The organism is Halobacillus litoralis (assembly GCF_020524025.1).
GTDB classification, from domain to species: domain Bacteria; phylum Bacillota; class Bacilli; order Bacillales; family Halobacillaceae; genus Halobacillus; species Halobacillus litoralis_D.
The window spans coordinates 1,036,723-1,093,083 of record NZ_JAIVKN010000001.1; the positions used below are offsets into that span (position 1 = coordinate 1,036,723).

Annotated in this window: 66 protein-coding genes and 1 pseudogene (2 of these 67 cut by a window edge); 6 read left to right on the top strand and 61 right to left on the bottom strand. The window is 41.2% G+C overall.

The window, feature by feature from the left end; translation table 11 throughout:
• The 8 genes in view from panC to LC036_RS05490 are tightly spaced (at most 17 nt apart) and all read right to left on the bottom strand, a layout consistent with a single transcriptional unit that may run on beyond the window.
• Window positions 1-290, bottom strand: the start of a protein-coding gene (panC, locus tag LC036_RS05455) for a pantoate--beta-alanine ligase (protein ID WP_226579269.1). 577 nt of this gene lie to the left of the window's left edge; the window shows 290 of its 867 coding nt (coding positions 1-290); it begins with the start codon at window positions 288-290; the stop codon falls past the left edge of the window.
• An 11-nt stretch (window positions 291-301) separates the two neighbouring features.
• Window positions 302-1,123, bottom strand: coding sequence for a 3-methyl-2-oxobutanoate hydroxymethyltransferase (gene panB, locus LC036_RS05460; protein ID WP_226579273.1), 822 nt, complete (start codon window positions 1,121-1,123; stop codon window positions 302-304).
• Window positions 1,116-2,108 carry a biotin--[acetyl-CoA-carboxylase] ligase gene (locus LC036_RS05465; RefSeq protein ID WP_226579276.1) on the bottom strand — a complete coding sequence of 331 codons (993 nt, stop codon included), beginning with the start codon at window positions 2,106-2,108 and terminating at the stop codon, window positions 1,116-1,118. The genes panB and LC036_RS05465 overlap by 8 nt, the downstream gene beginning before the upstream one ends.
• Window positions 2,084-3,286 (bottom strand): CCA tRNA nucleotidyltransferase, encoded by a 1,203-nt coding sequence (locus tag LC036_RS05470; protein ID WP_226579279.1) that lies wholly within the window; start codon window positions 3,284-3,286, stop codon window positions 2,084-2,086. Before LC036_RS05470 ends, LC036_RS05465 begins: the two co-directional genes overlap by 25 nt.
• Window positions 3,276-4,406, bottom strand: coding sequence for an N-acetyl-alpha-D-glucosaminyl L-malate synthase BshA (gene bshA / locus LC036_RS05475; RefSeq protein ID WP_226579282.1), 1,131 nt, complete (start codon window positions 4,404-4,406; stop codon window positions 3,276-3,278). Before bshA ends, LC036_RS05470 begins: the two co-directional genes overlap by 11 nt.
• A gap of 7 nt (window positions 4,407-4,413) precedes the next feature.
• On the bottom strand, window positions 4,414-4,827 hold the full coding sequence (gene mgsA, locus LC036_RS05480; RefSeq protein WP_226579285.1) for a methylglyoxal synthase: 414 nt from the start codon (window positions 4,825-4,827) through the stop codon (window positions 4,414-4,416).
• Window positions 4,828-4,844: 17 nt separating this feature from the next.
• Entirely contained in the window at window positions 4,845-5,645 is an 801-nt protein-coding gene (gene dapB, locus LC036_RS05485; RefSeq protein ID WP_226579287.1) for a 4-hydroxy-tetrahydrodipicolinate reductase, read from the bottom strand.
• 3 nt (window positions 5,646-5,648) lie between these two features.
• Window positions 5,649-5,978, bottom strand: a complete 330-nt coding sequence (locus tag LC036_RS05490) for a nucleotide pyrophosphohydrolase (protein WP_226579290.1) — start codon at window positions 5,976-5,978, stop codon at window positions 5,649-5,651.
• A gap of 170 nt (window positions 5,979-6,148) precedes the next feature.
• Here LC036_RS05490 and LC036_RS05495 point away from each other — a divergent pair, with 170 nt between their 5' ends.
• Window positions 6,149-7,021 (top strand): YitT family protein, encoded by an 873-nt coding sequence (locus LC036_RS05495; protein WP_226579293.1) that lies wholly within the window; start codon window positions 6,149-6,151, stop codon window positions 7,019-7,021.
• 149 nt (window positions 7,022-7,170) lie between these two features.
• Here the strand turns inward: LC036_RS05495 and LC036_RS05500 are convergent, their stop codons facing one another.
• The 40 genes and pseudogenes from LC036_RS05500 to prsW all read right to left on the bottom strand — a co-directional run bounded on the left by LC036_RS05500 (window position 7,171) and on the right by prsW (window position 41,927).
• Entirely contained in the window at window positions 7,171-7,845 is a 675-nt protein-coding gene (locus tag LC036_RS05500) for a zinc metallopeptidase (RefSeq protein WP_226579295.1), read from the bottom strand.
• A 63-nt stretch (window positions 7,846-7,908) separates the two neighbouring features.
• Entirely contained in the window at window positions 7,909-8,595 is a 687-nt protein-coding gene (locus LC036_RS05505) for a sporulation protein YpjB (RefSeq protein WP_226579298.1), read from the bottom strand.
• 59 nt (window positions 8,596-8,654) lie between these two features.
• On the bottom strand, window positions 8,655-9,239 hold the full coding sequence (locus tag LC036_RS05510) for a DUF1405 domain-containing protein (RefSeq protein ID WP_226579301.1): 585 nt from the start codon (window positions 9,237-9,239) through the stop codon (window positions 8,655-8,657).
• Window positions 9,240-9,606: 367 nt separating this feature from the next.
• A pseudogene (locus LC036_RS05515) lies at window positions 9,607-10,377 on the bottom strand (c-type cytochrome); the annotation flags it as partial.
• A 27-nt stretch (window positions 10,378-10,404) separates the two neighbouring features.
• On the bottom strand, window positions 10,405-11,079 hold the full coding sequence (qcrB, locus tag LC036_RS05520) for a menaquinol-cytochrome c reductase cytochrome b subunit (protein WP_226579304.1): 675 nt from the start codon (window positions 11,077-11,079) through the stop codon (window positions 10,405-10,407).
• A 3-nt stretch (window positions 11,080-11,082) separates the two neighbouring features.
• Window positions 11,083-11,589, bottom strand: a complete 507-nt coding sequence (locus LC036_RS05525) for a ubiquinol-cytochrome c reductase iron-sulfur subunit (protein ID WP_226579307.1) — start codon at window positions 11,587-11,589, stop codon at window positions 11,083-11,085.
• A 133-nt stretch (window positions 11,590-11,722) separates the two neighbouring features.
• Window positions 11,723-12,184 carry a YpiF family protein gene (locus tag LC036_RS05530; RefSeq protein ID WP_226579310.1) on the bottom strand — a complete coding sequence of 154 codons (462 nt, stop codon included), beginning with the start codon at window positions 12,182-12,184 and terminating at the stop codon, window positions 11,723-11,725.
• 97 nt (window positions 12,185-12,281) lie between these two features.
• Window positions 12,282-12,842 (bottom strand): ReoY family proteolytic degradation factor, encoded by a 561-nt coding sequence (locus tag LC036_RS05535; protein ID WP_226579317.1) that lies wholly within the window; start codon window positions 12,840-12,842, stop codon window positions 12,282-12,284.
• Between the two features lie 31 nt (window positions 12,843-12,873).
• On the bottom strand, window positions 12,874-14,127 hold the full coding sequence (locus LC036_RS05540; RefSeq protein ID WP_226579319.1) for a tetratricopeptide repeat protein: 1,254 nt from the start codon (window positions 14,125-14,127) through the stop codon (window positions 12,874-12,876).
• 18 nt (window positions 14,128-14,145) lie between these two features.
• Window positions 14,146-15,018, bottom strand: a complete 873-nt coding sequence (locus LC036_RS05545) for a hypothetical protein (protein ID WP_226579321.1) — start codon at window positions 15,016-15,018, stop codon at window positions 14,146-14,148.
• Window positions 15,019-15,084: 66 nt separating this feature from the next.
• Entirely contained in the window at window positions 15,085-16,374 is a 1,290-nt protein-coding gene (aroA, locus tag LC036_RS05550) for a 3-phosphoshikimate 1-carboxyvinyltransferase (protein WP_226579324.1), read from the bottom strand.
• 12 nt (window positions 16,375-16,386) lie between these two features.
• Window positions 16,387-17,487, bottom strand: a complete 1,101-nt coding sequence (locus tag LC036_RS05555; protein WP_226579325.1) for a prephenate dehydrogenase — start codon at window positions 17,485-17,487, stop codon at window positions 16,387-16,389.
• Window positions 17,484-18,581 (bottom strand): histidinol-phosphate transaminase, encoded by a 1,098-nt coding sequence (gene hisC / locus LC036_RS05560; RefSeq protein ID WP_226579328.1) that lies wholly within the window; start codon window positions 18,579-18,581, stop codon window positions 17,484-17,486. Before hisC ends, LC036_RS05555 begins: the two co-directional genes overlap by 4 nt.
• A 13-nt stretch (window positions 18,582-18,594) precedes the next feature.
• The gene (aroH, locus tag LC036_RS05565; protein ID WP_226580024.1) at window positions 18,595-18,957 is read right to left on the bottom strand and encodes a chorismate mutase; all 363 of its coding nucleotides are present in this window, start codon (window positions 18,955-18,957) and stop codon (window positions 18,595-18,597) included.
• On the bottom strand, window positions 18,957-20,039 hold the full coding sequence (aroB, locus tag LC036_RS05570; RefSeq protein ID WP_226579330.1) for a 3-dehydroquinate synthase: 1,083 nt from the start codon (window positions 20,037-20,039) through the stop codon (window positions 18,957-18,959). The genes aroH and aroB overlap by 1 nt, the downstream gene beginning before the upstream one ends.
• Entirely contained in the window at window positions 20,039-21,208 is a 1,170-nt protein-coding gene (gene aroC / locus LC036_RS05575) for a chorismate synthase (RefSeq protein WP_226579332.1), read from the bottom strand. Before aroC ends, aroB begins: the two co-directional genes overlap by 1 nt.
• A gap of 153 nt (window positions 21,209-21,361) precedes the next feature.
• Window positions 21,362-22,132 (bottom strand): CheR family methyltransferase, encoded by a 771-nt coding sequence (locus tag LC036_RS05580; protein ID WP_226579334.1) that lies wholly within the window; start codon window positions 22,130-22,132, stop codon window positions 21,362-21,364.
• A gap of 349 nt (window positions 22,133-22,481) precedes the next feature.
• The gene (ndk, locus tag LC036_RS05585; protein WP_226579336.1) at window positions 22,482-22,928 is read right to left on the bottom strand and encodes a nucleoside-diphosphate kinase; all 447 of its coding nucleotides are present in this window, start codon (window positions 22,926-22,928) and stop codon (window positions 22,482-22,484) included.
• Between the two features lie 90 nt (window positions 22,929-23,018).
• Window positions 23,019-23,990: a heptaprenyl diphosphate synthase component II gene (hepT, locus tag LC036_RS05590; protein WP_226579339.1), complete on the bottom strand. Its 972-nt coding sequence runs from the start codon at window positions 23,988-23,990 to the stop codon at window positions 23,019-23,021.
• Window positions 23,991-24,006: 16 nt separating this feature from the next.
• Window positions 24,007-24,714, bottom strand: a complete 708-nt coding sequence (menG, locus tag LC036_RS05595; protein ID WP_226579341.1) for a demethylmenaquinone methyltransferase — start codon at window positions 24,712-24,714, stop codon at window positions 24,007-24,009.
• Window positions 24,715-24,716: 2 nt separating this feature from the next.
• Window positions 24,717-25,520: a heptaprenyl diphosphate synthase component 1 gene (locus LC036_RS05600; RefSeq protein ID WP_226579344.1), complete on the bottom strand. Its 804-nt coding sequence runs from the start codon at window positions 25,518-25,520 to the stop codon at window positions 24,717-24,719.
• 86 nt (window positions 25,521-25,606) lie between these two features.
• Window positions 25,607-25,831, bottom strand: coding sequence for a trp RNA-binding attenuation protein MtrB (mtrB, locus tag LC036_RS05605; RefSeq protein WP_226579347.1), 225 nt, complete (start codon window positions 25,829-25,831; stop codon window positions 25,607-25,609).
• 193 nt (window positions 25,832-26,024) lie between these two features.
• Complete coding sequence (locus tag LC036_RS05610) at window positions 26,025-26,297, bottom strand: HU family DNA-binding protein (RefSeq protein WP_008638574.1); 273 nt, start codon at window positions 26,295-26,297, stop codon at window positions 26,025-26,027.
• Between the two features lie 361 nt (window positions 26,298-26,658).
• Entirely contained in the window at window positions 26,659-28,137 is a 1,479-nt protein-coding gene (spoIVA, locus tag LC036_RS05615) for a stage IV sporulation protein A (protein ID WP_226579350.1), read from the bottom strand.
• A 299-nt stretch (window positions 28,138-28,436) separates the two neighbouring features.
• Window positions 28,437-29,165, bottom strand: a complete 729-nt coding sequence (locus LC036_RS05620; RefSeq protein WP_226579353.1) for a hypothetical protein — start codon at window positions 29,163-29,165, stop codon at window positions 28,437-28,439.
• 14 nt (window positions 29,166-29,179) lie between these two features.
• A complete protein-coding gene (locus LC036_RS05625) occupies window positions 29,180-29,377 on the bottom strand; it encodes a DUF2768 family protein (RefSeq protein WP_226579356.1) in 198 nt (65 codons plus the stop codon).
• A 195-nt stretch (window positions 29,378-29,572) separates the two neighbouring features.
• Window positions 29,573-29,830, bottom strand: coding sequence for a stage VI sporulation protein F (locus LC036_RS05630; protein ID WP_226579359.1), 258 nt, complete (start codon window positions 29,828-29,830; stop codon window positions 29,573-29,575).
• 61 nt (window positions 29,831-29,891) lie between these two features.
• Entirely contained in the window at window positions 29,892-30,932 is a 1,041-nt protein-coding gene (locus LC036_RS05635; RefSeq protein WP_226579363.1) for an NAD(P)H-dependent glycerol-3-phosphate dehydrogenase, read from the bottom strand.
• A 24-nt stretch (window positions 30,933-30,956) separates the two neighbouring features.
• Window positions 30,957-32,267 carry a ribosome biogenesis GTPase Der gene (der, locus tag LC036_RS05640; RefSeq protein WP_226579366.1) on the bottom strand — a complete coding sequence of 437 codons (1,311 nt, stop codon included), beginning with the start codon at window positions 32,265-32,267 and terminating at the stop codon, window positions 30,957-30,959.
• A 186-nt stretch (window positions 32,268-32,453) separates the two neighbouring features.
• Window positions 32,454-32,639, bottom strand: coding sequence for a capping complex subunit for YIEGIA (locus LC036_RS05645; protein ID WP_226579369.1), 186 nt, complete (start codon window positions 32,637-32,639; stop codon window positions 32,454-32,456).
• A gap of 6 nt (window positions 32,640-32,645) precedes the next feature.
• Entirely contained in the window at window positions 32,646-33,515 is an 870-nt protein-coding gene (locus LC036_RS05650) for a YIEGIA family protein (protein WP_226579372.1), read from the bottom strand.
• Window positions 33,512-34,105, bottom strand: a complete 594-nt coding sequence (locus LC036_RS05655) for a hypothetical protein (RefSeq protein ID WP_226579375.1) — start codon at window positions 34,103-34,105, stop codon at window positions 33,512-33,514. The genes LC036_RS05650 and LC036_RS05655 overlap by 4 nt, the downstream gene beginning before the upstream one ends.
• A gap of 186 nt (window positions 34,106-34,291) precedes the next feature.
• On the bottom strand, window positions 34,292-35,326 hold the full coding sequence (fni, locus tag LC036_RS05660) for a type 2 isopentenyl-diphosphate Delta-isomerase (RefSeq protein ID WP_226579378.1): 1,035 nt from the start codon (window positions 35,324-35,326) through the stop codon (window positions 34,292-34,294).
• A gap of 14 nt (window positions 35,327-35,340) precedes the next feature.
• The gene (gene rpsA, locus LC036_RS05665) at window positions 35,341-36,483 is read right to left on the bottom strand and encodes a 30S ribosomal protein S1 (protein WP_226579381.1); all 1,143 of its coding nucleotides are present in this window, start codon (window positions 36,481-36,483) and stop codon (window positions 35,341-35,343) included.
• A 102-nt stretch (window positions 36,484-36,585) separates the two neighbouring features.
• Window positions 36,586-37,167: a lysophospholipid acyltransferase family protein gene (locus LC036_RS05670; RefSeq protein WP_226579384.1), complete on the bottom strand. Its 582-nt coding sequence runs from the start codon at window positions 37,165-37,167 to the stop codon at window positions 36,586-36,588.
• Between the two features lie 2 nt (window positions 37,168-37,169).
• Window positions 37,170-37,850, bottom strand: a complete 681-nt coding sequence (gene cmk / locus LC036_RS05675) for a (d)CMP kinase (RefSeq protein ID WP_226579387.1) — start codon at window positions 37,848-37,850, stop codon at window positions 37,170-37,172.
• 141 nt (window positions 37,851-37,991) lie between these two features.
• Complete coding sequence (locus LC036_RS05680) at window positions 37,992-38,645, bottom strand: flagellar brake protein (protein ID WP_226580026.1); 654 nt, start codon at window positions 38,643-38,645, stop codon at window positions 37,992-37,994.
• 257 nt (window positions 38,646-38,902) lie between these two features.
• Window positions 38,903-40,243, bottom strand: a complete 1,341-nt coding sequence (ypeB, locus tag LC036_RS05685) for a germination protein YpeB (protein ID WP_226579390.1) — start codon at window positions 40,241-40,243, stop codon at window positions 38,903-38,905.
• Window positions 40,244-40,254: 11 nt separating this feature from the next.
• Window positions 40,255-41,088: a spore cortex-lytic enzyme gene (gene sleB / locus LC036_RS05690; protein WP_413229851.1), complete on the bottom strand. Its 834-nt coding sequence runs from the start codon at window positions 41,086-41,088 to the stop codon at window positions 40,255-40,257.
• A gap of 164 nt (window positions 41,089-41,252) precedes the next feature.
• Window positions 41,253-41,927: a glutamic-type intramembrane protease PrsW gene (prsW, locus tag LC036_RS05695; RefSeq protein ID WP_226579396.1), complete on the bottom strand. Its 675-nt coding sequence runs from the start codon at window positions 41,925-41,927 to the stop codon at window positions 41,253-41,255.
• A gap of 92 nt (window positions 41,928-42,019) precedes the next feature.
• On the opposite strand from prsW, the gene LC036_RS05700 reads away from it, so the two are divergent.
• Window positions 42,020-42,988 carry an asparaginase gene (locus tag LC036_RS05700; RefSeq protein ID WP_226579399.1) on the top strand — a complete coding sequence of 323 codons (969 nt, stop codon included), beginning with the start codon at window positions 42,020-42,022 and terminating at the stop codon, window positions 42,986-42,988.
• A gap of 259 nt (window positions 42,989-43,247) precedes the next feature.
• Here the strand turns inward: LC036_RS05700 and LC036_RS05705 are convergent, their stop codons facing one another.
• From LC036_RS05705 to LC036_RS05735, 7 genes are all read right to left on the bottom strand, one after another.
• A complete protein-coding gene (locus tag LC036_RS05705; RefSeq protein ID WP_413229852.1) occupies window positions 43,248-44,177 on the bottom strand; it encodes a YpdA family putative bacillithiol disulfide reductase in 930 nt (309 codons plus the stop codon).
• 311 nt (window positions 44,178-44,488) lie between these two features.
• Window positions 44,489-45,769 carry a Glu/Leu/Phe/Val family dehydrogenase gene (locus LC036_RS05710; protein ID WP_226579406.1) on the bottom strand — a complete coding sequence of 427 codons (1,281 nt, stop codon included), beginning with the start codon at window positions 45,767-45,769 and terminating at the stop codon, window positions 44,489-44,491.
• A gap of 130 nt (window positions 45,770-45,899) precedes the next feature.
• Window positions 45,900-46,844 (bottom strand): D-alanine--D-alanine ligase, encoded by a 945-nt coding sequence (locus LC036_RS05715; RefSeq protein ID WP_226579410.1) that lies wholly within the window; start codon window positions 46,842-46,844, stop codon window positions 45,900-45,902.
• A 125-nt stretch (window positions 46,845-46,969) separates the two neighbouring features.
• Window positions 46,970-47,551: a genetic competence negative regulator gene (locus tag LC036_RS05720; RefSeq protein WP_226579412.1), complete on the bottom strand. Its 582-nt coding sequence runs from the start codon at window positions 47,549-47,551 to the stop codon at window positions 46,970-46,972.
• A 122-nt stretch (window positions 47,552-47,673) separates the two neighbouring features.
• The gene (locus LC036_RS05725; RefSeq protein ID WP_226579415.1) at window positions 47,674-48,570 is read right to left on the bottom strand and encodes a MerR family transcriptional regulator; all 897 of its coding nucleotides are present in this window, start codon (window positions 48,568-48,570) and stop codon (window positions 47,674-47,676) included.
• A 98-nt stretch (window positions 48,571-48,668) separates the two neighbouring features.
• On the bottom strand, window positions 48,669-49,436 hold the full coding sequence (locus LC036_RS05730; RefSeq protein WP_226579418.1) for a metallophosphoesterase: 768 nt from the start codon (window positions 49,434-49,436) through the stop codon (window positions 48,669-48,671).
• A gap of 108 nt (window positions 49,437-49,544) precedes the next feature.
• Complete coding sequence (locus LC036_RS05735) at window positions 49,545-50,183, bottom strand: HPP family protein (protein ID WP_226579421.1); 639 nt, start codon at window positions 50,181-50,183, stop codon at window positions 49,545-49,547.
• A 130-nt stretch (window positions 50,184-50,313) separates the two neighbouring features.
• Here LC036_RS05735 and LC036_RS05740 point away from each other — a divergent pair, with 130 nt between their 5' ends.
• The 3 genes from LC036_RS05740 to LC036_RS05750 are packed head-to-tail and all read left to right on the top strand — an operon-like array spanning window position 50,314 to window position 51,402.
• Window positions 50,314-50,535 carry a spore coat associated protein CotJA gene (locus tag LC036_RS05740; RefSeq protein WP_226579423.1) on the top strand — a complete coding sequence of 74 codons (222 nt, stop codon included), beginning with the start codon at window positions 50,314-50,316 and terminating at the stop codon, window positions 50,533-50,535.
• The gene (locus tag LC036_RS05745; protein WP_226579425.1) at window positions 50,532-50,801 is read left to right on the top strand and encodes a spore coat protein CotJB; all 270 of its coding nucleotides are present in this window, start codon (window positions 50,532-50,534) and stop codon (window positions 50,799-50,801) included. The genes LC036_RS05740 and LC036_RS05745 overlap by 4 nt, the downstream gene beginning before the upstream one ends.
• A 31-nt stretch (window positions 50,802-50,832) precedes the next feature.
• A complete protein-coding gene (locus LC036_RS05750) occupies window positions 50,833-51,402 on the top strand; it encodes a manganese catalase family protein (protein WP_226579427.1) in 570 nt (189 codons plus the stop codon).
• A 4-nt stretch (window positions 51,403-51,406) separates the two neighbouring features.
• Here LC036_RS05750 and LC036_RS05755 read toward each other — a convergent pair whose 3' ends face one another.
• From LC036_RS05755 to LC036_RS05770, 4 genes are read right to left on the bottom strand one after another with little or no spacing between them, the layout of a single operon-like run.
• The gene (locus tag LC036_RS05755; RefSeq protein WP_226579429.1) at window positions 51,407-51,715 is read right to left on the bottom strand and encodes a hypothetical protein; all 309 of its coding nucleotides are present in this window, start codon (window positions 51,713-51,715) and stop codon (window positions 51,407-51,409) included.
• The gene (locus tag LC036_RS05760; RefSeq protein ID WP_226579431.1) at window positions 51,712-52,302 is read right to left on the bottom strand and encodes a CPBP family intramembrane glutamic endopeptidase; all 591 of its coding nucleotides are present in this window, start codon (window positions 52,300-52,302) and stop codon (window positions 51,712-51,714) included. Before LC036_RS05760 ends, LC036_RS05755 begins: the two co-directional genes overlap by 4 nt.
• Window positions 52,271-53,812, bottom strand: a complete 1,542-nt coding sequence (locus tag LC036_RS05765) for a RecQ family ATP-dependent DNA helicase (RefSeq protein ID WP_226579433.1) — start codon at window positions 53,810-53,812, stop codon at window positions 52,271-52,273. Before LC036_RS05765 ends, LC036_RS05760 begins: the two co-directional genes overlap by 32 nt.
• Window positions 53,809-54,873, bottom strand: coding sequence for a helix-turn-helix domain-containing protein (locus LC036_RS05770; RefSeq protein WP_226579435.1), 1,065 nt, complete (start codon window positions 54,871-54,873; stop codon window positions 53,809-53,811). The genes LC036_RS05765 and LC036_RS05770 overlap by 4 nt, the downstream gene beginning before the upstream one ends.
• Window positions 54,874-55,012: 139 nt before the next feature.
• Here LC036_RS05770 and LC036_RS05775 point away from each other — a divergent pair, with 139 nt between their 5' ends.
• Complete coding sequence (locus LC036_RS05775; RefSeq protein WP_226579438.1) at window positions 55,013-55,261, top strand: ferredoxin; 249 nt, start codon at window positions 55,013-55,015, stop codon at window positions 55,259-55,261.
• Between the two features lie 33 nt (window positions 55,262-55,294).
• Here the strand turns inward: LC036_RS05775 and LC036_RS05780 are convergent, their stop codons facing one another.
• Together LC036_RS05780 and LC036_RS05785 are read right to left on the bottom strand one after the other, a co-directional pair.
• Window positions 55,295-55,753 (bottom strand): helix-turn-helix transcriptional regulator, encoded by a 459-nt coding sequence (locus LC036_RS05780; RefSeq protein ID WP_226579441.1) that lies wholly within the window; start codon window positions 55,751-55,753, stop codon window positions 55,295-55,297.
• Window positions 55,754-55,869: 116 nt separating this feature from the next.
• Window positions 55,870-56,361 carry the 3' end of a hypothetical protein gene (locus tag LC036_RS05785; protein WP_226579444.1) on the bottom strand. The gene runs 678 nt beyond the window's last position, so 492 of the gene's 1,170 nt are visible here — the last part of the coding sequence; its start codon lies beyond the right edge, outside the window; its stop codon occupies window positions 55,870-55,872.

Here is a 56,361-nt window from a genome sequence, read left to right on the forward strand (position 1 = left end):
GTCTCTTTTGAAGGAAGGAAAATAAGGTCTACACCATTTTCTTCAGCCATCCTTCGATCATGTTCCTCATCCCGAGGATAGGTATCCAGGTCTTCTCCTTCGCCGAATTGAAGAGGATTCACAAATATACTTAAGATGATGAAATCATTCTCTTTCCTAGCTTCCTTAATAAGGCGGATATGCCCTTCATGTAGATACCCCATTGTTGGTACAAAGCCAATGGTTTTCCCATCTCTCAGCTGCTTTGAAACTATGTTTTGTACTTTATCGATGTTCTTTAGTACTTCCATAATCCTTCCCCTTACTTTTCTGGTAATCCTGACACATCCATTGTAAAGGTGTGCCTCTCTTCAGGAAATGCTCCGCTTTTCACGTCATTCACATAAGACTGAACGGCTTCGCCGAGCATGTGGTTGCTGTCTATGTAGGATTTTGCGAATTTCGGAATACGTTCTACGCCATATTTTAGTAAATCGTGATAGACGAGGACTTGTCCATCACACTCTGCTCCAGCTCCAATTCCAATGGTTGGAATGGAAAGTTCACTGGTAATCTTCTCTGCCAACTGACGAGGTACACATTCAAGCACCAGAGCCATAGCACCAGCTGATTCGATTTCCAAGGCTTCGTCCATCAGGCGCTGGGCTGCTTTCGGGTCTTTTCCCTGCACTTTATATCCGCCCAGGACGTTCACGGATTGTGGAGTGAGACCGATATGTCCAACCACTGGTATTCCTGAATGGACGAGTTTCTGCATGATTACACCAACTTCGCCGCTTCCCTCCAGTTTGACAGCTTGGGATCCCGTTTCCTGAAAGAGTTTTTGAGCATTTTTAAGTGATTCTTCTATAGAGATATGATAGGACATAAACGGCATATCAATCACTTTAAATGTATCTGCTGCCCCGCGCTGCACGGCTTTTCCGTGATGAATCATGTCATCTAATGTAACAGGAATAGTAGAATCATAACCGAGCACAGTCATCCCCAGACTGTCACCGATAAGAATCATGTCTGCTTTTGCTGCTTCCGCCATTTTAGCAGATGGAAAATCATAACTTGTAATCATCGCAATCTTTTCTTGTTCTTCTTTCATGCGTTGAAAGTGGTGTTTGTTAAGCATGGTATCCTCCCTCTCCCCAATGTATTTCTGCAGAATACAGCTTCTCTTCTTTGCCCTGCAGGTTTCTTGCGATCAATGCGCCATCAGGTTCAATTCCAACAAGACTGGCTTTCCAGGTATTTCTCATTGTTGATATGGTCACTTCTTCCCCAATACGATAGCCATAATCTTCCCAATCCTTTTTAACTGATGCGAAACCATGTCGTTCATAATGATCATAAGACTGCTCGAAAAGACGGAGAAGATGCTGAATCGTCTCTTGTATATTCCAGGTTTCACCTGACTCTATCTTTAACGAAGAAGCTTTATATTTAATATCCTCAGGTATTTCTGCTTCGCTCTGATTGACATTCATACCAATACCTAAAACGATGTATTGGATGGAATCTTGTTCGGCCTGCATTTCAGTAAGGATTCCTGAAACTTTCTTATGGCCTACCAGGAGGTCATTCGGCCACTTTATTTGAGGGTTTAATGCCGAGCGTTCATCAATCATTTTCGCAAGAACGGTAGCTGCTAATAGAGTAAGTTGTGGTGCTTGTACAGGTGGGAGATTAGGTCTTAGCAAAAGACTCAGCCAGATCCCCTTCCCTTTAGGTGAGTCCCAGCCTCTTGCCATACGACCTTTTCCTTTTATCTGCTCATCAGCAACAACAACCGTTCCATGAGGCTTGCCCTGCTTGGCCATTTGATGAACAATTTCCTGAGTGGATTCTACTTGATCGTAGTGAAAGAGCTGGTGTCCGATCCACTTTGTATTAAGACCCCACTGAAGGGTATTTCCACTGACTTTATCTGGATATGAAAGAATTTTATATCCTTTCTTCTGGACAGCCTCAATTTCATATCCGTCTTTTTTTAAATCATTCATATGTTTCCAGACAGCGGTTCTGGATATGTTTAAGAGCTCTGAGAGTTCCTGACCAGAAACGTGTCCTTCCTGGTTGTTCATTACTTCAATTAACTGTTTTCGGGTGGATTCCATGTTTTAATCCATTCCTTTATCTTTTCATAGTCGTTCTCTACTTGTAATTGTACAATCCCTTGTTCAATCTGCTCCATAATCTCTGAGATCCAAGGGCCTTTTTGGCGATTTGGGTAAAGAGCTATTAAATGTCTGGCTTGAAAAGCCATTTCTTTTGAAGTCTGGATAGGAAGGTTGTCTTTCACCCCCCACAAAGAGGATGAAAATTCCTCCTTGTCCATTCCGAGAGCTGTACACACTCTGACGAATGGATGAAACAGTTCCTCGGGTAACTGATATACAAGCCATGGTGTCACTTTCTGAGCTTTTTCATACCTTTTCAAGGCTTTACATAATTGTTCTGCCTGTTTCTTTGTTCGGTTCGATAATTTCCATAATTTCACAAACCGATCAATCGAGCACTCCGGGCACCTCTGTATGAAAAAGGATATAATCTCATGCCATGATTTCAAACTTTGTTCAGGATAGGAACGCTCAGACAGCATCGAGTTTAATACAGGCAGATACTTTTGCAACCCTGTTTCACAGAGTAAATCCAAGGCTTTTTTATAGTTTTCCCCAGCGAACAATTTCTGTGTTTCCATTGCAATTCTTTCAATTGAAATATGTTGCAGCAATTCAGCCTGTGAGGAAAGGGCTTCCTTTGTTTCATGCACAACATCATACCCCAACTGACTTACAAAACGAACCGCCCGCATCATCCTTAATGGATCTTCTTTAAATCTCTCAAAGGGATCACCGACCGCACATATCACTTGATGTTTTATCGCCTGCTGTCCTTCATAAGGGTCGACAACTTGTCCCTGTCGATTCATAGCTATTGCATTCATCGTAAAGTCTCTTCGAGCAAGGTCCAGTTTGATGTCACGAACAAACGTTACTTCATCAGGACGGCGGAAGTCTTCATACCCCTTTTCCGTCCTGTATGTGGTCACTTCATAAGAATTTGATTCATGACGAACAATAACCGTACCATGTTCAATCCCGACTGGTATGACTTTCTCAAAGATTTCTTGTATACGAGCTGGAGGCTCTGAGGTCGCAATATCAATATCACCCACGGAATGCCCGCTTAAATAATCCCGAACAGAGCCACCTACAATATACGCTTCTCCTCCTGCGTTCTCAATTTTCCCGATTACCTCTAGCGCATATTTAAAAACCGTATTAAACGTCATATCCCAGCACCTGTCCATAGAGGTCTTCGTATTCATTTAAGATTGTACGTGTAGCAAATTTATCATGAACTACTCTTTTTGCCTGTTCAGACATAGTTTGATGTAGACTTTTATCCTGTAAAATATTTTTGGCAAAATACGCGGTTTGTTCCACATTTCCAAGCTCTGAGATAAAACCTGTTTCTCCATGATCAATGACCTCAGGGATACCGCCAACGTTTGCACCAATACATGGAACACCGCAGGCCATCGCTTCTAAAAGTACCAGTCCAAAGCTTTCTTTCTCAGACAAAAGAAGTTTCAAATCAGAGATAGAGAGCAGATCACTGACATTCTCCTGCTTCCCAAGAAACAGGACATCTTCTTCAAGGTTTAAGTCCTGTACCAGTTGATAGCACTCCGAATATTCAGGGCCGTCCCCGACAAGGAGCAGCTTTGCCGGCATGTCCTCTCTCACTTTAGCAAACGTCTGGATGACATCTGTGACTCTTTTTACTTTTCGGAAATTGGATATATGAATAAGAACAGAATCTTCTTCATTTATACCATAATGATCTTTCAAATGCTGATTGTCTTTTCTGTGGTACTCTCTTTCATCTACAAAATTGTAGATGACATCGATGTCACGATCTGTATGTAACATATTTTTTGTTTGAGAAACAAGACTATGAGAGACGGCTGTCACTCGATCGGACTGCTCTATACCAAACTTAATCATTTCTTTAAGGCTAGTATCGATACCGAGCACTGTGATATCTGTTCCGTGTAGAGTCGTTATGATTTTAACATCCCTATTACACATCTGTTTGGCTAAAATAGCGCAGATTGCATGGGGCATCGCATAGTGGACATGCAAAATATCCAGTTCCTCTCTATTGATCACATCAGCCATTTTAGCTGCCAGTGCCAGGTCATAAGGAGGATGCTGAAAAACCGGATAACTGCTGACTTCCACTTCATGATAATAAATATTCGGGTATACACGATTTAACCGAAAAGGAACTTGAGAAGCAACAAAATGAATCTCATGTCCTTTTTCCGCTAATAATTTCCCAAGTTCTGTCGCAATGACGCCTGACCCTCCCACGGTCGGGTAACAGGTAATACCTATCTTAGCCATAATTATTTCACTCCTGGTTTCTGTTCTCTTCTATGATGTTCTTCCATTGAAAATCTTTGTGATTTAGAGCTTTCACCATAATTTCTGCACCCGTTTGATTAGTAGCTACAGGGATCTGATGTACATCACATAACCTTAACAGTGCTGTGATATCAGGTTCATGGGGTTGAGCCGTTAAAGGATCTCTGAAGAAAATGACCATCTGCATATCCTCAGCAGCAATTCTAGCTCCGATTTGCTGGTCACCTCCAAGAGGGCCTGATTGAAAACGTGTAACTTTCAGGTTAGCTTCATCAGCGATTCTCATCCCTGTTGTACCTGTAGCAAAAAGATCATGCTTTGACAATATGTCGTAATGCTTCTTTGCAAAGCGTATAATACTTTCTTTCTTTTTGTCGTGCGCAATAAGTGCAATATTCATCAATGGTCTCTCCCTTTTCAGTCAAGTAGGTGCTCTAAGCCATATACAAGTACATCAAGTTCCATTACTTTTTCTGCTGCAAGCTTAACTCCGCTCATAAATGATTCTCTATGAATAGAATCGTGTTTGATGGTCAACGTTTCACCAAGTCCGCCGAAGATCACTTCCTGATGGGCAACAAGACCAGGAAGACGCATACTGTGAATCCTCATACCATCTTCATCTGCACCTCGTGCTCCTTGGATTGTCTCTTTCTCTTCTTCGTGACCTTGTTTATGCGGCTGACGGACTTCCTTAATAAGCTCGGCGGTTTTCAGGGCCGTTCCAGATGGAGCGTCCAGTTTTTGATCGTGGTGCTTTTCAATTATTTCAACATCAGGAAAATGCTTGGCTGCCCATTTGGAAAACTGCATCATTAAAACCGCACCAATAGCAAAATTTGGTGCAATAACAGCCCCTAATTCTTTTTCTGCGGCCTTTGTTGTCAATTCCTGAAGTTGCTCTGCAGTAAAGCCGGTTGTACCGACAACCGGACGCACTCCATGTTCCAAAGCCAGTTTTGTGTGTTTATAACCATTTTCAGGTGTTGTTAAGTCAATGAGTACATCCGCCTCTACATCATTTAAACAGGTAAAGGCATCTGTATAAATTGGAGCATCCAAATCGGGAAGACCATCTATGTCGATAATATTCATCCCATCGTTTTTGCGGTCAATACATGCCGCCAACGTCAATGAAGACTGATTCTTTATCATTCGAAGGGCTTCTGTCCCCATTTTACCACGTGGTCCTGCCACAATCACCTTAATACTATTCATAGTCTATTCCTCCTCTTTTCTTGTCCATCGGTCTTTGTCTCTTGTCTCAATCTTCTTCATTGACATTTCAAACGCCTCAGATAAATCAATATCCAGTGAGTTAGCAAAACAAGTCAGCACGAAAATAACATCACCCAGCTCTTCCTCAAGAGCTTTATCCTTTTCCGTGGACTTTTTGGGTTTCTCACCGTATCTATGATTAATCTCTCTCGCCATTTCTCCAACTTCTTCGGTCAGCCTTGCCTGAAGGCTTAACGGAGAAAAGTATCCTTCTTTAAATTGTGATATGTAATCGTCTACACGTTTTTGTATATCTTCGGTTGTGTAATTCATAGGTAATCCCTCGTTTCATTCAAATCTTCTATATAAATGGTAGCCAAAAGGTGAACGTTTGACAAATTTTTTCGTTTATTTTATTAAATTTCTGCTTTTTTTCTATATTGCTGCTTGTTGTTCTAACCTCTATAATGGAATTTATGTGAATGACATTTGGAGGTGACTTTATGAAGGTCTTCGGGTTAAGAGTGAAAAACATACTATTAATATTAATCGGATCCGCCATCTTTTCATTCGGCCTTGTCCATTTTAATATCCAGAACGAATTAGGAGAAGGCGGGTTCACGGGTATCACGCTGCTATTCTTATACTTATTTGGTTGGGACCCTGCTGTTATGAATATTGTCCTTAATATCCCTGTATTGATTATAGGGTGGAAAATTCTCGGCCGTACAACATTTTTGTACTCACTTATTGGAATAATAGCTGTATCTGTATTTATCGCTTTATCCCAGCGGTACATGATTGAATTTGATTTAGCTTCTGATTTAACTCTTGCTGCCTTATTTGCAGGAGTGTTTATCGGAGTAGGCCTTGGAATCATCTTCCGGTATGGGGGGACGACCGGCGGCGTCGATATTATTGCCCGTTTAATAAATAAGTACTTAGGGTGGAGCATGGGGCGTGCGATGTTTGCCTTTGATGCCCTCGTTATTTTAGTATCCATCATTACTTACTTAGAGTATACAAGAGGAATGTATACTCTTGTCGCTGTATTTGTTGGTGCTCGTGTCATCGACTTTATACAAGAAGGTGCCTATGCAGCTAGAGGCACGACCATTATTTCGGAGAAAAGCGAAGAGATATCAAGTCGGGTTATGAGGGAAATGGACCGCGGAGTAACCGTTCTTGAGGGACGCGGATCATTCTCTGGTACAAGTAGAGATGTTCTTTACTGTGTAATTGGTAAAAATGAAATTGTACGTTTGAAGGCGATCATTCAGGATATTGACCCCCATGCTTTTGTAGCTGTAAGCCATGTGCATGACGTTATGGGGGAAGGGTTCACCCTGGATGAGAACAAAAATCCCCTTGAATAAATATAAGTGGTCAGTAGCTCGCCAGCCAGGGAAGTGGGATGTTCAAAAGGTTTTTATATGAATCATGATTCCCTTTTTTGCTGAACCCTATTATTCAACCGGAATAGGAACAAAAATAAACCCCTCGATCTAAATCGAGGGGTTTACTCTTATTCTTCGTTCATTCCTGTAAACATAAAGATAAAACGCAATAGTTCAGCAAGAGCGACCAACGCACCTGCAACATAAGTCATGGCAGCTGCATTCAACACTTTCTTCGTTTTACGCTCCTCATCATTTCTAATGACTCCAGTCGATACAAGCTGCGCCATAGCGCGATTTGATGCATCGAACTCTACCGGCAGAGTAATCAGTTGGAACAGTACTGCTGCAGAGAAAAAGACGATGCCGACTAAAGCAAGGCCCATCATGTTCAATAAGAACCCACCGATAATTAAAAAGATAGAAATGTTAGACCCAAAACTTGCTACTGGGACAAGAGCACTTCGAAATCTTAGGAAAGCATAGTCTTGTGCATCCTGAATAGCGTGCCCGACTTCATGGGCTGCAACAGCAGCTCCAGCCGTTGAACGGCCATGGTAAATGCCTGAAGACAAGCGAATCACTTTGGATCGAGGATCATAATGGTCTGTTAAGTGTCCACGAATTTCTTCAACAACAACATTATACAGCCCATTGTCATCTAATATTTTTCTAGCTACCTCAGCCCCTGTCATGGATGAAGAAGTAGGTACTTTCGAATATTTCTTGTACGTTGATTTCACTTTCGATTGCGCCCAGAGAGGGATAATGATAATCAAAGCCATATAAATAATAAAACTCATCTTGCATTCCTCCATGTTGAGAATGGTTACTTAGGTCAATTTTAGTCAAAATGTTTAATAAAATCAACTGTTACCATCCTTTAACCTGTGTCTAATTATTGAACGTGCCCGATATTTCTTTCCTCCAACATAAACTAAAGTTAACAAAATCGAGCCACCCACTGTTAGTATAGTCCAAATAATAGCATCCGCTTCTTCTTCTTTCACTAAAAGATTCAATTGTTCGATCAATCGATTCTGAGTCATCTCTGAATTTTGAATAGTATATTGATGGATCATCTGTTCCGTAAACATTATCTCCTGCTGATCAGAAAAGCGGGATAATGTTGGACGAATGATTTCCCATTGAACAAGAAAGTTCTCTGGTTCTGACATTTTCACTAAATAAGTAAGCTCATTTACCTTACCTTTCAGAAATAAGACTCGATCTTCTGAAGATACCGCTTCTAAGAAGGTTAAGGCAGATTCAACACCACTCTCTTCCATCGCTTTTCCATCTGTTTGGATTAGACGGCTCCATATCTCCTGGTCTCGTTCTGAGAGTGTTTGTACATATTCTTCTATATCTGCTGATCGTTGATCCAGCATCCGGCGGGCTAATTCTTCCTTCCCATCTACGACAAGAGAACGGTAATGGTTCACAAATGTCTCCCATTCATTCGGGGGTTTCTCAGCCCACCCTTCTGTAAGGCTAAGCGGTCCGAGCGTGAAAATTAGGGAACATATAAAAATCAGGATTGCCCGTCCCATTTCACTTCTCCCCTCTCATTTCAATGTATTAGTTCATTTTTATGAGATAAAAGGAAGGTTTATACCGTTTCATTGTTTTTCCTTGTAAGTAAATAAGCAATCCAGATACAGAGTATACTCAACCAAAAAGTAAAATAGCCGATTTCAGCCATATGATCTAAAATAGCCGGATAAACTGGCATCTGCTCAAACACATAATCAATTACGTCATTATGGAGTGTCCAAATAGCAGCAACAACCAGATGACGGACCCTGATTTTATAGTAGGGTGTATACAGAAGACCTTGAACTGCCATTGCTCCATGTGATACTACAAGCATATATCCTGTCCACGGCAGGTATCCATATTCCATAAAAGTCAGTCCATTCATAACTACTGCCCATACGCCATATTTCAACAATGTAATGACCGCTAGTGCTTCAATGTAAGGCACATTTCTGCCAAATATAAAAAAGCCAAGAAATATAGTGAAAAATAGGCTTGCTGTAGGACTGTCAGGTACAAAGATCAAAAAAACAGGGTCTGTTACAGTCAGTTGTGGTTCATACCAAATGTAACCATATATGGTTCCGAGTAAGTTGATAACAAAAAGCAGGATTAGAAATGTGCGATTGGTTAATATGTAGGCAATTGTCTCTTTCATTCTCTCAAATGGCCTCCTAATATAAATGAAGCCGCGCTTGTTTAAGCGCGGCTTAAGATGATTAAGTATGATATTATTCTTCTGAATTTTCGTTAGAAGATCCTTCTTCTGAGCCTTCACTGGAAGATCCCTCTTCTGAACCTTCGCCGGAAGACCCTTCTTCTGAACCTTCGCCGGAAGACCCTTCTTCTGAACCTTCACTGGAAGATCCTTCTTCTGAACCTTCGCCGGAAGATCCTTCTTCTGAACCTTCACCGGAAGATCCTTCTTCTGAACCTTCACCGGAAGATCCTTCTTCTGAACCTTCACCGGAAGATCCTTCTTCTGAACCTTCACCGGAAGATCCTTCTTCTGAACTACCTCCACCTTCACTGCCGGCGGAAGCAACAAATTCAGCCAATTGCTGAAGTTCTTCATCTGTACCACCAAAGATCCCTGCAGGCATGGCACCCTTACCATTAACAGCAATATCCTTCACCTGATCAACTGTGACATCTGCTTCGATTAAAGAAGGGTAGTTCCCTTGTCCTTGAAGCGCATCACCGTGACAGTTCAGACAGTTTGCTTCATAAATCGCGTATCCTGGTGCTGATTTATCTATCGTAGATTCAACAGCCTCAACGTTAACTCCGTACTTCTCAGCCCGCATTTCGTAATCTGCGTGTGTTACAGATTCATAAGTCAGCCAAAAAGTGGCTACAAAGCCTATAAGCATAAGTCCAACGGCAATCGGACGTTTATGAGGACGACGCTCTGGACCGCGATCCAAAAATGGTGCAAGCAATAAAGCGCCAAAGGCAAGACCAGGCATGACAATTGCACCAAGGACGATATAATCTCCTCCGGCAAATTGGTATTTTAGAAATTGATACAGAAATAGGAAATACCAGTCAGGCAATGGAATATAACCTGCGTTGTTCGGATCAGCCTGTTGCTCTAATGGTGATGGGTGAGCAGCAGTCAGGATTAAGAACCCGATTAAAAATACAGATCCTACGAGCCATTCCTTCAGTAAGAAGTTCGGCCAAAAGGCTTCCGTCCGTCCTGGGTATTCTGAATAGTCTTTTGGTAAATTGGCTTTTTGTTCTGCGGTAACCCTGGAGTCACCAACAAATTTCATCCCTTTTCCCCTATGCACAGCTTTCCCTCCTTTTTACGTTACATTTTATAGTGGACCGGAAATTCCTTGTTTACGGATCAAAATAAAGTGAAACGCCATTAATCCAAACAAAGCAGCCGGCAGGAAGAATACATGAATTGCAAAGAATCGTGTAAGCGTTTGTGCACCTACGATTGATGGATCACCCGCAAGAAGTGTACGGATCTGATCACCAATAAACGGTGTAGCTGCAGCAATCTCCAGTCCTACTTGAGTGGCAAAGTAAGCTTTGTTATCCCATGGTAACAGGTATCCTGTAAAACCAAGACCAAGCATGACGAAGAACAACAGGACTCCAATGACCCAGTTCAACTCACGCGGTTTCTTGTAAGCTCCTTGGAAGAATACCCGTAATGTATGTAAGAATAACATGACGATTACGAGACTCGCCCCCCAGTGGTGCATCCCACGTACAATTTGACCGTAAGCAACCTCTCGCTGCAGATAGTAAACAGATTTCCATGCATTTTCAATGTCGGGCACGTAATACATGGTCAAAAACATACCAGAAAGAATTTGTATAACGGTTACAAAAAACGTTAAACCGCCAAAACAGTAAACAAATGCTGAAAAATGGTGGGCCGGGTTCACGTGTTCCGGTACTTCGTGATCTGCAATATCACGCCATAGCGGGGTAACATCTACACGCTCGTCCACCCAGTCGTAAATCTTCTGAAGCATGAGTTATGCCCCCCCTCTGTCTTTTGCTTCCCCTAAGTAAAGCATTCCTTCTTCTACTTTGTGCTCAAACATTGGTAATGGTGCGGTTGGTGGTGTACCTGGTACATTGACACCGTTTTTCGTATAACGCCCCCCATGACATGGGCAGAAGAATTGATTTGGATATTCTTCATTAGAAGCCCAGTCTACTGTACAACCTAAGTGTGTACATACTGGTGAAAGCGCTATAATTTCATCTTTTTCATTTCTGTACACCCATGCCGTCTTTTGAACTTCAGACTCATACCAGCCATCTACCTGGTCAATGGTCCATTCAAAGCGCTGTGGTTCATTGGTAATTTCATCAATGGATGCCACAGACTTGAATCCTCCGCTTTCTTTCGTCTGCAAAACAGGATCAATTGCGAAGCGAACCATAGGCGCCAGCATGCCGGCTGCCATGAAACCGCCTACACCAGTCAGCGTATAGTTCAAAAACTGACGACGGGATACTCGTTTTTTATCGCTCATTCTTTTCCCCCCTCTATGCTGTAATCCATACACCATGGATATATTACACACAGTTTACTAGGACATTACCATGATAGCGCAATCTTAAGGGTTGGTCAATAAATTATCAATCCTTGTCGGAACTTTTATCCAATTACCAGTAAGCCTGGATTAACTCACTGATTTGAAGGGCCTGCTCTCTGACAAACGATTGTGTTTCCGTAGATTGGATGCTTCCAGACTGCATACCCGGAACCCATATTAAATGACCATTCAAATCCTTCTCATGCTTTTTCCACTTGCTGTCAAACGTGAATAAAAACGTATGCTGAAATGGCTGTTCCTTAAACCTGGATATCCAGTCGTTGACACGGTCTATTTCTTTTTCATTGGTGTCGTGAATATAAGAATAATCCGGTGCAAGGAAAATACGACCCCGGTATTCTCTTTCAATGAGAGTTGTAAACACCTGATTTAATTCACGTTGAAAGGCTTGTTTAACCATCTTTTGATCCGAAGATGGATCAAATGGTATTAAGGGAATTAAGACCGTATCAATATATTGTTTTTCAGGTAGGTATTGTGTAGTATCTGCTTTTGTCCAGCGCATATTCATTTCCTTCCTTTTCTATGTATCTTTTCCTCTATTCTACTACATTGTAGAAAAAATGAAAGCCAGGTTACATCCGTTAAGATGCCCCTGGCTCTCATTTTCATAAGAACGTATTCAAATCCTCTTTTACTTTTTCAAGCTTTCCGCACAAGTCTTTAAATTCTTCGCGCTCACCGTTTATGAGCGCTTCATCAATACGTTCTTCTATTTGCTTTTGTCTATGCTGTAACAAGCTGATGGACAGCAGCCGTTCTGCTTCGTTTTTGTCACGATCATTCAAATAGTAGTCTTTAGGAAGGTAGGGATTCTCCTCAAGGACCAGCGCATATTTCGAACATTGCTGAGCATTTTCGAAATTCATTTGAATATAAACCGGTTCTCCTTGATTCATTCTAAGATCGTGGAAGGATTTTTCTGCATCGTTTGTCATAACTTGACCTTTATAAAAACGAAATGGCGGATCTGAAACTCCCTGTGCACTAATTTCCATCCCTCTTGGGCAGAACTTCACTTCATGGACGAAATGAACACTTGATAAAAGAGACTCATGGTTCATTAAATAATTTAGAATCCAGACACTTTCTCTCTTTTTCAACTGAAAATGATTCAAGAACCACCGGACGAAGTCTTTTTTTTCGTTCACAGAAATTGGTGTTTGCATATGCGCCCCTCCTGCGCTTTAGTTAATTAGCTCAACGGTCTTTCAGTCGCTCAACAAATTCTTCGATTTCTGTATCTGCCGGATCAATCTTAAGGTACTCCTCAAACACCTGCAGGCTTTCTTTCGTTCTTCCTTCTTCTACTAAGAAATAGCCGTAGGATTTCAAGAAGTCTGTATCTTCTTTCAAGGAAGGATAGGCCTGTTGATAATATTCGTACGCTTCCTTATACTGCTCTTCTTCCTCGTAGGCCTGAGCAAGTTCCCATAAATAGTTCGGATCTTCCTCACCCAGTGAGATTAGTTCATTGATCAATTCGATAATATTTTCATTATCCCCATCTGTTTTAAAGTTTTGAATAAGGAACAAAACGGCTTCCTTATAGCCTGGATCTAATGCCACCGCTTCTCTCATTAACCGGTAGCCTTCCTCTTTGTCGCCCTGACGATGGGACAGACTTCCTGCAAGATGGTAAAGCTCTTTGTTAAATTCGTCCTTGGCTAAGCCTTTTTTAGCCATTTCCAATGCTTCTGCAGGCATACCTTCTGAATCATAAGCTTGAGCCAGATGCGGGTAGACGGACTGGAAATACGGATCCTTTTCAATCAATTCTTCCCACACATGAATTGCAATATCATTCCGGTTCGCCTGGAAGGCAACAAACCCATAACGAAACATAACATCAGGGTTATCTTCTTCAACCTTTTGGAAAAATTCAAGAGCCTGCTCAAATTCACCGTTAGCTGCGTAGGCCTCTGCCAGACGTGTCGCCACTTCTATATCTCCAATTACCGGCTGATGGTGCATGGCGTTTTCATAATATGGAATACTCTTGGAATACTCTCCATTTGAGAAGGCCAGCTCACCTAAAGCAAAATCGATAATGGCAGAATTGGGCTCCACCTGCTTTGCTGTCAGTAATTTCTGCTCTGCTACTTCATACAGGCCTTGAGCTTGATAAAGGTCGGCAAGTTGAACGAGGGCTTGTAAATAATCCTCATCCTCCGGGCCGAATTGGTTTAACAGCTCGATTGCTTCATCGTCTTCATCCAGGTCAATATGAATCTCAGCCATCATGACTTTCAATTCCTGCTCTTTTGGATAGCGTTGGATCAATTCCTGAAGAACAACTTTCGCTTCTTCTAACATCCCCCACTGAATATAGAGTTCGGCAATGGTAAACCGCTCTTCTTCATCCGCTTCTGGTAGATACTGTGTCAATGTATTAATTGCATCTTCCGTCTTATGGGCTTCCATCTGACGGATGGCTTTTTGTATTTCCTCCATGATGACATCCTTTCCACGTTAAACAAAATGCTTGTGAATCTTCACTTTTCTATGAGATCCAGGCTTTCGGTCTATCAATTTTTGATTGACCTGTTTCACCTGACCATTCATAACCGTTACATTCGGAACAGCACTATGATATATGAAATCTCCTTGCTCAGCAAACTTTCTGTCTTGATCTATACGATAAAGATTGTAGTCTGCCTGACCTCCTGGGACCATTCCACCCTTTCCAGGGTAGATCCCGCTGTCCCTCAAATTTTGTGAAGACAGCACTTCGTCGTCCTGTACATCTGTTAGCTTAATCATACCATACTGTTCACTCAGTGAAGACCACATTTCTGAATAGTTGTTCGACGTATTCCCACTATCTTTGACGAATAAAGTCAATGGCATTCGCTTATACGCTTGTGCCTGGACGATCCATTCCCAACAAATCCCTGACAGCTCTTCTTTGGATTGAACTTCAATACATAAAAAGGGGCTTCCTTTTCTAGCAAAAAAGCGGATCATTTCTGGCCTTACCCACTTCCCCGGAATAACCGGGATAATCATATAGTCGAGAGGCATCCATTGTAAATTGTTTAAGAAGTGGTCATAATGCGCCCGAAAATGACGTAAGCTAGTCACTAGGTGTTGGATGAGTAGCAAAGTGCACCCTCTTTTTATGTAATTCTCCGCTGTTTTCATACGCGTGGAGGACGAGGCTAAAGGTTCTTTTCGATCCATCATGACGTGGCCGGCGGTTACACGAAATCCATCAAGGGCCATATACTTATAGGATTCTCTGCCAATACGATCTCTGACGAATTTGTCTTTCAAAACCGTGAACTCTCTAAAACCTGACTCTGAATCATCTTCAATAAGTCCCTGAAACCAATAAGCTCCCATACGACCAAAACCTCCAAGTAGGCTTTTTATATCGTATGAGAGCATTACATAAACTATGAAGTTAATTTATTTAAGAGCTTCATTTAAATGTTGGAAAAACGATGGATAGGAAATGCTGATGCAATCTTTGTCCAGAATTGTAACCGGGTTTTGGCAGATTAGAGAAGCAACCGCTCCCATCATGCCGATTCTGTGATCTCCATAAGAATGGATGGATCCACCAGTAAGCTCTGTCTTTCCGTGAATGACCATCCCATCCTTTAAGGCTTCTACTTTCGCTCCGAGTGCCGTTAAAGTTTGAACGACAGCATGTATACGATCGGTTTCTTTATGCCGGAGTTCCTCAGCATCTTTAATGACGGTTGTACCCTCAGCCTGGGTAGCTGCCAGAGCTAAAATCGGGATTTCATCAATTACATTAGGAATCAGATCTCCTTCTAATGTGACACCGCGAAGTGAACCGGCACGGATGTGGATATCCCCCACGGGCTCTTGACCGATATACGTATGTATATGAGTGGAGATATCTGCGCCCATACGTTCCATAGCCCTTATAACACCATCCCTGGTAGGGTTTAATCCCACGTCCCGGATGATCATCTCGCTGCCTGGAGTAATGGAGGATGCAACAATGAAAAAGGCCGCCGAAGAAATATCGCCGGGAACTTTAAGATCTGCTCCTGAAGGCTGTTGTCCTCCCTTAATGGTAACCATACGTCCCTCTACATTGACCTCTACGCCAAATTCAGGAAGTAACATCTCTGTATGGTTTCTAGTTTCTCCCATTTCAATCACTTTTGTTTCTCCTTCAGCTAACATACCTGCTAAAAGGAGCGCTGATTTAACCTGTGCACTCTTAACTTTCAATTCATGAATGTCGCCCTTCAGTTTTTTCCCTTTAAATGATAAAGGAAGCAGGGAGTCATGGTCTCTCCCAGATATCTCAGCCCCCATTTTCTTTAAAGGAATTACAACCCTGTCCATCGGCCGTTTAGATAAGGATTCATCTCCAAAAGCTGTCGTGAAGAGAGGCAGGCCTGCTAATACACCACTCATCAGGCGGGCGGTTGTACCCGAATTCCCGAAATAAATAGGGGATACGGGTTCTTTTAAATGAGCAATACCTCTGCCATGGATGGCCAGATCTGACCCATGTTGATCAATATGTACTCCCATCAGTCTGAAAGCTTCAACGGTACGTAAACAATCTTCTCCTGTTAGAAAATTACGAATGTGAGAAGTTCCTTCAGCTAATGAAGCGAAGATAACAGATCGGTGGGAGATCGACTTATCTCCAGGTACAACCATCTCTCCCTGAAGACTTTTTTTTGTTGGATATAGTTCTATATCTGCCATTAGCTTCCTCCTTTACTGTTGAATCATTACTTCATATTGTTGTTGGCTTAGTACCTCTTTACTTTTCACTTGTTCTTCATTGGATGCAAAGCTGATCCGCAACACACCGGTAATACCTTCACGGATCTCAAGGATCTGGATATTTTTTATACTAATTCCTTCCTTGGCAAGCAAACCAATCACATCATGGATGGCACCAGGCTGGTCATGTATGTCAACATAGATATCATAAAAAGATGGAATGGCTCCTTTCTCTTTAACCGGGAGTCCATCACGATATTGTTTAGCATGCAGCAGGTACTGATACGTTTCTTCCTTCTCCTCTTTTTCCAGATACGTACGAACCCTTTCCATTTCACTTATCCAGTCATCGAGCATGGATATAAGCAGTCTCTTATTTTGAAAGAATATATCCTGCCAGAGTCTAGGGTTGCTGGAGGCAATCCTTGTAATGTCTTTAAAGCCTCCGGCAGCAAGATGTTCAATGTAAGGATGTGTCTCCTGCCAAATCTTCGCTTGATGAACGAGCGATGATGCAATGAGATGAGGAAAATGAGAGATGACAGCTGTCATCTCGTCATGTTCCTTCGTTGTAAACGTCAAAAATCGTGCGTTGGTTTCTGACAGCAAGTTCCTTAAGCGATCTGCTTCCTCCTCAGTCGCATGTACAGATGGTGTTAATACATAAATCGCATTCTCAAACAGGTGTGGTTTTGCAGCGGTATAACCTTGTTTATGAGAACCTGCCATCGGATGGCCGCCTACAAAAGAGATCATAGACTGTTCCAATCGATTCGCTGCTTTCAGCACTTGATTTTTCACTGAAGAAACGTCGGTAACTAATAAAGGTTTCTTAAGCTCGATCGTTTCCAACTTGTTCAAATAGTTAATCGTTATAGAAATTGGAGTCGCCAGAATACAGATATCCGCCTCTATCACCGATTTGGAAAAATCAAAAGATGCCTGGTCGATAACTCCTTGTTTTAAAGCCATATTCAAAGCAGCCTCATCGCCATCTATACCGATAACAAAAACATCTTCTTTCTTGGATACGTTCATTGCGATTGACCCGCCGATGAGGCCTAACCCCACGATTAGTACAGTCTGTTTCATCTGGTATGATCCATTGCTAATTTTTGAGCCATCACTTCCTGCAGCTGTTTCATATCCTCTTCTTTCCCGATGGTTAAACGGATGGTGTTCGGGAGACCAAGCGCTTCTCCAGAACGAACAATAAAGCCTTTAGTAAGAAGGTATTCAAACATTTCGTCCCCACTCATAGGGAGTTGGATAAGAAGGAAGTTTGCCTGGGTATCGTAATAACCTAATTGATGCTGCTCACAGAACTGCATTAAATCTCTTTTGTTCTTATGATTTGCTTTAACGGTTTGTTGAAGAAATGCTTGATCATCCAAAGCAATTATAGCCGCTGCCTGAGCTACAGTTGAAGTATTAAAAGGCTCACGGGACGGCTCAAGCGCTTGAATAACCTCGGGATGTCCAACACCATAACCAATACGAAGGCCGGCCAAACCGTAAGCTTTGGAAAATGTTCTTAATACCATTACATTTGGGTATGCATCTAAACCAGCTATAGAGTCAAAAGCATCCTCAGCCTCAAGGTATTCGTAATAGGCTTCATCAAGGACAACAAGCACGTGACCAGGTACCCGCTCCAGAACTGATTGAATCGTGGTTTTATCAATGTGTACCCCTGTAGGGTTGTTTGGTGTACAGATCCATAAAACTCTTGTCTGTTCGTCTATACTTGCTATCATTTCTTCAAGATCGTGATGACCATCAATTAAAGGAACTTCTCTAACTTCCGCTCCTTCGATAAGAGCATTGTGCCGATACTGAGGAAACGTCGGGGTAGCCATGACAGTGTTGGCTCCTGGTTCCAGGAAAGTTCGGCAGATAATCTGTACAACTTCATCTGATCCGTTTCCGAAGATCAGCTGCTCTTCTTTTACGCCAATAAATCCGGCCACTTTTTTTCTGATCTCTGCTGCATATCCATCAGGGTAAATTTCTAAATTTGAGATCAACTTTGGAAGCTCTTCCTTTACAGAAGGGGAAAATCCATAAGGGTTTTCATTAGAAGCTAATTTGATGATCCGGTCTAAGCCGAACTCTTTTTTTACTTCTTCGATCCCTTTTCCAGGCTTATATGGTTTCATGTTTTTTAGTATATCTTTGGCTTTCATAAAAGAACTCCTCTCAACTCTTTAAATCTGGTCGCAATTGTTTAGCATCGTAGTGATAGATATGTTTCACTTGTTTCTGCTCCATATCCGTCTGTACTGTAACCATAACACGGATGCATTTAGGAAGGCTGCCCGTCACTGGGATTTCCCTCATACACATAACGGGTACATAGGTCCATCCGTCCATCCCCCTCAAGCATTTAGCCGGAAAGGTATCATCTATATCATTGGTAACTGTAAAGTAAACGGATACCACATCTTCTGCTTTTATATGATTCGATGATACCACATCTTCCATTAACTCCAGAGATCTGGCTATAATTTCTTCGCTCTCGTTACGGTCCACAGTTGTAGCTCCACGTACACCCCGGATCATCATCTGCTGCTCACCTCACGAATTAATAAATTCAATTGGCTACTAATTTCATGATCTTCCATTTGTTCCACACAAGGCGATCCTGTGCTTTCCAATAAAACAAAGTTAATCATTTGATTCACCGTTTTCTTATCCCATTTCATCCGCTCAACCATTCGCTCAGCGTCGATGCGTCCAAAAACCGAAAGCGGGTAGTTATTCATTTCCAGCCAGTCTACATACTCTTCGATGGGTAAAGCAGCACCTTTATGTTTTTCACTAAGTTTAAGTGCGAATAACAGACCAAGTGCTACTGCTTCTCCATGAGTAATCTCACCATAACCTAGTTCTGCCTCAATGGCATGTGCAAGTGTGTGCCCTAAATTTAAATATTTTCTTATGCCCGCTTCTTTTTCATCCTCCTCCACAATGGAGGCCTTGACACGAATACCCTTCATTAAATCGGTTTTCATCTCTTCGTTTGTCAAGTCACTTAAGGATCTTTCAAGCAGACGACGGCACCAATGAGCGTCGCTCAAAAAAGCGTGTTTAATTACCTCTCCATAGCCGGATCGTTTTTCTTTTTCGGGCAGCGTAAGGAGCGTTTCTATATCATAAACCACCATTTTCGGGTTATAGAAACTGCCAATTAAGTTTTTGCCCATGGAATGATTGATCGCTACCTTTCCGCCTACGCTGCTGTCGTGAGCAAGAATAGTTGTAGGGATTTGTATATAATCAACACCTCTTAAGTACGTTGAAGCGGTAAAGCCCGCAAGGTCACCAACCATACCTCCCCCAAGAGCAACAATCAGGGAGTGACGGTCCAGCTGGGCTTCTATACATCTATTTAACAACTCTTCATATTGTGCCATACATTTAGACGCTTCACCGCTAGGAACAACAGCTGTTGAAACCCTGGTTTTTTTCTCCAGGGAATTCTTCACATCTTCCAGATAATGTTCAGCCACCCTATCGTCAGTGATCACAAGTGCGTTTGCATATTCCTTGTTCAGCAAGTCAAGTAAGTTATGACGGATCCCCTCGCCTACGAACACATCATAATCATGTGAACTTGCTTGAATCTTTATGGAAGAGGTCATTAAAATTCCCTTATTTCTCTGCGGTAGTCATCTACAGCACGTTTTAAACGAGGGAAATAATCCGAAGGGAATTCTTCGGTGATTGCCTTAGCTAATTCAAACGCTACAATATGCTCCATGACAACAGAAGCTGCTGGAACGGCACAGGAATCTGAACGTTCAATACTTGCATTGAAGGGTTCTTTAGTTTCAATATCTATACTCTGAAGTGGTTTATACAAGGTAGGAATAGGCTTCATTACACCTTTAACGACAATTGGCATACCAGTTGTCATTCCCCCTTCAAAGCCACCAAGACGATTCGTACGACGGTAATACCCTCTTTCTTCACTCCAAAGAATTTCATCGTGAACCTGGCTGCCATTTCGACGGGCTGCTTCAAAGCCGATTCCGAATTCAACACCTTTATATGCATTGATACTCATGACGGCTCCCGCAATCTTAGAGTCCAGTTTACGATCATACTGAACGTAAGATCCGATCCCTGCCGGCATTCCTTCCACGTAAACTTCTGTGACACCACCAATGGAATCTCCTTCTTTTTTAGCTTCATCGATGGCATGCATCATTTTTTCTGCAGCAGCTTCATCGAAAGTTCTGACTGGAGAGGCTTCAGAAATATCTCTACGTTCAGCCAGCGTTAAGTTTTCATCTACATCACTTACAATTCCAGCTATTTCTCTTACATAACCAGTTACCTCTATACCTAACTCTTTAAGAAGAACCTTAGCTACAGCTCCTGCACCTACACGAGCAGCGGTTTCACGGGCAGAAGAACGCTCCAGAACATTCCTCATGTCCCGATGCCCATATTTCATCCCACCATTTAAGTCTGCATGCCCTGGCCGGGGTTTGGTTACTGTTCGACGAATTTTCTTCGTTTCTTCTGGAAGCGGGTCTTCTCCCATGATATCTGTCCAATGTTTAAAATCATCGTTATGTACAACGAGTGTGATCGGGGAACCAAGAGTGTACCCGTGTCTTACACCACTCGTGATTTCTACGAGATCTTTTTCTATCTGCATACGCTTGCCACGTCCGTAGCCGCCCTGGCGACGTAATAATGATTCGTTGATTTGTTCTTTTAAAAGAGGCAGATGCGACGGCATCCCTTCTAAGATTGTTGTCAGTTGTTTCCCATGTGATTCACCAGCGGTTAAGTAGCGCATAAAAAAAGTACCTCCTGTATAATAGCTCCTCGAATGTTTATCAAGGGTGTTATAAATTTTAGATACTACTATATCATATGGATGTGCATTTGTGACATCGAAATATCCGAATTTTTCACAAAAATACAAAAAAACATGAGCGAAACCTATAATTTAAGCTTTTTGATAGAAGAATGTATCAAACATTTTAAACCCAAACTGACCGGGCGAAAACATTTGCTCTGTACTCCCCACAAAGAATATACCTCTGTCTGTTAATGATTCATTAAAGGCGCGGTACATCCTTTGTTTCGCTTCGTCCGTAAAATAAATCATGACATTTCTACAGACGATTAAGTCACAATTTTGTTCATAGGGATCCGCAAGGAGATTATGCCTTTTAAACGTCACACTTCGTCTTATGTTTTCTTTAACTTTGAAATGCGGCCCTTCTTTCACAAAGTTTTTATGTTTCATAAATGTAGTTACTTCTTTTAGCGAGCGTTCGTGATAGACGCCGGTTTCTGCCTTTTCCAAAGCTTTCTGATCGAGATCTGTTCCTATAATGTCCACATCACTGAGAGACATGTGTTGATCTAAAATCATCGCAAGTGTATAAGGCTCTTCACCAGTTGAACAGGCAGCACTCCATATTTTCAAACGTTTTTTACGTCTTAAAAGTTCCGGGATAACTTTATTCTCCAGCACTTCAAAACGTTTGTGATTCCGATAAAATTCTGAGACATTAATTGTCATACGATCTAATAATTCATCCTTTAGCTGTGTGTCCCCCTCAAGAGCTTTATAATAACTATGAAAATCTTTATACCCCTTTTTGTCTCTTAAAGATGTTAGTCTGCGTTTCATTTGAGCTTCTTTATAAAGGGATAAGTCAACCCCTGTGTTTTTATGTATGTTACGAATAAAACTGGGATAATCCGACATCATCAGCCCCCTTCCCTTGTCTTTCGTCTTTATTAGATTACTCCACCCGCATACGCTTGTAAACAAGGATGACATCACAGAATAAGTATAAACATATTACAAATCCCAGGATTCTTCCGATCAGCCGATCTCCGTGAAGACTTTAAATAGAGAGTGGAGTCGATCTGATGTTACTTATTCATTCCTTTATTCTGTGAAGCAGGCAACTACATAGATTACTCCTTCGAAAATAAGAATGGGAAGAAGAAACCTTATGGAAGCAGTTTATCTAGGCAGCACTTACAATAACCTATTAAGGGACTGAACCATAAAAAAACCCACCTTCTATGAAGGCAGGTTTCAAATAAAATTAATAGACCCAGGTTAATTGATCTTTTTCATAATCGACTAGTTCATTTTGGTCAAAAAACAAACCAATTTCTCTTTCTGCACTTTCTTGCGAATCTGAGCCATGAATAACGTTTTTACTGACAGCGACACCATAGTCACCACGAATCGTACCAGGAGCTGCCTCTGCCGGTTTGGTTGCCCCCATCATTTGTCTTGCTGTAGAGATTACATTTTCGCCTTCCCATACCATAGCAAAAACCGGACCCGAAGTAATAAAGTCTACCAATTCTTTAAAGAAAGGTTTCTCTTTATGCTCTCCATAATGCTCTTCAGCGAGCTCATTAGGAATAGCCATCAACTTCGCTCCAGCCAATTTGAACCCTTTTCTTTCAAATCTTGCTGTAATATCTCCGATCAAGTTCCGTTGTACACCATCTGGTTTAACCATTAAAAAAGTCTTTTCCATGACAAACACCCCATCTTATGTATAGTCTGAAAGCGCTTTAGTAAGTGCCATAAAAAAGTCTACCAGACAATAGAAAGAAAGGCAATAGATTCATGCCCTTCTTTTTCCAATATACTTGGCAATCCCCTTCAACGTCTGCTTTGAGCGATTCGCCGGGAGTTTGGCAAGCGACTGATAGGCTTTTTTCAAATAACGGTCACTGACTTCCAATGATCGTTCAATCGAACCATTTGTTTGAATGGTATGAATTAAAGGCTTAAGCTCATCAGAGGTTAAGGATTCTTTCTTCTTGAAGGCTGCTTCAAGCTGTTTTTTAAACTCTAAGTCTTCCATAGAGAATAAGACGGGGAGGGTTATATTCCCTTGTAGAAGATCACTTCCTGCCGGTTTTCCGAGTTCTTTTTCTGAAGCTGTAAAATCAAGTACATCATCAATGATTTGGTAGGACATGCCTACATAATAACCGTATTTGTACAGCGCGCGCTCATAGTCTTCCCTGGCATGTGAAGCAATAGCACCTAAACGACAGCTGGCTGCAATCAAAAGAGCGGTCTTTCTTTTAATTCTCCGTAAGTACGTTTTTAAATTCTGATCAAAATTATATTTATCTTTGATCTGTTCAATTTCTCCCAAACATAGTTCTACCATTGTTTCGGCCAGAATTTGATGGGCTTTAGGATTCTCTAATTTAGAGAGGTTTTCTAATGATCGAGCGAATATGTAATCTCCGGTGTACATGGCAATTCTATTGTCCCACGCAGACTTAATCGTGGGTTGGCCCCGTCTTAACTCTGCTTCATCTATCACATCATCATGAACAAGTGAAGCTGTATGAATTAATTCTAAAGATACAGCTACAGCTTTCATACGATCAATGTCATACTCTCCAAACTTTCCTCCCAACAACACAAAAACAGGTCGGATTCTTTTTCCGCCCGCTTGTAATAATTGACTAGATGCTTGTCTTAGAACCATATTATCGGACTGAATGGTCTCATTTACCGCGTCCTCAATCACAGACAAATCATTTTTCAGAAATGAATAAATCATTGCTAATTTCATCGCAGTTCATCCTCAGTTATTCCTTTTGACCCATATGCATTGCGGCTACGCCGCCTGTATAGGATTTAACGGTTACCCTCGTAAAGCCAACGTCTTCAAACATTGTCTTCAATTCTTTATTACCTGGAAAATCTTTGGCTGATTCATGAAGCCAGCTGTATTCCTGATAACTTTTTGCAAAAAGCTTGCCAAACAATGGCATAATATTACCGAAGTAGAAATAATAAAGCTTTTTAAATACAGGATTAGTCGGCTGGGAGGTTTCTAAACAAACAACCTTACCACCCGGTTTAACAACCCGATACATTTCCTGTAGTACCTGCTTGTAATCAGGGACATTCCGCAATCCGAAGCCAATTGTTACAAAGTCAAACTGGTTGTCTTCAAAAGGCAGATCCATAGCGTTCCCATGTTGAAACTCTACTTGTTTTATTCTTTTAGCCAGCTTCTTTTTTATTCCTACTGACAGCATGTTCTCACTGAAGTCCAGTCCGATAACTTTCCCTTCCGGCCCGACTTCATCCGCAAGTGTCATTGTCCAGTCTCCCGTACCACAGCAGACATCCAGTGTGGTATCACCAGGTCGAACATTCATCCGCTTCATAACATCCTTCCGCCACAAGCGGTGCTGTTGAAAAGAGATGATAGAATTCATACTGTCATACCGGTTATATATTTTTTCGAATACGTGATGGACTCGCTCTTCTTTCGTTTGTGGTTCCATGTCTACCCTTCTTCCACTATCTGTGTTGGATTAAATTGGTGATGAATCGCTGCATGCACATAAGATTTCAGCCAGTTAAAATGAATTGGCAGCTGTGACACAGTCATTTCCAATCGATGAACATGACTTTGCAGCGTCTGTTCAATGTTCCCTAATACATGACCATTACTTCCAAGAATACCCGGACGTTTTATAAGAGCATCGATAAGAGGGGAGAAATTCCCTTCTTGATAGCTTCTTTTCTCTTCAAGTAGTTTTTTGGCTAACAGCCACTCGCCTGCCATATCGTTGATCGCTGTTTTTTGGACGTAAGCAGCTACCCTTTGTATCAGCAGTGACTCGATTTTTTTTATACCTTCTAAAAATTCCTGGAAAGAATCAACATCTTTATAATACAGTTCCATTTTAAGTTCATTGATTTCCTTGATAGCTCCTGCGAGCGTATGAATCATAGGAATGTCATCAAGCTTGGAAAGCAGGTAATAATAAAGACCACTATAATAATCACCAGCTAAGACAGTCAGTTGACGATTGCGAATGGTTTCCTGATCGTCCTCCTCATCCGAGAGGGTAACAAGATCATGAGTATCCAGGGCAATCTGGACAAGCATTGTTGTAATAATATACTGCTCTTTCTTTTCGTCTGACAGTTTGGTGTGATCCATAATGGAGGATAATATCACGAGCTTGTCCTCATCTATCGTCGGCTCAGGTATGAAACGAACCAAATAAGGATGGCGAACTTTGTCAGCAATTTTTTGTTTGAGTTGTTTAATGTCATTATCTGAAGAATTCAACGTGATCACCTGGTCCCTTCCTGAACACTATTAAACATTCCTATTATAGCACATTTCACAGGTCTTATCTTTTATGTATGTTTTACAGAGCGTGATCACTCTGCATCATTAGTCATTTCACCATGACTCGTTTGAATAACTGCTTTACCACGGACTTTGACGGCTGAAGTATGCTCGGTAAACTGAGCAATCATGACTTCCCCGCTGTCAAGCTTTTCTGAATGATGGAACCGGGTATCCGTCCCTCGAGTCAATCCGATGACATTCACCCCGTCTTCAAGCGCTTTAATAACAAAAAAATCATTATTGGATGTAGACATAATGGACAGCCTCCTTCTTTTATCCATACTATCTCTTACAAGGGAATCTTTGTCAAAGCATCCACCTTGGTTATTCGCTTATCAGCTTATCTCTAGTTGTTCTATGACCAGTATGACCTTACTTCAATGGTTTTACTATGAAAAAAAGAAAAAGGGTGCACATGCACCCTTTTTCCAAGCCCTATGTAGCTTATTATTTAACCGCGTCTTTAAGGGCTTTACCAGGTTTGAACGCTGGTACTTTGCTTGCGGAGATTTCGATTTCCTCTCCAGTTTGCGGGTTACGGCCTTTACGTGCCGCACGCTCACGAACTTCAAAGTTTCCGAATCCGATAAGCTGGACTTTATCACCGTCTTTAAGTGAATCCATGATAGATTCGAATACAGAATCTACAGCTTGAGTCGCATCTTTTTTAGAAAGATCTGCTTTTTCAGATACCGCATTAATTAGATCTGTTTTATTCATGACATTCACCTCCTCCCAAGAAGGTTAAACTCATTCAAGTAGCCTTGCAGCCACTTCAAATGTTTATTTAGGATCATCTTTTTGATGACAAGCCTTATAATAAACGAGTTTTCCACGAAATTCAATAGACAATCCTTTTAAAATCGCTTAACAACGCGTTTTACAAGCTGAATTACTCTTCATTTCACAAGAAGCTTAAGACAAAGTGATCGGCGGGACTAAGTTCTATAAACCCTGTCGTGACGGGGTTTATATCATTTTTCTTTATCTTTACATTGGTAAATACGACATCGCTTAGAAAAACTCCTCTTTTCCTTTTAATTTTTTCTGAAAAAAATTAAAAACGGCCCCCTCGGAGCCGTTATAGTATGATTGCAATCATCCCACCAGAGCCTTCGTTAATAATACGCTCCAGCGTTTCCTGTAACTTATATCGGGCATTTTCAGGCATTAATGCAAGTTTCGCCTGTATCCCTTCACGCACGATCGAACTTAAAGACCTCCCAAAGATATCTGAGTTCCAAATTGATAATGGATCCTCTTCAAAATCCTGCATCAAGTATCGGACGAGCTCTTCACTCTGTTTTTCTGTTCCGATAATCGGTGAAAATTCAGACTGCACATCTACTTTCACCATATGAATGGATGGCGCTACTGCTTTGAGACGAACTCCGAACCTGGACCCCTGCCTTATAATTTCCGGTTCATCCAAGGTCATATCCTCAAGACTTGGAGCAGCGATCCCATATCCTGTCTGTTTTACCATCTGCAGAGCATCAGCAACTTGATCGTATTCACGTTTTGCGTGAGAAAAGTCCTGCATAATTTCAAGCAAATGATCCTTCCCGCGAATTTCCTCTCCAACAATTTCTTTTAGTACATGATCATACAAGTGTTCTGGTGCCTGCAGATCAATTTCAGCTACACCCTCACCAAGATCCATTCCTGATATGTGTGCGCCTGTAATATACTCATATTGATCAAAATTCCCTACGACTGTATCCACATCACGGAGGCGTTTAATATCTTTAACTGTCTCCTCTATGGCATTTTGCAGATTACTGCGCAGCCAGTGTCGTGAATCAAGAACCATGACCCAGCTCGGCAGATTCACATTAACCTCAAGTACAGGAAATTCAAACAGCGCCTCTCTAAGTACGCTTTGCACATCCTGCTCTCTCATACTCTCTACAGATAAAGCAAGGCAGGGAATATCATATTTTTCGGCTAAATTTTTCCTTAATTTTTCCGTGTTAGGGTGATGAGGCTGGGCGGAGTTGACGATCATAATAAACGGTTTCCCTACTTCTCTTAATTCCTCAACAACTTTTTCTTCCGCTTCCACATAATCTGCACGGGCTATTTCACCAATGGTACCATCAGTAGTTACTACAATGCCTATGGTGGAGTGTTCCTGAATCACTTTCTGTGTGCCAATTTCCGCTGCTTCATGAAATGGAATAGCTTCCTCATACCAGGGAGTATGAATCATACGCGGACCATGTTCATCCTCGTACCCAATTGCCCCTTTAACTGCATACCCTACACAATCCACCATTCTCACTCGAATATCTAAATGGTCGTCAATATTGATATTGGCAGCTTGGTTAGGGACAAACTTAGGCTCTGTGGTCATAATTGTTTTCCCTGCCGAACTTTGAGGCAGTTCATCAAGTGCACGCTCACGCTCTGATTCTTCCTCCATGTTCGGTAAAACAACGAGTTCCATGAATTTCTTTATAAATGTAGATTTCCCAGTACGAACAGCTCCCACGACCCCTAAATAAATATCTCCATTCGTCCGTTTGGAAATATCACTGAAGATATCAACCTTTTCCAAAGGATCCCCTCCCAAATAAAATTTCACCATCATACAAGCCTAGACAATCTAATTCTATGACATTGTGCTAGTGAAATATGCCAGAAATAAATAAACTACGAAACGAGAACCTCTCCTACAAAAAAGTCATAGATTGATATAAAACAGGCATCGGAGAGATTAAATAAGTCTACAAGCACAGCTATAGAGTGGAATTTTTTTATTAGAAACATCGATCGAAAAGACCAAAACCGTGCCCGGACAAATTAAGCTATGTAAAAACCCGCTCCTCTATGCAAGGGGCGGGTTTTTTAAAAAAATTATGTGGAAGGTTTTTTTTCGGCAAAAACCGGCTCTCCATTCTCTACGGTGTAGGAAGTGGAATAGGCAGGAACAAAAGGTGTGTAATCCGTCAATAAGTACCGGATATCCTCCCCAGCCTCATAAGGATGGTCATTTTCTCTTAGATACGTGTATAAATCCTTTCGGTAGTCAATATACACCCGCCCTTGTTCATCAAGATAAACCGGAAGTTTATGCTCAGAGTAAGGACTATCGACCATCGGCTGTTCATCCATGCCTAATTTTTTATGATCGAGCTCGTACACCCCAGGAGCGATGAAATCTCCGAGAGGTGGATATGAATTATTTTCAGTATAAAATTTAACCTTTACCTGTAAAGATCGAACAGCTTCAGTTGTTCGAAGATCCAGAACTTTTACAGTTGGATCTGTTTCGGGATGGATAATAACATATTGGTAATGACCCCCGTTTTCAAAAGATGTGCCAGGCAGCTCACCTAATAGATTCAATTCTTTTAACTTGCTGAATTCAATGGGGTACTTTTGGAAAATAGGAGTGCTTTGTTCTTTTGTTTTTATTGGAAGCAGTCCATTCTTTTGTTCCTGATAAGTATCTACAGCATTCTGCACCATTTCCAGCTGCTGCTGGTTAGGTACCTGATTTTTTTGCAATCGTTCATTAGGATATAAGCAGCCTGTTAACAAGACCGCCAATAAAGGCAGTAGTAAAAATTGTAAACGATTCATACCATATCCCCTTTCTAAGCTGTTGGTCCACTGAAGACGATATAAAAAATGATAATTCCTCCGAAAATCATAAATACATAAGCAAAGAAAGCGACAATTCCCGCCAGTATCCCTCGCATTTTGTGTCTACTTAGATAAATCAATCCTATAGCAAGAAACAATGAAATGATCCCCGCAAATGATATGTACATATTGAGCATTGACTCTGACACCGTACTTCCTCCTTCATGCACATTTTGCTGATGGTATTATACCATATGTCAGAGGAAACCGACACAAAAAACCAGGGCAGACGAATGCCCTGGGTGACTAAACAATTCCCTGACCAGCTCATGTGTAATGATTGCTGCGTGTTATCTTATGCATACGAGTAAAGGACCGCCTCCTCAGACGCCCAAGAATCGTAATTATTTTAGAAATTTGCCTAACGTGTTCATATCAAGAGGCATGTTTTGCTTTGTGATCGCTTCGACAATTTTGTCTTCCTTCTGCTTAGATACATTCTTGTTTGCAATCTTAGCTAATTGACGCACAAGACGACGCACAGTCTTTTCATCGCTGAAATCTGCATTCTGAACGGAATTTGCTACGTCAAAGACATCCGCTGCGTCAATGTTCGCCTTTTTCTTCAAATGGTCAAAAATATTTTTCTGAAAATCACTCATGAACAGTTGACCTCCTCGTGCATTAGGTTCTGTGTAGTATATGCAGGGAGGTCGTGATGTGTCAGTCATTCATTTTTTCATCAAGAATATTCGTTAAATCTTCCATTTCATGTCTTCTGATACGTGTCATTAACTGATCGACAACATCTCTGGCCGGTTTATTTTCAAAAAGAATTTGATAAATGCCCGTTGTAATCGGCATCTCAACGCTTTGATCTTCAGCCAGTTGATAAGCGGCTTTGGTCGTGCGCACACCTTCAACGACCATACCCATCTCATCGAGCACCCGCTCAAGATCGTTTCCTTGTCCTAGTTTGTACCCGGCCCGCCAGTTACGGCTGTGTGCACTCGTACAAGTAACAATTAAGTCTCCGATGCCTGTAAGTCCAGAGAACGTTAAAGGGTTGGAGCCCATAGAAGTACCCAGACGCGCAATTTCGGCAAGGCCTCTCGTAATAAGCGCAGCTTTCGCATTATCCCCGTAGCCTAAACCATCTGAAATTCCCGCACCAAGAGCAATGATGTTCTTAAGAGCCCCTCCAAGTTCCACTCCGACGATATCAGGGGAAGTGTAGACCCGGAACTGTCTGTTAATAAAAAGATCCTGTACCTTTTCAGCGACCTCAAGTTTTTCAGCTGAGACGGTTACAGTTGTCGGCTGTCTGCGACTGACTTCTTCAGCATGGCTTGGGCCGGAAAGAACAACGATATCTTCATATAAGTCATTTGGAATTTCTTCTTTAATTACTTCTGATACACGCTTAAATGTACCCGGCTCAATTCCTTTAGAGGCATGGGTCAGGATAACTTTATCTTTTAATACATCTTTCAAGTCCCCGCAAACTTCTCTCATCGCTTTTGTCGGGACAACTAGAACAACATGTTCTGCCCCATCAACAACGTCTGCAAGGTTGTGGCTCGCTTGAATAGAAGGAGGGATTTCAATCCCCTCCAGATATTTTTCATTTTTGTGAGTTCGGTTGATTTCTTCGGCCAATGACTCACGATGGGCCCAGATATGGACATCGTTGTGATTATCGGCAAGAACTATGGCAAGGGCTGTCCCCCAGCTCCCTGCACCTAATACAGCTACTTTCCCCATATAACCTGCTCCCTTCGTTAACAGTTAACTCCTTTTTCTAGCAAAGATCTTAATCGGTGTACCTTCAAAGCCGAACGCATCTCGGATTCTATTTTCCAGAAAACGTTCATATGTGAAGTGCATCAGTTCCGGTTCGTTTACAAATACCACAAAACTCGGCGGTTTAACCGAAACTTGCGCCGCATAGAAGATTTTTAGTTTCTGACCTTTGATGGAAGGTGAAGGATTCATAGCCAGTGCATCCATAATCACTTCATTTAGAAGGTTTGTTTGAACCCGTTTAGAGTGATTTTCACTTGCCTCAAGCACTTTTGGTAAAAGAGTATGGATACGTTTTTTTGTTTTTGCAGATAAGAAAACAATTGGTGCATAATCAAGGAATCGGAAATTATCGCGTACTTTATCTTCAAATTCCTTCATCGTCTTCTCTTCTGAATCAATAGTATCCCACTTATTTACAACAATAACTACGGCCTTACCAGCTTCATGGGCATAACCGGCAATCTTTTTATCCTGTTCCTGTATCCCTGTATCTGCATCGATTAAAGCCAATACAACGTCTGAACGCTCAATAGCCTTCAATGCACGCATAATACTGTATCTTTCTGTGGACTCATAAACTTTCCCACGTTTTCTCATACCAGCCGTGTCGATAATGACATAATCACGATCATCCTTGGTAAAGGGAGAATCAATCGCATCCCTTGTAGTTCCTGCGATATCGCTGACTATTACTCTTTCCTGGCCAAGTAAGCTGTTGACGAGGGAGGACTTACCTACGTTTGGACGACCAATCAGGCTGAAACGAATCGTGTCATCATCGATTTCTTCCTGCTCTCTTTCAGGGAAATGTTTTACCACTTCATCAAGCATGTCACCTAAACCAAGGCCATGGGTCCCTGAGATAGGAAACGGTTCACCAAACCCTAACGAATAAAACTCATAGATGTTCTCTCTCATTTCAGGGTTGTCTACTTTATTAACGGCAAGCACGACCGGTTTATTGGATTTAAATAAAATCTTCGCTACTTCTTCATCGGCACCTGTTATTCCATCGCGACCGTTAACCATAAAAACAATAACGTCCGCTTCATCTATGGCAACTTGTGCCTGCGCCCGCATTTGGACAAGAAGTGGTTCGTCTCCAAGTTCAATCCCGCCTGTATCAATAATATTGAACTTTGTTGTCAGCCACTCGGCTTCTGAATAAATACGATCTCTTGTTACACCTGGCGTATCTTCTACAATGGAAATTCTTTCACCGACCAGCCGGTTGAAAATAGTTGATTTCCCGACATTAGGTCGTCCTACAATAGCAATTACTGATTTTCTCATGAAAGGATCATCCTTTCTCTATTTCTAATTTCATTATTTCATGTTTTGTCAGTAGTGAAAAGCAAAAAAAGACTGCTCTTCCACGGCTTGATGGTTCATCCGCCCATCATCCGAAGAACAGCAGCAAGCCATTAACTTTACTATCTTAGCAAACTTTGTGAAAAGACACAATTCTTTCTTGCATCCTCAATGTTTAACGATAATATACAACTGATCGCTCAGCCTGTGGGCAATTCCGTCCAGGATGGCTTCCAAATTAGCGGCTACTGCCTCCATCTCCTCTTTTGTATCACAATTGAAAACAGCGGCACTTCCATGAACTTTATTTTCCTGCATCGTTATGGAAGCTAGTATAGCTTTTTCCATTTTCATTGAACTCTACTCCTTTTCCCGCGGTTTTTGAATAGCATTTTCGAGGACAGGAACATTTGAAATGACTTGCTCAGCACGAACTGGATCGTTCTCCTGAGGAAGAATAAAAACCCCAATTCTCCCATCATTCAAGTCTCTTTTGATTAAAGGAACAAGTGCAGGAGTCCCGGAGTCTCTGAAAACACCAAGCTCAACGGATACGTCATGTAAGATAGCCTGACGCTGTCCAAGGTTGGCAATCGTCGAGCGGACACTAAAAGATTTAGGTGTCAGAATAAACCCCATTCCATACTTTAAAATTTCTTCCTGACGTTCAGGAAGACCGATATTCATAATATAGATATTATCTACGTACAAACCCGCTCCATCAAAAGATAGGTCTCTTTTTTCTATGGTAACGATATCTCCCAGTTTCGAGCCGCTCATTAAAAATTTTGCGATTAAAAAGCAAACAACAGCTGCTCCAAGTCCTACCCAGATATTTAAAGAGAGATAACAAAGCGTTACAACGAATGATGTAAAAATCACCAGGTAATTTCTACTTTCAAATGCCACAGCAATACCTTCAATATAAGTGTTTCCTCTTGGAACCAGCTCATAAGCATCAACTTCAGTTAATGTATTCCTTTCCATATTTCTTACTTCACGAAACTGAGAAGCAGCAAGCGTAAGAAAGGTCACAGCTGTAAATTCCTTTTCCATAATAGAAGGAATGGCAATTGTTCCAAGAGATGCAGCAATAAAGCCCAGGGACAAATGAATAATTTTACCATGTAAATACGTCGGGTATTGCCTGTAGTCTGTACGCATCATGTACATCCGTAAGATTGTCCCTATTACAATCCCTGTTATTATGGGGTATGTATACTCGTTCACACAAAGACAGCTCCTTTTGCTTTAGATTTTCTTGTCTTTTTATTGGATTGTTTTAGATTGTTGATACCGTATAGAATAAATAGAACCAGGAGCCCTTTAAAAACTAAGACTAACATCGCCTGACTTTCTACGAGTTTTTCATTTGCATACGTATAAAAGACTCCATAAGTGAATAACGCTCCTAGAGCATTGACAACCATCCATGTGCCAATTAACCCTTCAATATCACGGATCGTCATTCTCAATAAAAGAAGAATAAATACAATCCCAAAAGAGATGCCCGGAAAACTAGACCACACAGGATGAATAATGAAGAACATAAGACCGGCTGAATAGCCGACACTTAGTACAAACGGCCAGAAATGCTGAACAAACGAACGACTTCGTCTTACCCACAGTCGGATACCAAAACAGACAAGTAAACTAATGTGGAGAAGCAAAAGATGCCCTTCACTTAAAACGGGGCTTGCGTATGTACACATGCAAATTAGACTGAATAACAACAAAGTCTGACGAAGCGTTTGTTTTTGAATAAAAAAGGTCACGATGATGACACTCACCCACGCGAACCAGTAAAATACTGCATCCACCTCTCTCCCCACCTTTCTTTATTTATTATGGGTGGTTTTGGAAATCTTTAAACATCTCAATGAAGTAAACCGCTCTCAATAAATAGTGCTGCCCTGGTTTAAACAGGTAATTTTGTTATTAGCGCAAGTCAGAAGCCGTGTATCGTAACTTGACCTTAAAAACACAAAAAAACCTATGACTCTATGTCATAGGTTTACTCTTATTCTCTGGTCATACCATTCCTTAGTCGCGCCTGTAAGCACATAAGGTTTTTTCTGTAAATCACTTGGGGTTGAAGCATTAAGGAGCATCATTGTCATCTTGAATTCTTTATGAATGTGATCGATTTCTTCCACAAGCGCGTCTTTACCTTCATTGACGAGCACTTTAAGAAGTCCCCCAGCCATACCAAAACCTTGTGCGCCTAAAATCATGGCTTTCGCTCCATCTAAACCACTACGAATACCTCCAGAAGCGAAAACATGAAGATCCTCGTATTCAGAAACAGCTTCCAAGATAGAAGAAGGCGTAGAGATTCCCCAATTATTAAACGATGAAAAAGGACGCTCCCTGCGCATATTTTCAACTTTAGAAAAATTGGTACCGCCCCGACCGCCGACATCCACATATCGGATACCCATATCATATAAGATCCGGACGGTTTCTTTTGAAATGCCATATCCTACCTCTTTAATGATAATAGGAATTTCCACACCATCTATTATCTGCTGTATATGGTGCATGCGCTGAGTAAAATCCCTGTCACCCTCAGGCATGATTAACTCCTGTAAGGTATTAATATGAATCTGGAGAGCATCCGCTTTAAGCATAGCTATCGCTTCTTTTGCCTGAAGGAGGCTGGCCTCACTACCTACATTAGCAAAAACCTTCCCATCAGGATTCATCTCCCTTACAACTTCATAAGTAGATCGCTCTTCCGGGCGCTTAATAGCAGACATCTGAGAACCTACAGCCATGGCAATTCCAGTTTCATGAGCTGCAATTGCTAAATCACGATTAATAGCCTTCGTCTCTTCACCGCCACCGCCAGTCATCGCATTGACAAAAAGAGGGGAACTTAAATTAAGTTCCCCTGCGTTTGTAGTTCTGCTTATTTGATTGAAATCCAGACGGGCCAGACTTTGATGAACAATTTCGACATCATCAAAGTGATTGTGTATCTCCCGTTCATGACCTAAGGCGTGGCGGATATGATCAATTTTCCTTTTTGACCTGCTCATATCCATCACCACTGTTATTTTTTGTATTTATCTAATTTGTCACCAATCATGTCGCTGAGAGAGAAGCCAGAGTTGTCATCTTCCTTCTCGTATTGTTCAATATCCGCACGCTCTTCATCGCGCTCTAATTCCTTCATGCTTAGTGAAAGACGTTTTGCGTCCTCATCAACATCCAGAACTTTCACTTCTACCGTTTGTCCTTCTTCAAGAACTTCATCAGGAGTTCCGATGTGACGGTTAGAGATTTGAGAAATATGAACAAGTCCTTCTACGCCAGGGAAGACTTCAACGAAAGCACCAAAGCTAACCAAACGGCGCACTGTACCTTCCAATACTTCTCCTGAATTCACTTTGTTTTGAATGTCATGCCAAGGTCCTGGTTGAGTTGCTTTTAGAGAAAGAGAGATTCTTTCATTGTCACGATCGACAGAAAGGACTTTAACTTTGACGGCTTGTCCCTCTTCTACCACATCAGACGCTTTCTCCACGTGCTGGTGGGAAAGCTGGGAGATATGTACAAGTCCGTCAATACCTCCAAGATTTACAAAGGCACCAAAATCTGTCAACCGTTGAACCGTTCCTTCAATCACCTGACCATCTTCAAGAGATTGTAGCACTTCGTGCTTTTTCGCTGATTCCTCTTCTTCAACAACAGCACGATGAGATAGGATCACACGGTTTTGTTCACGATCCAGCTCAACAACTTTTAGAGAAAGTGTTTTCCCTTTATAGTCTTCAAAATCTTCTACATAATACGTCTCAACCAGTGAAGCCGGAATGAAGCCGCGAAGTCCTATATCTACCACAAGTCCGCCTTTTACGACGTCTTTAACTTCTGCTTCGAAAATTTCTCCACTTTCGAATTTAGCCTCGAGGTCTTGCCACGCTTTGTCTGCATCAACTGCACGTTTTGAAAGCACGATTTCATCATCTTCGACTTTCTTCACCTGCAAAGTCAGTTCGTCTCCTTCACTGACAGCATCAGAAGCTTTTTCTACATGAAGGCTGGATAATTCACTGATGGGTACAATCCCTTCGACTTTATATCCAACATCTACAAGGACCTGTTTTTCTTCAATTTTTACGACTTTACCAGTCACAATGTCCCCTGCAGAGAATTCTTTCATACCAGATACTTCTTGATTCATTTCATCCATACCAAGCTACCTCCTTCAAATTCCGACACAACCTATAATACAGAAATGCCCTTTTGTCTAACTTCTAATATTTAGAGCATTTTGTCAAGTGATTACGCCTCATCATTGATGAATTTTATGCAATTGTCTGATTTCTTCCATAATTCGATCCGTCACAACCTGCGCGGAAGCTTTCTGCTTTCTGTACTCTGACATATCAATTGGTTCCCCGTACACCACTTTAAGGGGCTTGAATTTTTCATAAGGACCAACGATGGCACACGGAACGATGGCAGCCTCAGACCTTAAGGCAAAAAAGCCTGCACCTGCAAGACCCTGGCCGATCTCCCCGTTCTTTTGCCTGGTCCCTTCAGGGAATAGACCAAGCGCATGCCCCTCTTTAAGAATGTCTAAACCTTTTCTCAAAGCATTGCGATCTCTCATTCCGCGTTTGATCGGGAAAGCATGGACTTTTTTCAATATACCCCCAATGACAGGGTTTTTAAACAATTCTTCTTTAGCCAGAAAGTAAATGTTTCGACTACTGGTAATACCGACAACCGGAGGATCTATGTTGGAAATGTGATTAGAACAAATAATTACCGGTCCCTCTTTAGGAATGTTCTTCTTGCCAATCACTTTAATCCTGTACATAGGGTAAAAGATCACACTACAAATAAATTTGCCGAGTTTATAAAGGCTCACCCTTACCCCTCCTTCGTACTTTTTTCATTTACAATGGTTAATATGCGCTGAACAACTTCCTGTATGTTCATTGATGTCGTATCCACTTCAACGGCATCGTCCGCTTTAACCAATGGAGCAATCTCACGATTGGAATCTATTTCGTCACGTTTGCGAATTTCTTCTTTCAACTGCTGCAAGTCAGAAGGAAAGCCTTTTTCAGCGTTTTCTTTATGCCGCCGTTCTGCCCGTTCATCGACCGAAGCAATCATGAAAATTTTCACTTCAGCATTCGGGAGTACGTGAGTCCCAATATCACGGCCATCCATGACAACACCTTTATCCTTTACAAGCTCCTGCTGTCTTCGTACCATTTCTTCCCGTACTTCTTTATGTTTAGCTACGATAGAGACCTGATTGGTCACTTCAGCGGTGCGAATGTCATCAGAGACGTCCTGATGATCAAGGATCACTCTTTGTCCCTGTTCTCCCTGAATAAGATCTAACTGAGAGTTTTGTAATAATTCAGCAAGGCCATTTTCATCTTCAAGAGATACTTTTTCTTTAATTGCTTTCCATGTCAGCGCCCGATACATAGCGCCCGTGTCTACATAAATAAAAGATAATTCTTCTGCGACTTTCTTTGCTACAGTACTTTTTCCGGCAGCCGCAGGACCGTCAATTGCAATAGTCATTTTGTCCATTCGTCTTATTTCCTCCATCTGTCCTTCTTACTAAGCATAAGGAATATAGGTTCTTCCTCTGTATGTTAGTAAGGTGTGTTTACCTGATTAACATTGTCAAGAATAACATAGATAAGAATAAAAAATCTATTCATTCCTCGACTAATTCATGGCTGCAGCACGAGTTTTCATTTGTTGTTCAAAACAGTACCGAATAATGAACTGCCGATCCTTTTCCATGATATTTTCAAACTCCACAGAAACTCTCGCTGATTGCTTTGAAGTTCGGGGCATGACCCTGCGTACGTGTGCCTGAGTCAATATGTAATGATACTCTCCGGTATTCATAGGAAGAACAATAGTCAATTCTACCTTTTCCCCCTCCGATGCCTTGTATTTGCCGGGCAGAATAAACATCATTCCCCCTCCACTGATATCCCTTGATATAGTTGGGAAAGAGAAAGTTTCACCTGATACAGCAACATCAACCGAAGCTTCAATACGCACGTACTTTCTACGTTGAATACGAGTGATTTCTGTGATCCCAGGAAAAGAGAGTCCGATCACTGGTATAGTTCGTTTTTTTCTTGCTGCCACTTCTGTTTTAAACCAATAAACAGAATGATCCTCTCCTACAAAACTTGCATGGAACTGTGTTCCTTCTAAAAAGAATCCTGTTTTACCTGTCTTCATATGTATTGGATAATCAATGTAAATTCTGCTATCTTCTATATCCACAACCTTGCACTTATACTTGCTGCTCTTTCCGGTATCCTGACTCCCAATTTCAAGTGTAAGTGGTGTTCCAATTTTCATGATCCTCACAGGCTTCTCCCCCTTTCACACAAGACTATTGTATGATTCTCATTATCTCATGGCTTTAAATAAAAGGAAAGAATATAGGTATATAGGTTTAAATATGTATTCATACTTTCCCAATTAATAACGTCCTAAATATCCGATTAATAGAACCGGGACTTAGGATAAACCCATCAAAATCCCTCTCTTTCACATACGATGTGGAAAATATAACAAAAAGAATAAAAGAGCACCTACTGCATAGGTGCTCTTTTTTAGATTTCCTGATTAAATTTCATTTCAGCTTTCTTTAGAGTTTCCACTTTTTCTTCTTGACCGTTTGAAGCATTGATGAAGATTCTATAGGTCGTTTTTTCCATAGTGGTAAGAAACTCATAACATAAAACTTGTTCATTCACATCATTCTCTATAACAGATAAGTGATGTTCCTGAATCTTGACATTTGGATTTACTTTATCTCGTGCTTCTTCTAAAGAAATAGCTGGTTTGTTGATTTCCTCATCGCTATGATCATCATAATAATCACGCGCAGACATGCCAAGGACTTCTCCATTGTCTAAAGCGACTTTAACTACTACCGAATCCATAAAAAATCTGACGTCGTTTTTTGTGTAGAGAAAACGGAATACACCCATTTTGTCATATTGATTACTTTCAACAAGAACCAAATTGTCAATTTCCAGACCTTGAATATAGTCTTTAGCTTTTTCAGAGGCTTCGTAAAGACTGATTTTTGGATCCTTCACCGAACGGCTGATCATAACGGTTAAGGGGTGGCCGCCTTTTTCAGTCAAATCTATATAGCCATTTTTGTCACCGTCTTGAAAGGAAGCCGTATACGTAGGTACATCTGCTCCTTTTCCTGATTTAGTCAGCGTCAATTTGTTTGTGGCCACTTTTTCCAGCCACCGACTAGCAACTTTCTTTGCTTCTTCTTCAGAAAGTTTTTCGCCTTTTAGAGAGCGGTAGCTTTTTCCTGGACCAGATGTGTTAAAACCTGTTTCCGTTATAGATTCTTCAAAACCATCCATTGATTTTTCAACGGTCTTAAACCCATTAACAATTGTGTTATCTCCAACTTCATCATTTGTGGCTAAGGCAAGTTCTACGTCCATCCACCGGAGATTGTCACTAAGAACTACATTTTGAACTTTTCTCAGTTCTGATTCTATTTCTCCGGACTTTTTATGAAGCTCTTCAAGAAGTTTAATTTCCTGTTCGCTTAACGGTTTCTTCTCTAAATCTCTGACCGCCGTTCGATAGGCGAAATCACCGACATCATATAAAAATTCTTCCGTTTTGTTAAAAGGCATTAACGTAAGCGGAAGCTGGCCGACGTCTGAATTGGCTTCAGAAGAAATTTTCCATATATCAGCTAATTGAGGGGATAATCTCTCTCTTGAGTTCATCGCTAAACTCGAGCCGATTTTATCATGAAGAAGGTCAATGTTATATGTCAAATCGTGAAATGCCCGTTGATAGCTGTTCTCCGCCTGGATAAGCACCGCATTTTTATCTTGATTCTCTTTATAACCCCAAACCCCTGCACCAATCGTAGTTAAGCTTAACAAAATGATGGCGATCCACCGTACCATACGCCCACCTCCTATTTACAGAATATATGTTTTCCAATTTGCTTAATTTGCGGCCTTGACCAAATCCAGTCCGATGTAGCAGTCTTCGGATTAAAGTAGTATATGGCCTGCCCAGTAGGATCCCAGCCATTGATTGCATCAAGAACGGCTTCTTTAGCCTGATCGTTTGGTTCCAGCCATATTTGACCGTCTGCAACCGCTGTAAAAGCCCGCGGTTCAAAAATGACGCCTGAAGCAGTATTTGGGAACGAAGCACTTTGAACTCGATTCAAAATAACAGCAGCAACAGCAACTTGACCTACATAAGGTTCACCACGTGCTTCACCGTAGACAGCGTTCGCCATCAGCTGAATATCATTCTGGGAATATCCGCTTGGAACATTGACAGCTGTCGGTTCATCAGGTTGTTTAGGTTGTTCATTCTGTTCAGGCTGAGGTGTTCCCTCTCCCTGATTTGTTTTCTGCTGTTGTTGTTTCTTCTGACCTTCTGTTTGTTTAGACTTTGGTACTCCACCGTAGTGCGTAAAGTCCTTACCTTGTCTAATTTGCTCTTTCACATATCCTTCATCATAATTACTGGCTTTATTTAGTCTGTCTTTCACCTCTTGACCGACTAGTCCATCAATTTCCAGACCAAATTCATATTGGAAATTCCTCACAGCCCAGTAGGTGCCCCATCCAAACACTCCATCAATTTCTCCATTATAGAAACCCAAATATTGCAATCTGGACTGGAGTTCGATGACATCGTCTCCTGTAGCTCCCTGTTGTATGACCTGATTAGAAAACCCTTGAACGGGTTTAACAAAGGTAAATTCCGACATCGGGAACAGCACCATGGTCATGACTACAAAAACGACCGTCGTTTTCTTCCACACCATCCAACATACACCCCTGACCCAATAGTTTAGTTATAGGGGTAGTTTTTAACATAAAATCAACTTTATACATGATTCTTAGATGAACAACTTTTGATATAGATCGCTAAGAACATAAAAAAAGAACACTTTTACTTCAGTGTTCTTTCATAATTAAATCTATGGTCATGGTGATCGTTCGCTAATTTAATTTTTCTAAACCCAATGATCCAGAGAAGAATCATAAATGGAGTGATCCAATAAACCCATGTATCATCTTTAATCGTAATCATATAGTCATAAGCTGTATGAAGGAAGACAGGTATAAAGAGGGCTGAAACCAGGAAACGGTTCGTTTTTTCAGCAGTAAACTTAGCTTTGCCCATATAAAAGCCCATCATAATACCAAAGAGTGCGTGTGAAGAAACGGGGAAAATGGCACGCAGCAGGGCAATCTCTATTCCTTTATTAAGTATGTATAAAAGGTTTTCAATGGTGGCAAAACCTAAACTAATGGCTGTTCCGTAAATGATCCCGTCATAATGGTGATCAAAATCAGAATGCCGGTAAGCTACAAATAATAAAAAGAACCATTTAAAGAACTCTTCTAATAGACCAGCTAGAAAAAAAGACGTTAAAAATGGTTGTTCTAAAACTTTTTCCGTTTCGAAAGCATATTGGATAAACATAATAGGAAAAACCATAATAATTCCAATTACAAACATTCGAATTATGAGTGGAAGGGGTTCTAATTCAATACGCTTGCTCAAGTATATAAATGTCATAATGGCCACAGCGGGAGAAATGGCAACAGTTAAAATGGCCATATAAATCATTCCTCTCTCTTTCTTTCACTTAGAATTCATCGTATCATGAAGGTAGGAGAAAAGGAATAAAAGAATGGAAGATGGTGACTGCTATGAAACGCATTTTAATTATCCACACAGGCGGAACTATATCTATGAAAGAAGACAAGGAAACAGGTGAGGTGAATACCTCCTCAAAGCATCCTCTTGAAGAAATATCGGTTCTTTTGAAAGATCACGTCGAAATAGACGATGATATATTGTTTCACCTCCCGTCCCCTCATATACGACCTGACCATATGCTGAAGCTTGGTCGCTTCGTTCACGAAAAAATGGCGAAAAAGAGTTATGACGGAGTAGTAATTACACATGGAACCGATACACTGGAAGAAACGGCTTATTTCCTTGATTTATTTATCCAGACTAGAAAGCCCGTTGTAGTCACAGGAGCGATGAGGTCAAGCAATGAGGTAGGTTCAGACGGCTTATATAATCTTTTAAGCGCCATTCGTGTAGCCAGTTGTGATGAAGCGCAGGATAAAGGTGTTCTTGTTGTCATGAACGATGAAATACATACAGCCAAAAACGTTACAAAAACAAGCACAAGTAATGTTGCCACTTTTCAAAGTCCACAATACGGACCAATAGGAATCACAACCAAAAACGAAGTCTTTTTCCATCATAAAATGACCCGCCATGATTCTTATCCCATCCAAAGCATCGGAAAACGTGTCTCGCTGATTAAAGCCTATGCAGGTATGGATGGTTCGCTTATTGATGCTGTGAGAGAAAGCCATGTCGATGGGTTGATTGTGGAAGCTCTCGGTCAGGGCAATCTCCCTCCTGAAACCGTAGATGCGCTAAAGCGGACCTTGGATGATGGCATCCCGGTAGTACTTGTATCCCGCTGCTATCAGGGAATTGTTCAAGATACATATGGATACCCGGGCGGAGGACGCCAGCTTAGAGAGATGGGTATCATTTTTGCTAATGGATTAACAGGACCGAAAGCAAGAATTAAACTGATGGTAGCTTTAGAAATGACAACAAATATGACAGAGCTGGAGCATATGTTCAGCTGATACGATTTTTAAATTTTACGGGTGTTTATTTAAGTTGTTTAAAACGTAAATAAGTTTTCCTGCCTCCAGGAGATTCACGGACTTCACTCCTTCTGTTTGGTTCAAAAACAAAAAAGACTCTCCTTCACTCAGCAGTAAAAGAGTGGCTTAATAAAACAAGTTGTGTCAATTAAGGCCGGAAATTTAAATTAAACTCCAAAAAATAAGGCTGTCGAGAACATTCTCGACAGCCTTAAGAGTCTAAAAGGGGCTTTTCTATTTATTTTGACGCTATAGACTCTGCTATCTTTCCACCATGATGTCTGCCGTTTTCTATAAAGATCTCATTGTTGTTATAACCTGCAGCAATCACGCCGGCAATATATATGCCGGGCACATTCGTCTGCATCGTTTCTTCTTCAAAAGAAGGTCGTCCGGTCTCTTCATCCATGTCTACACCCATTTTTGAAAGGAAGCCGTGGTCAGGTTGATATCCGGTCATCGCAAAAACAAAATCATTGGCTACCCGTTTTTCTTCTCCTTGGCAATCGTAAATGACCTCGTCTTCCGTAATTTCTTTCACCTGAGCACAAAATTCCATATTTACGATGCCTTTTCGAACAAGAGCTTCAAATTGAGGAAGGATCCATGGTTTGATGCTTTTAGAGTAGTCCTCTCCACGGTATAATACCGTAATATTGGCACCGGATTTTTCAAGTTCCAGGGCAGCATCGGCAGCTGAGTTCTTCCCGCCTATGACCACTACATTCTTGTTGAAGTAAGGGTGACCTTCTTTAAAGTAATGCTTAACTTTCGGCAGTTCTTCCCCTTTAACCCCCATGAAATTAGGCTGATCATAATAGCCTGTCGCAACCACGATTTGACCTGCTGAATAGACAGCCTCTTCCCCTGTTTTTTTCGAAGTATGCACATAGAAGCTCCCATCCTGCTTATCTACTTTCATTACTTTTTCATATGCATTTACACGTAATTGCTGTCTTTGGGCCACGGCACGATAATAAGCGAGGGCCTCGTTCCGCACTGGTTTCTGCCTCTCTGTAATAAATGGAATTTCTCCGATCTCCAACTTTTCACTTGAACTGAAAAATGTCTGATGAGTTGGATAATGATAGATGGAATTTACAATGTTCCCTTTTTCTATAATTAAAGGATCGATTCCTGATTTCTTCAATTCGATGGCTGCACTCATCCCGCAGGGACCGCCGCCTATGATGATGACTTTTTCTTCTTGCTGCACCTTTAACACTCCTCTTTCTGTACAAGCTTAAGGGGATTAAGCTTCTATAAACGTTGTTGTTGATATTTTTTCACTCCATGACTCCTATTCATACAAACATTCTTAAGTTAAAACAAAACGGACAATTGTTTGCTTACAATCTTTTATTGATATATAGGAGCAGGTATGGACGGATCTGAAATATTATTAAGGAAAAAATGAATAAGTAAAAAATAAAATCTCCTACCATATTTATGATAGGAGATTCCAATTGTAGAATCAAGTTAAATCCATCCGCGGAAACGGGAGGCTTCAGCCATTTTACGTACACCAACCATATAAGCAGCAAGCCGCATATCGACACGTCTTGTTTCAGCAGTTCGATACACATTATCAAAACCTTTAACGATGACCTTATGAAGTTTTTCTTCTACTTCTTCTTCTGTCCAATAGTAGCCCTGGTTATTCTGCACCCATTCAAAATAGGAAACGGTTACACCACCAGAGGAAGCTAATACGTCAGGAACAAGCAGAATGCCCCGCTCAGATAGAATACGGGTACCATCAAGGGTCGTTGGTCCATTGGCTGCTTCAACAACAATAGATGCTTTTATATTATGTGCGTTATCTTCAGTGATTTGATTTTCAATCGCTGCAGGTACCAGAATGTCACAATCCAATTCTAATAGAGCTTCATTAGAGATGGTATTGTTAAACAAATTCGTAACTGTACCAAAGCTGTCTCGTCGATCCAATAAGTAATCAATATCTAATCCATCAGGGTCATGCAGTCCACCGTAGGCATCGGAAATTCCAATGACTTTGGCTCCTTTGTCATGCATAAACTTCGCCAGGAAACTTCCTGCATTACCAAAGCCTTGTACGACGACTCTCGCACCTTCTACTTTAATCCCTTTCTTCTTAGCAGCTTCTTCTATACAGATGGTTACTCCTTTAGCTGTTGCTGTTTCACGTCCATGGGAACCTCCCAGGACTAAAGGTTTTCCTGTAATAAATCCTGGATTATTGAATTCATCAATCCGGCTGTATTCATCCATCATCCAAGCCATAATCTGTGAATTTGTGAAAACGTCAGGAGCTGGAATATCCTTTGTAGGTCCTACAATTTGACTTATCGCCCGGACATACCCGCGGCTGACCCCTTCTAATTCACGGAAGGACATTTCTCGAGGGTCACACACAATTCCACCTTTTCCCCCGCCGTATGGAAGGTCAACGATTCCCGCTTTCAAGCTCATCCATATAGATAAAGCTTTTACTTCTTTCTCTGAAACGTTCGGATGAAAACGGACGCCGCCTTTGGTCGGTCCCACAGCGTCATTGTGCTGAGCACGATATCCCGTAAATATTTTGATCTGGTCATTATCCATCCGCACAGGAATACGTACGGTCATCATTCGGACAGGTTCTTTCATGAGTTCATAAACTTCGTTAGGGTATCCTAATTTATCAAGTGCATTTTTGACCACCGTCTGTGTGGACTTCAATACATCAAGTTTATCGTTTTTCTCGTTTGCAGCATCTGTTGGCTTATCGGCTACCATCCATTTACCTCCTATATCAATCCATTCGATTAGGACTCTTTCTTCAGTGAATAGTATACACGTTCCCCAGCTGTAAGGAAAGCTAGAAATGATGTTTTCCAGCTGTTTATATAAAAGTTTTTGTAAGCGATTACACTTTTTTCTCTTTATTTGCTTGAGACAGTTCTACAAACGATTGAATTAAATCATCATAGCTCAATCCTACTTCCTGAGCTGAATCAGGAAAAAGACTTGTTGGTGTCATACCAGGAAGAGTATTCACCTCAAGAATGACAGGTTCACTTTGATCATTAATAATAAAATCGACACGTGAGTAAACATCACAACCAAGCAGCTGATGAGCAAGGACTGCATCCTCCTGAAGCTGAGCAGTCAATGCTTCAGAAATCTTAGCAGGCACAATGTGCTCACTGCCGCCAGGCTTATATTTTGAATCAAAGTCATAATAATCATTCTTAGGGATAATTTCAATGACAGGCAGAGCCTGTTCTTCTCCCTTTCGTCCCATAACAGGCACAGTAACCTCTCTGCCTTTAACATAGTCTTCTACTAGGATCATAGAATCTGAATGAGCTGCTGTTTTAATGCCCTGAAGGATATCTTTTTCATTTTTAACGATCGTCAGGCCTAACGTTGAGCCTTCTTGATTCGGTTTAATAACAAAAGGGATAGAAAATGTCTGTTTAATCTCATCTTCAATGGAAGAAAAGCGGCTCGCATCTGTCACATCATAAACTTCGCTATGGGCGGTGTGCAGGCCATTAAGAGAAAATAACTGTTTGGATTTTGCCTTATCCATCGCTAAAGCTGAAGCAAGCACCCCGGAACCCACATAGGGAATTCCCAGCATATCTAGTAAGCCCTGAATCTTTCCATCTTCCCCGAAACGGCCGTGAAGACCTATGAAAACCAGATCCACATTCAGTTTCAGAATTTCTTGTATCTTTTCTGGGGAAAAATCGATGGAGGTGACTTCGTGCCCCTTGTTTTCTAATGCTTTGATGATTCCCTTTCCGGTTGATAAAGAAACTTCACGTTCACCGGACGTCCCACCATATAAAACCGCTATCTTCATGTATTACACTCCATTTCTTACCACTGTATAGTAACTTACAACAGTTCTTATATTAACATGTTCCCATCTATGCTTCTATCATAAATAAAAAGAACGAAGCTTTTCTTCAGCATCGTTCTTCTTGTTCATGAAAAATATTTATCGATGGTTTCACATGCATCTTTGTCCATGATCTGTTTCCCGTATTCAATTAAGCGGTGTGAAGTCGCTGCTGTTGCAGACGCGAACTCAGACAAGACAGCGATCACCTGGTCTTGATCTAAGTGAAAAATATCCTCGTCTTCAAGAAGCATATAGTAATCTTCATTATAATAGTATACACTGCCTCCAGAAACCTTTAGGTGATAAAGCTTCCTGCCAGCTTGTATGACGTCTTCGAAGTCGGCGAATGAGAACATCATTTCCTTACTCTCATCCAAGGTAACTTTCATTTCTAAATAATCCTCGTCTTCTTCGATATCGGCAGGTTCCGTTTTCGTAACGACTACCAACATTCCTTGCGCCTGCAATAAATAAACCTGAACAAGCAATACACCTGAAAGCTCGACACCTAATTCAACACCAGCTTCATACATCATGTCACTAAAAATTCGATGGACCCTGGGTAAATCGCTCCATAGTTCTTCACGGGACAAGCCTCGATCCATCAGATCATCAAAGGTGAGAAAAATCTTAAATTTCTCATTGGTCATTCTTTCAACTCGCACATGATCGCCCCCCTGTCACGATGTGTGTTATCTATATCTTATGATGACTTATGCGATTATGGCACCTTTTTTAAAATTATATCGGATGATTTAGGCAGGGGGCAAATATAGTTTATCACAATCTATTTTTGAAGCCATTGTTCCCACGCTTTTTTTGAATTTCCGACCATAAATGGCTGAAGGCGTTTTTTATCCAGTTCAGGCAGACGATCATATGCATAACCGCCAAGCCCTATATTCAAGTCCGGGTACTCTTTTTGGAGCGACTCCGCTAGACGAATGGTAATCGGAATGTTCTTTTTTAATGTACAGGACATAAACATATAGGTTGGTTTTATTTCATTGATGACGATATCGATATCTCCCCCGGCAATACTTGGCCCCAAATAAATCACATCATATCCTTTTCGTTTCAGGAATAATGCAAAGATTAAGAGCCCCAGTTCATGTCGTTCATTGGGCCCGCAAACAAGGAGAGCTTTAGGGAGCATGCTGTCAGAGGGAATTGAGAGAAGCATCATTCCAATACGTGACCGAATGAACTGACTGGCGAAATGTTCATGAGCACTTGTAATTTTGTTTTCTTCCCAAAGATCACCAATCCTAACAAGAATAGGACCTATAATATCTATTGCAACCGTTTCTGGAGTAAACAAACTAAAAGCATGGTCCAGGTGACCTTGAGCTTCATTCTCATTGAAGCTAAGGAGACTGTTCAACAGCTGATCACCAATTTTATCAAGCTGTGTGGTGTTTTCAGTATTATTCGTTTCTGTAACTACTTCTTCATTGCTTTCTAATAAAGAGACAGCCTGCGATATAGTAAAACCTTTGTTCACTTTTTCCATCAGCCACTTTAATATTTTTAAATGTTCATCAGTGTACAGGCGATGGCCTGCTTCATTTCGGGAGGGTCGAATCATTTTATAACGCCGTTCCCATGCACGAAGCGTACCAGGCTGGATTCCAAGTATTTGTGACACGGCTTTAATATTATATTTTGCTTTAGTCATGGCCATGAGTCTTCCTCCACCTACTTATTTTACTAATAGTATATAGGAACGAAAAAGGGTGTGTAAAATTTGTATATTCTTTTTTAAAGGATTTTTACATCTATTTATGATTCGAGCGGGAGGATTTGAATCCAATGACATTCAGCTTTCGTCCCCAAACGAAGAGGGATCAGCGATGTTCCATATCCTTCACTTATCAGCAAAGCTTGTTTATTGTACTGTGACCAGCCCCCACGTTCGTACGGACCCAGTCCAAACAGCCTTATCTGTCCCCCATGAGTGTGGCCGCTCAACACTAATTCAGAGCGGTTTTTATTTGCGGGATTCATTTGCTTAAATACATAAGGGTCATGAACACAAAGAATCCGAAACCCTTCATCCTCCATTAAAGATGAAGAGCGCCGTTGTTTTAGAAAATAGGGATCCAGCCCGGTAAGGACAAACTCTATACCATGGTCCAGCTTAACTTTTTCATCTTCATTAGAAAGGGTTCTAACTTGATACTGATTCAAAACGTTAACGAGATCCTTGCTTTGAAGTTCATGATCGTTATTGCCAGGAATAAAGTAAACCGGGACACTCCATTGAGTTAAGCGTTTAAGGTTTTTCTCCAAACGCTCCATAGAAGTCCGCTTATCAACCAGGTCTCCACCGATAATGACTACATCTACTTGCTTTAGTTTTCTAAGTGTACTTGTAGCAATTTCACGATTATGTACATCGGATATGAAAAAAATATGCAAAGATTCTCCTCTGTCTAACTTTGGACTTTCAAGGACTTGTTCCTCGAGTTGATCATTATGAGCTCTATAATACATATATCCTAAAAGAAAACATCCTGCCAGGAATAAAATTAAAAAAACTGCCGTCATTTTCCCCCTCCTCCAACTCAAACGAAATACTTATATAATTTACATGAAAGGTCATTTTAGCATATTTAGGAAAGAAATCGCTATGCTGAAGTCAGCATAGCGATTATCTTACACTTTTTTCACACTCAAAATTCGAAATCCGTTTTTCTCAAGTTTCTTTGTAAGTGATTCAATGTTGTCTTTTTCTTCAATTTTCATGACAATCCTTCTAGCTAACTTATCCGTTTCATCAAATGTGGCTAAAGAAATGACATTCCCGTGGTAACTTTTGATAATGTCACCCAGGCGCTCAATCCTTCCAGCAGATTCTTCGGAAGTAAAGGCGATTCTAATCCCTTGTTTACGCACGCCGAAAGCACTCTCAAACTGTTCAATCACATCGAATCGTGTCACAAGCCCCTGGAAAACAAGCCGTTTATCTACAACGGCCAGGACAGAAAATCCTTTAAACATGGGCAAGGTCCGCTCGAAAACTTCCTCGTCATGTATATAGAAATTTTCATGTTCAACAATTTCACCGGCTGTTGCCTCTTTCAAAAAGGAGGATTTCGTAATTTCATCCGCCTTATTATAGAAAGAACGGAAAATGATTTCTTTTGAAACCATACCTTTAAACACATTACCTTCTAAAACCGGTACAGCCTCTATGTCATTTTCATCTAATATACCCAAAACTTCTTCAAGGGAAGTAGAGATCTTGACAGTGAAAGACTTATGGGCCGGCTTCATAATACCTTTTACAAACATACACTCACCTCATTCCAATCATTTGCACTCTCTTTATCTGTTCGTGACCCTCCCGCTATTCTCCTTCTTCCAACTGAATAGGACAAGTTTCCTTCACATATAAATTTTGAAGAAAAGGATGTGATGAGCTTTGTACACACCCATTAAATGTTACCAACCCTACCACGGACCTTATGACCCATGCCCACCACGGACAATAGCCTGTTACCAGACGCCGCCAAATTTATATTTAGGTTTCCAGCCGCAGAACCTCGCGCAGTACCCCCTTCAGGAAGCCCTTTATAAGGGGACTCTCTGGCCATGTTTGTATGATCCTTATCCAACACCTTTACCGAAAGGAGGAAAAGAATGAAGCAGGGTGGCAATGTCAATCAAGAGCGTCATTCCTTCATGGAGAAAATTCAAATGGTTGATTTCGCTTTAGTCGATTTAACTTTGTATTTGGATACACACCCTCAGGATACACAGGCCATTCAGCAATTCAATCAGCTTGCAGTCGAAAGCAGGGATTTAAAAACCGCTTATGAACAAAAATATGGCCCATTGAGGCAGTACGGAGGCAGTTTTTCCGGGTACCCGTGGAGCTGGGGAGACGCTCCGTGGCCCTGGCAGATGTAACGGATTAATCAGATGAATTAGGAGGGCTTCCATGTGGTATTATGAAAAAAAATTGCAGTATCCAGTGAAAGTAACGGAGTGCAATCCAAGGCTTGCTAAATACTTGATTGAACAATACGGTGGGGCAGATGGTGAATTATCTGCTGCTCTCCGTTACTTAAATCAGCGCTACACCATTCCAGATAAAGTGATTGGACTCCTGACCGATATCGGTACAGAAGAGTTCGCTCACCTCGAGATGATTGCAACGATGATTTATAAATTGACGAAAGATGCTACACCAGAACAAATGATTGCAGCTGGGCTTGATGCCCATTATGCGAATCACGACCATGCTCTATATTATTCAAATGCTGCAGGGGCCCCTTGGACAGCAAGCTATATAGCAGCTAAAGGAGACCCCATCGCTGACTTATATGAAGATATTGCGGCCGAGGAAAAAGCACGGGCCACCTACCAATGGATCATTAACATGTCCGATGACCCATGTCTTAATGACAGCCTCAAATTTTTACGTGAACGGGAAATCATTCATTCTCAGCGGTTTAGAGAAGCGGTTGAAATCTTGAAGTTCGAAAAAGATCGCAAGCAGTTCTTTTAATCTATCAGCGCTCTACCGTTATTTTTTGATGGTAGGGTGTTTGATCTTCTATTACATTTGAATTGAAAACGGACGACCCAAACCATTCATCCCAGTATTGATAGGAGAGAATGACAGCAATCAATACAATAAAAATAATGAACAGGAGACGAATCCAGAAGTTACTTACCCTTCCGTTGTTTTTTTTAGAACCCTGCTGATGAACCTTCTTTCTTGGAGGGAGATTTAAAACATCGAAATTGTCATCATCAGGATTCTCCTTTTCATCATGCGGATTTTTCAGTTCTTCTTTGTCTTTAAAGCCTTGGCTCATTTAAATTCCCCATTTCCAAATCGGATATACAAAGCTAAAATCACATCAATAATAAAATGCGCGGTAATGGTGACAATCAGACTTTCTGTCAATTCAAACATATAGCCGATAAAAAAACTGACAAATAAAACAGATACAAATAATACAAGTCTCGTTAAATACCGAATGTGCATGACAGCAAATAGAACACTTGCTGCTATATAGCCAAATTCAGTATGCAGGACTCCTCTAAAAAGCATTTCTTCGCTGAGAGCTACGAGAAGAACCACACCAAAAATGCTTGGGATGGAGCGATTACGGAAGACCTTATCATTAATTCCTCCATCATCGTAAAAACGCTCAGGTAAAAAATACATAAGTGAAAAATCAATGAAGAGTACTATTAATCCCGGCAGTACCCCATAAACGAGCCACTCTTGACCATTCAAAGTCAGCTGCTGGCTCCAATCATTCCAAAAGGAATCAAAGAGAAGGGCACTTCCGATGACAGCCAAGCAGAGGATGACTAATTGTGTCAAAACTAGTTGTACAGTCACTTGCTGATCGCTTAATTCTTTAATCAATTCTGCTTGAGTCTTTCGGCTCATACGAGTCCTCCTGTTGAAATATCAATTGAAGTCTTTCTTTCCATGTGGAAGCATCTATCTGATTTGGTTTCTCCTCGTTGAAGGAAAGATCATTCACCTTGAAATCGCAAGCATCACAGCATGGAACATAAGGTTCACGAATCATTTCCTGAAAAGGCTGGTAGAGCTTTTTTCTTCTACAGCCGGTGTGATGAATCCACTGTAACATTTCTGTCAGTTTCCCTTGTTTATATAACCATCTTTCTTCTAGTAGTCGATTCATTTTTTCCTGAAGAAAATCAGGAATAAATCGAAGCTCTTGTCCAACAAGTACGCTTGATTCCTCAAGTTGATATTTAATAAAGTTCCACTGCGACTCCGATAGCTGCAAATCTTCCATTACTGTTTCATCCTCAGGGAGTGCGCCTCCCTGCTTGAATTGAAGGTAAGAGAAAATGCGACCTAGATCTTGTTGTTCAGGCAGTTCACTTTGTATGAGCATCTGCGGAAGGTGGTGATCACGATTTGTGAATAAGACAAGACTCGCTGATGCTTTCCCGTCTCTCCCCGCCCGACCAATTTCTTGAATAAAAGATTCCAACTGCGATGGAAGATGGAAATGTATAATCAGGCGGATGTTTCTTTTATCCACACCCATACCAAAGGCACTCGTGCAGCAAATGACATCTAATTGATTGTTCATAAATTGCTGCTGGACAAGCATCCGGTCAGTTTGATCCATTCCCCCATGATAAAAGGCGACTTCATGATTAAGATTTTCTTTTAATTCTATACTTGCTCTTTCTGCCCATTGCCGGCTCGAGAAATAGATCATTGTAGGTGCATGATTTTCTTTTAGTACGTTTATAATGCGGTTGATTTTATCTTCTGGTGTATGACATTCCTCAACCGCCAGACTAATGTTTTGTTTATCCATTGGATAAATGCGCCGATTCATGTCCGGACGTTTTAACTTCTCCATAATATCTTTTTGTACATCCGGAGTCGCGGTTGCACTCAAGGCTAATACTGTAGGTTGACCGAGCACTTCAATCGTTTGATGAAGTTTAAGGTAATCCGTTCGGAATTCATGCCCCCACTGAGATATGCAGTGGGCTTCATCAATAACAAAAAGTTTCACACTCATCTGGCGGAGCTTGTTTTGCAACCAATCATTTTGGAGCATTTCAGGAGAGATATAAATAAGGGAGTAACGATTGAGATTTTTAACAACTCTTGTTCTTTCCTCACGTTCCATAAAGCTGTTTAAAGCCGTTACTGATTTATAACCGGATGCTTTTAATTGTTTTACTTGGTCAATCATTAAGGATATCAACGGAGAAACTACAATTGTTGTCCCCCCTAAAAGTATGGCTGGCAGCTGATAGCATAAAGACTTCCCTGTCCCTGTAGGAAGAATTCCAAGCACATCTTTTCCGCTCATGACATCTTTAATAATGCTTTCCTGTCCTTCTCTGAAATCACTAAAACCAAAATGATCTTTTAAGGACTGTTTTAAGTCATTGATCACGATGAACCGTTCCTTTCTTTTTCCTGCGCTTGTCCACTTGCTAAAGCGAGCCGCAGCTCGAAATAGTCATATCTTCCTTCAAAAGCCTGATGAATCTGCTTCAGACGTTTTGTATCCAGGGATTGAGCCATTTGGTTGATCTCTTCGACTTGTGACCTTTGTAAAAAACCATCGATGTTAAACTGCGGAACGATTAGAGCTGCCTCAACGATATGGTCCTGGATGGTACTTTTTTTCAGGCGTCGGATGGTAATAATCTCTTCCATACTTAACCCTTGTTGTATATAATGATACGTTCTCCTTGCAGATTGTGTAATTAAATAAGCGGGGTCTAATCCTCTCGTACATAAATGAAGAACGGGAAAATCGCCCGGCTTTTCTTTTGCTTGCTGGAAGAAGAAATAATACGTATGAGCCAGGCTTATATAGACATCTTCTTGACTGAGCTCGTATTTATCCTTCAACTGATCAAGCGTCATACCAATGACTCCTCCTCCTGTAAGACGATGACTAAACAATTCGGCTTCAATTTCAATATGTTCACTTAACAAACTATCGATTTCCTTATAAAGAGAGTCCGAAAGTTTTTCCATTTTAGAGTGGAATTTCGTAAAGACCGTTTTCACCCATCTCTGAGAAAGAGTATCTTCTACAATAGGAACATATGATGTCCTACCCACTTTCCAGTTAGCAGCCGTTTGAATAAGCAGATTCAACCTCTGAATGAAAGAGGGGATCACTTCATGCCACGTCATACCCTTAAAATGAGCCAGGAAAGAAACTGGATAAGCATCCAATTGCTCCTTCCCTTTTGCAGAAAGATGAGGAAAATCTTGATGCTGCAGAAAAATCAGACCTTCCTGAAGATAAAAAGTCACCCAGCGGTCTAAATGCTCTCGTTTTAATTCAGGAAAAATCCCAAAATAAGAGTCCAGCTCGTATCCTTTTGCATCCTGCATAGTCTGGGAGGATCGTTTGCCTGTCAATAAGTTATATATACCAGAGATTGTCCGTTCTCCTTTTAATCGCTCTACACACGTAAGTACTAAACAAGTAAACATCTTCCTGCCTCCTTTCTATGCTCCGCGAATATATTCAAGTTGAAAAGTCTCCACCTGCGTTTTACAATAAACGTTGTACCTACAACCTCGTATCGTTACAAATAGAGATATTGAACTCTACCTGAAGGAGGTCGATCTTGTGGCTAAATACACAATTGTAGATAAGGAAACCTGCATTGCCTGTGGTGCATGCGGTGCAGCTGCTCCTGACATATATGACTATGACGATGAAGGAATCGCTTATGTAGTGTTAGATGAAAATGATGGAACAGAAGAGGTTCCAGAGCTGTATGAGGAAGACATGGAGGACGCTTATGAGGGTTGTCCGACAGATTCTATTAAAATTGCAGATGCTCCTTTCAATGGGAATCCGCTGAAATATGAATAATTTAAGTCCCCTCTCTTATCCGGAGGGGCTTTTTTACTTCCCTCGTTTCACCAGGCTTTCAAAACGAATTTCTGCTTCCAAACGATCTAGAGTGGAAAAAATTCGATAGTTTTCCTCGTTAATAATTCTGTAGTGTTGACTAATCATATTCTGCTGAAGAGTAAAGGCCCCACCCTCAGCAATGGACTGCCACCATACCTTCCCTCCCATTGTTTTCTTACCAGGGGGATCGATCTGATGATGCGCTACTGTTTCCATGATTTCTAAAGGAGCATCACCCAGGACACCCTTAATAATTTCGCTTTCTTGAAAAAGTGCACAAACAGCTACAACTGTTGTCCAGCCGGCAGTCGTCCTTTGTTTTTCAATTTGTACCAACGTTTTCTTTGATAAACCCAATATATCCGCCATACGGTCCTGCGTATATCCGTATTCCACACGAATCAATTTTATTTTTTCTGACATCCAGCTTCTTAACTGTTCTTTATCCATTCGTTGATCGTCCCCTTTGCTACATTCTCTCATTTTAACATGAGAAGCAAAGGTCTTCCCATTGAAAAGAAAGAATCCTCTCTTCAAAGTAAAGGAAGAGAGGAAGGTCAACGAGTTTAAATGGGATTTACTTTTTCTGGGACTTGGATCGGCTGGTCAAGATCATAAAAAGAAAACGACTGAACTTGAATCCCTTCAAATTTAACTTCCTTGTAACCGAATTGATGAGCGGTTGCCATAATTGCTTCCATCATGGTCAGTACCTGCTGTTCACTTGCCCATGCTTGATGTTCTACTTGAATGCTGACTTCTTCGCTGGACGTTTCAACTGTAGCTAACTGTACATGCCCGGGTACCGGTGAAGTGATGAATTTTTCATTACCTCGGGTTTTCATCATTTGAAGAGCCTCTCTAAAGGACGTTTCATCTGGTACCTGAACAGGGGCAAGGAATTTATGCGAGGATCCTTCAAATTGGTATAATTTAAATATATACTCTCCTTTTTCAATGGGAGAGAGCTCTTTCACTTCTCCATAATTCCCTAGTGGTACGGCTCGACCTGATGATGTTTCAAGCTGTATGGTTTTTATATTTTCACCTTCCAGTTC

What these genes read in the sequence shown, in the direction of transcription:
- LC036_RS05710 (WP_226579406.1), bottom strand. Translation starts at nt 45,769, where the DNA reads ATGGTAGCCGATAAGCCAACAGATGCTGCAAACGAGAAAAACGATAAA.
- hepT (WP_226579339.1), bottom strand. Translation starts at nt 23,990, where the DNA reads ATGAAATTAGCAATGATTTATTCATTTCTGAAAAATGATTTGTCTGTG.
- LC036_RS05540 (WP_226579319.1), bottom strand. Translation starts at nt 14,127, where the DNA reads ATGGAGGAAATACAAAAAGCCATCCGTCAGATGGAAGCCCATAAGACG.
- ypeB (WP_226579390.1), bottom strand. Translation starts at nt 40,243, where the DNA reads ATGGTACGGTGGATCGCCATCATTTTGTTAAGCTTAACTACGATTGGT.
- LC036_RS05495 (WP_226579293.1), top strand. Translation starts at nt 6,149, where the DNA reads ATGAAGGTCTTCGGGTTAAGAGTGAAAAACATACTATTAATATTAATC.
- LC036_RS05510 (WP_226579301.1), bottom strand. Translation starts at nt 9,239, where the DNA reads ATGAAAGAGACAATTGCCTACATATTAACCAATCGCACATTTCTAATC.
- qcrB (WP_226579304.1), bottom strand. Translation starts at nt 11,079, where the DNA reads ATGCTTCAGAAGATTTACGACTGGGTGGACGAGCGTGTAGATGTTACC.
- LC036_RS05610 (WP_008638574.1), bottom strand. Translation starts at nt 26,297, where the DNA reads ATGAATAAAACAGATCTAATTAATGCGGTATCTGAAAAAGCAGATCTT.
- LC036_RS05535 (WP_226579317.1), bottom strand. Translation starts at nt 12,842, where the DNA reads ATGCAAACACCAATTTCTGTGAACGAAAAAAAAGACTTCGTCCGGTGG.
- LC036_RS05620 (WP_226579353.1), bottom strand. Translation starts at nt 29,165, where the DNA reads ATGAATCGTTTACAATTTTTACTACTGCCTTTATTGGCGGTCTTGTTA.
- ndk (WP_226579336.1), bottom strand. Translation starts at nt 22,928, where the DNA reads ATGGAAAAGACTTTTTTAATGGTTAAACCAGATGGTGTACAACGGAAC.
- LC036_RS05555 (WP_226579325.1), bottom strand. Translation starts at nt 17,487, where the DNA reads ATGAAACAGACTGTACTAATCGTGGGGTTAGGCCTCATCGGCGGGTCA.
- LC036_RS05745 (WP_226579425.1), top strand. Translation starts at nt 50,532, where the DNA reads ATGAAGCAGGGTGGCAATGTCAATCAAGAGCGTCATTCCTTCATGGAG.
- LC036_RS05645 (WP_226579369.1), bottom strand. Translation starts at nt 32,639, where the DNA reads ATGAAAATGGAAAAAGCTATACTAGCTTCCATAACGATGCAGGAAAAT.
- LC036_RS05780 (WP_226579441.1), bottom strand. Translation starts at nt 55,753, where the DNA reads ATGGATAAAGAACAGTTAAGAAGCTGGATGTCAGAAAAAATAAAATTG.
- rpsA (WP_226579381.1), bottom strand. Translation starts at nt 36,483, where the DNA reads ATGGATGAAATGAATCAAGAAGTATCTGGTATGAAAGAATTCTCTGCA.
- LC036_RS05680 (WP_226580026.1), bottom strand. Translation starts at nt 38,645, where the DNA reads ATGAAAATTGGAACACCACTTACACTTGAAATTGGGAGTCAGGATACC.
- aroH (WP_226580024.1), bottom strand. Translation starts at nt 18,957, where the DNA reads ATGATCCGGGGTGTACGTGGAGCTACAACTGTGGACCGTAACGAGAGC.
- LC036_RS05705 (WP_413229852.1), bottom strand. Translation starts at nt 44,177, where the DNA reads ATGAGTGCAGCCATCGAATTGAAGAAATCAGGAATCGATCCTTTAATT.
- fni (WP_226579378.1), bottom strand. Translation starts at nt 35,326, where the DNA reads ATGAGCAGGTCAAAAAGGAAAATTGATCATATCCGCCACGCCTTAGGT.
- LC036_RS05755 (WP_226579429.1), bottom strand. Translation starts at nt 51,715, where the DNA reads ATGAGCCAAGGCTTTAAAGACAAAGAAGAACTGAAAAATCCGCATGAT.
- LC036_RS05700 (WP_226579399.1), top strand. Translation starts at nt 42,020, where the DNA reads ATGAAACGCATTTTAATTATCCACACAGGCGGAACTATATCTATGAAA.
- mtrB (WP_226579347.1), bottom strand. Translation starts at nt 25,831, where the DNA reads ATGTCTACATCCAATAATGATTTTTTTGTTATTAAAGCGCTTGAAGAC.
- cmk (WP_226579387.1), bottom strand. Translation starts at nt 37,850, where the DNA reads ATGGACAAAATGACTATTGCAATTGACGGTCCTGCGGCTGCCGGAAAA.
- sleB (WP_413229851.1), bottom strand. Translation starts at nt 41,088, where the DNA reads ATGACCATGGTGCTGTTCCCGATGTCGGAATTTACCTTTGTTAAACCC.
- LC036_RS05715 (WP_226579410.1), bottom strand. Translation starts at nt 46,844, where the DNA reads ATGAAGATAGCGGTTTTATATGGTGGGACGTCCGGTGAACGTGAAGTT.
- dapB (WP_226579287.1), bottom strand. Translation starts at nt 5,645, where the DNA reads ATGAATAGTATTAAGGTGATTGTGGCAGGACCACGTGGTAAAATGGGG.
- LC036_RS05760 (WP_226579431.1), bottom strand. Translation starts at nt 52,302, where the DNA reads ATGAGCCGAAAGACTCAAGCAGAATTGATTAAAGAATTAAGCGATCAG.
- LC036_RS05530 (WP_226579310.1), bottom strand. Translation starts at nt 12,184, where the DNA reads ATGAATATGCGCTGGACAAAAGCAGATACTACACAATACCTACCTGAA.
- LC036_RS05735 (WP_226579421.1), bottom strand. Translation starts at nt 50,183, where the DNA reads ATGTTTGTAAAAGGTATTATGAAGCCGGCCCATAAGTCTTTCACTGTC.
- LC036_RS05490 (WP_226579290.1), bottom strand. Translation starts at nt 5,978, where the DNA reads ATGAATTACACAACCGAAGATATACAAAAACGTGTAGACGATTACATA.
- aroB (WP_226579330.1), bottom strand. Translation starts at nt 20,039, where the DNA reads ATGACCTCTTCCATAAAGATTCAAGCAAGTTCACATGATTATGATGTG.
- aroC (WP_226579332.1), bottom strand. Translation starts at nt 21,208, where the DNA reads ATGCGCTACTTAACCGCTGGTGAATCACATGGGAAACAACTGACAACA.
- hisC (WP_226579328.1), bottom strand. Translation starts at nt 18,581, where the DNA reads ATGAAAGCCAAAGATATACTAAAAAACATGAAACCATATAAGCCTGGA.
- LC036_RS05470 (WP_226579279.1), bottom strand. Translation starts at nt 3,286, where the DNA reads ATGACGTTTAATACGGTTTTTAAATATGCGCTAGAGGTAATCGGGAAA.
- LC036_RS05465 (WP_226579276.1), bottom strand. Translation starts at nt 2,108, where the DNA reads ATGGAATCCACCCGAAAACAGTTAATTGAAGTAATGAACAACCAGGAA.
- der (WP_226579366.1), bottom strand. Translation starts at nt 32,267, where the DNA reads ATGAGAAAATCAGTAATTGCTATTGTAGGACGACCTAATGTCGGGAAA.
- LC036_RS05525 (WP_226579307.1), bottom strand. Translation starts at nt 11,589, where the DNA reads ATGAGCGATAAAAAACGAGTATCCCGTCGTCAGTTTTTGAACTATACG.
- LC036_RS05630 (WP_226579359.1), bottom strand. Translation starts at nt 29,830, where the DNA reads ATGAGTGATTTTCAGAAAAATATTTTTGACCATTTGAAGAAAAAGGCG.
- prsW (WP_226579396.1), bottom strand. Translation starts at nt 41,927, where the DNA reads ATGGCCATTTTAACTGTTGCCATTTCTCCCGCTGTGGCCATTATGACA.
- mgsA (WP_226579285.1), bottom strand. Translation starts at nt 4,827, where the DNA reads ATGAATATTGCACTTATTGCGCACGACAAAAAGAAAGAAAGTATTATA.
- bshA (WP_226579282.1), bottom strand. Translation starts at nt 4,406, where the DNA reads ATGGCTAAGATAGGTATTACCTGTTACCCGACCGTGGGAGGGTCAGGC.
- LC036_RS05580 (WP_226579334.1), bottom strand. Translation starts at nt 22,132, where the DNA reads ATGTCGGATTATCCCAGTTTTATTCGTAACATACATAAAAACACAGGG.
- LC036_RS05750 (WP_226579427.1), top strand. Translation starts at nt 50,833, where the DNA reads ATGTGGTATTATGAAAAAAAATTGCAGTATCCAGTGAAAGTAACGGAG.
- aroA (WP_226579324.1), bottom strand. Translation starts at nt 16,374, where the DNA reads ATGGCAGATATAGAACTATATCCAACAAAAAAAAGTCTTCAGGGAGAG.
- LC036_RS05505 (WP_226579298.1), bottom strand. Translation starts at nt 8,595, where the DNA reads ATGGGACGGGCAATCCTGATTTTTATATGTTCCCTAATTTTCACGCTC.
- LC036_RS05635 (WP_226579363.1), bottom strand. Translation starts at nt 30,932, where the DNA reads ATGGGGAAAGTAGCTGTATTAGGTGCAGGGAGCTGGGGGACAGCCCTT.
- LC036_RS05725 (WP_226579415.1), bottom strand. Translation starts at nt 48,570, where the DNA reads ATGGCCATGACTAAAGCAAAATATAATATTAAAGCCGTGTCACAAATA.
- LC036_RS05730 (WP_226579418.1), bottom strand. Translation starts at nt 49,436, where the DNA reads ATGACGGCAGTTTTTTTAATTTTATTCCTGGCAGGATGTTTTCTTTTA.
- LC036_RS05545 (WP_226579321.1), bottom strand. Translation starts at nt 15,018, where the DNA reads ATGGGAGCTTATTGGTTTCAGGGACTTATTGAAGATGATTCAGAGTCA.
- LC036_RS05770 (WP_226579435.1), bottom strand. Translation starts at nt 54,873, where the DNA reads ATGTTTACTTGTTTAGTACTTACGTGTGTAGAGCGATTAAAAGGAGAA.
- LC036_RS05500 (WP_226579295.1), bottom strand. Translation starts at nt 7,845, where the DNA reads ATGAGTTTTATTATTTATATGGCTTTGATTATCATTATCCCTCTCTGG.
- menG (WP_226579341.1), bottom strand. Translation starts at nt 24,714, where the DNA reads ATGGAACCACAAACGAAAGAAGAGCGAGTCCATCACGTATTCGAAAAA.
- panB (WP_226579273.1), bottom strand. Translation starts at nt 1,123, where the DNA reads ATGCTTAACAAACACCACTTTCAACGCATGAAAGAAGAACAAGAAAAG.